A 53,028-nucleotide genomic window follows, 5' to 3' on the forward strand; every position below is an offset into this window, starting at 1 on the left:
ACTACGTTTTTTGGTATAATGGTCATGAGACTTGAACGCTCCTTTCTGGGAGGTAATGGTTGTTTGGCAATTTCCATTATACCAGAGGCGTTTCAGGTCTCATTTTTTTATTAAGTTAACAGAACAATATAATTAAAAAGGAGGATTCTTATGGAGCTAAGCCTTACAACCCCAGCTTTACTATTTCCTGCTATTTCCTTACTGCTATTAGCTTATACAAATCGCTTTCTTGTATTAGCACAATTGGTAAGAGAACTGCATGAAAAATTTAACGAGAACCCCGATGAGATACTATCGGGACAAATCGATAATCTTCAAAAAAGAATCAACCTAATTCGTAATATGCAAATCCTAGGGGTATCAAGCTTTTTTTTATGCGTATTGTGTATGTTTTTGATATTTGCCAAATACTATGTTTTAGCTGATTTAACTTTTGGGATAAGTTTGATTTTTCTAATGACATCCCTAGGTTTTTCCATTAGAGAATTACTTATTTCCGTTAAAGCGCTTACACTACAGCTTAGTAATGTTGAAAGCAAAAAAAACAAATAGCAGTCCAATATAAAATCTATATATTATAAAAGACATTTAATTTTTTTGCAAATTATGCTATAATCTTTCTATTAGAAAACTCGGGAGGAATGTATACAATGTACTCATTTGATGAAATACAAAAGATTGATTTTGAAGTAGCACAAGCGGTGGAGCAGGAAATAGGAAGACAAAATAGTAAAATAGAGCTTATTGCTTCTGAAAACTTTGTTTCAAAGGCAGTAATGGCAGCAATGGGTTCCCCACTTACGAACAAATACGCAGAAGGCTATCCGGGAAAGAGGTATTATGGAGGCTGTGAATATGTTGATATTGTAGAAGAATTAGCAATTGAAAGGGCAAAAGAAATTTTTGGTGCCGAACATGCTAATGTACAGCCACACTCAGGGGCACAGGCAAATATGGCGGTATTTTTTGCAGTCTTAAACCCCGGTGATACAGTAATGGGGATGAATCTTTCTCATGGGGGACATTTAACCCATGGAAGTCCTGTCAATATGTCAGGAAAACATTATAACATAGTAGCCTATGGTGTGGATGAAAAAACAGGATACATAGATTATGAAGCCGTAATGGAACTTGCTAAAGAACATAAACCAAAACTTATTATTGCAGGAGCCAGTGCTTATTCTAGAGTCATTGATTTTGTGAAATTTAGAGAAATAGCTGATGCAGTAGGCGCTTACTTGATGGTGGATATGGCACATATCGCGGGATTAGTTGCGGCAGGACTCCACCCAAATCCAGTACCCTTTGCTGAATTTGTTACAACAACAACCCATAAAACCCTAAGAGGACCTAGGGGCGGTATGATTCTTTGTAGAGAAGAATTTGCAAAAGCTATCGATAAATCCATATTTCCCGGTATACAGGGAGGACCTTTAATGCATGTGATAGCAGCAAAAGCAGTAAGCTTTAAAGAGGCACTATCCGATGAATTTAGGGCTTACCAAAAACAAATAATAAATAACGCAAAAGCCTTAGCAGAAGCCCTTATAGAAAAAGGATTAAACCTAGTATCTAGGGGGACAGATAATCACCTTATGATGATTGACCTTAGAAATTTAGATATAACTGGTAAGGAAGCAGAAAAAAGATTGGATGAGGTTGGTGTGACCTGTAACAAAAACACTATTCCTTTTGACCCTCAAAGTCCATTTGTGACCAGTGGAATTCGTCTAGGAACCCCTGCAGTAACAACAAGGGGAATGAAAGAAGAGGATATGAAGGTTATAGCAGACATTATATATATGACCTTAAAGGATTTTGAAGCTAATAAAGAACAAGCGGTTAAGAAAGTGGCAGAGTTAGTAGCCAAATATCCATTGTATTAGTAACCATTTAAAAAAATAAGATTCTTCGCTGCGTTCAGAATGACAAGGGGGGTAATTCCTCGTTATGCTAGAATGATAGGGACACTACGACCCTATGTCATCCTGAACGGTAGAGAAGGATCTTTTTTATAGGGAAGGAGTTTAATTATGTATATACATAAAACACATCTTATGGTCCGCTATGTCGAGACCGACCAAATGGGCATTGTCCATCATTCTAATTATTATCCTTGGTTTGAGGTAGCTAGGACAGAGTTTTTTGAAGGGATTGGTCTGCCCTACGATAAAATTGAGGAAGATGGTATTTTATTTCCCCTTATAGAAAGTGGCTGTATTTATAAAGAAGGTGCAAAATATCCTGATGATATCCTAATCAAATCATGGATTGAAGAAATAAAAGGAGCCAAAATCACATTCCTTTACGAGGTAATAAGGGAAAAGGACAATAGGCTCCTTGCACAGGGTAAAACGGTACATGTACCGGTTGATAAGGATTTTAGACTTGTAAACATGAGAAAGCAAAGCCCCAAAATTTGGAGTACAATTCAAAAACTAATATCCTAACTCTTCACCAACTAGTATCACTTTAATTCTATTTGGATTCCTTGACATTCGGGTAACTAATATCTGACAACAAATACTATCGGGGGAAAGGCAGTTATGGCAATTTCCCTTGCTTGAGCAAGGAGTCCCTTTATTAAGTCGAATGGAATTAATAGGGGAGGCGAAACTACGGACTCTAGTTAGAGCCGCATCCAAGTCAGGGGCAATTTTATTCATTCCTGCAATTACGATTACGTTTTTAGGTCCGTAGATTAAGGCAGCAATACGATTTCCATTGCCATCGATATTTACTAGCTTACCATCCAAAGTAATAGCATTAGAGCTCATCAAATAATAATCGCAGCTTAAGGCTTTATGATAAATATCTTCAACTTCTTTGGGAGATTTAGCAAGGTCCCTATCTAATAGGGTATAATTATGTATAGAATTTTCCCCGTCTTTTAGGGCTTCTAATAAACCAATTTCCTTAAGGGTTTCAGATCCACCCCAAGAGATACTTGAATCCTTATCCATAAGAGATAAGGCTTTTTTTACTGCATCACTGTAATTTTCGCAATAATACCCTTCTATTTGTCTTTTTTCGAACCCTAATAATACTTTTTTAGCAGTTAATTTATAAAATTCTTGTTTTGGTGTCATATAGATTTCTCCTTTCTTTTCATCTATTATAACGCATATAAGCTTGTTTTTCCAAGGAAGATCCAAACATATAAAATCTGTTTGCTAGCAATTTTTTTCTGATATAATAAGTTTGCTATATATATTATAAGTTTTTTGACGTAGATTTATTAAAGTTTTTCATTAAAGATGAAAACCATAATATAATGAGGCAAAATAACAAATACTGTGTAATACTAATGGATGGGAGGAAAAAAATGAAAGCTTTTTATCAGAAAACTATAAATGAAGTCCTTAGAGAACTACATACGGATATCGATAATGGAATAACCAAAGAAGAAGCATCTATAAGGCTTTCTAAATACGGAGAAAATCACCTACAAGGAGAAAAAAGTAGGGGATTGCTACAGATGTTCATAGATCAATTTAAAGATTTTCTGGTACTTATCCTAATTGGAGCAAGTATTGTATCCATGGTTGTTGGGGAGCCAAAAGATGCTATTATTATTCTAGCTATTGTTCTTTTGAATTCGATATTAGGTGTATTTCAAGAAAGTCGTGCAAGTAATGCCCTTAAGGCATTAAAGGACATGGCAGCTCCTCAAGCAAAGGTCATTAGGGATGGAAATTTAGAAAAGCTATCTTCATCAGAATTAGTTCCGGGGGATGTAGTAGTATTAGAAGCTGGCGACTACATACCGGCAGATCTTAGATTAGTCCAAAGTGTTAACCTTAAGATTGAGGAAGCGGCTCTTACCGGAGAATCTGTTCCAGTAGAAAAATTTGCTGGGGAAATGGTTGAGGATAATGCCGGTATAGGGGATAGGATAAACTCTGCTTTTATGAGTACTATTGTTACATATGGCAGAGGAAAAGGTGTTGTTGTAGGGACAGGGATGAATACCGAAATAGGAAGGGTAGCCTCCATGTTAGAAGCAGTGAAAGAAGAACAGACCCCTTTACAAAAAAAGCTTACACAACTTGGGAAGCTACTTGGTACAGTGTGCCTAGGTATTTGTGCTATCATATTTGTTTTGGGGCTTTTAAGAGGTCAAGAACTAATCGATATTTTTATGACTTCAATTAGTTTAGCGGTTGCGGCAATTCCTGAAGGCCTTCCCACAGTGGTAACAGTGGTTTTGGCCCTAGGAATGCAAAAGATGATAAAGCGTCATGCAATTATGAAAAGACTTGGTGCCGTAGAAACCCTAGGAAGTACCACCGTTATATGTACAGATAAAACAGGAACTTTGACCCAAAACAAGATGACAGTTGTGAAGATATTTGATGGAGAAAATGTGTGGGATGTATCAGGAAGGGGATATACAACAGAAGGAGAAATAAAAAGAACTGACGATTCTAAAGCGGAAACATCCCCTGCCTTAGAACGACTTCTTAGAGCCGGGGTTCTTTGTAACGATGCCCAAATAAAAAGCGGAGCTAATGATATAATAGGAGATCCCACAGAGGGAGCTCTAGTGGTCTTAGGAGCTAAGGGAGGGTATCTTAAGGATACTTTATCTGTTGAAATGCCTCGTGTAGGAGAGATTCCTTTTGATTCCAAAAGGAAGTTAATGAGTACTTTTCATCAGCATAAAGAAGGTATTGTCATGTATACTAAAGGAGCTCCCGATATTATCCTTAGCCGCTGTAAGTATATTCTTATTGATGGTAAGGTAATGGAGGTTACAGACAGTCATAAAAAAGCATAATGGAACAAAATACATCTTTTGCAAATGAGGCCCTTAGGGTTTTGGCTTTATCCTATAAGATGCCCAAAGAATTAAAAGAAGATTCAGAAGAAGAAAGTAACCTGATATTTTTGGGCCTTATAGGGATGATGGATCCCCCAAGGGATGAGGCCAAGGAGGCAGTGGCTATCTGCAAAAAAGCAGGTATCCGTGTGGTTATGATTACGGGGGATCATAAGACAACCGGAAGTGCCATAGGACGAGCCATAGGTATTATAGATACCGATGAAGGGGCAATGGATGGAAAAGAAATAGATGCCCTTGGTGATGAAGAACTAAAGGAAAAAGTAAAAACAATCAATGTATTTGCAAGGGTTTCTCCTGAGCACAAGGTTAGGATAATAAGGGCCGTAAGGGCTAATGGGGAAATTGCTGCTATGACAGGAGATGGAGTAAACGACGCTCCTGCCTTAAAGCAAGCAGATATTGGCATTGCCATGGGCATCACTGGGACTGATGTTGCTAAGGAAGCGGCTGATATGATACTTACCGATGATAATTTTGCCAGTATTGTTGATGCAGTTGAAGAAGGTAGAATTATATTTAGCAATATAAGAAAATTTGTAGGGTTTTTACTATCTTGCAATATTGGAGAATTACTTTTGATATTTGTTGCAATGTTATTTGGAAGTCCAGTGCCCCTTTTGCCAATACATCTACTATGGATTAATCTTATTACAGATGCTTTTCCAGCGTTTGCCCTAGGGGTGGAACTTAAAGAAGAAGGGATAATGGATATGGCCCCTAGAAGTCCTGAGGAGCCAATCGTTAATAAAAAGATGGGTATTGCTATCGGGATTCAAAGCACAGCCCTAGCATTGGCAGCATTATTATCCTTTTGGTATGGACTGAATAATTTCAAAGGAGAAGGTGCCCTTATAGCAGCAAGAACTTATTGCTTTATAACACTAGTAGTGGGCGAACTTCTAAGGGCATATTCGGCTCGTTCCGAGGAAAAAACAATATTCAAAATGAAAGTGTTTTCTAATAGGTTTTTAAACATAAGTGTTTTATGTTCACTACTATTGCTTATTGCAGTGGTATATATTCCATTCTTACAACCTATTTTTAATACTATGCCGTTATCATTTATGGATTTGGATATAGCACTACTCTTTGCACTTATTCCTACGATAGCCGGAGAAATTGCAAAAAAGCTAAAATAAGATGCACATAAATCTGCTTAGACAAATAAAATATAGTATGATATAATATTGTAATAATACAATATAGGGGTGTGGGATATGTTAGATATCGCCATTATTGGTGCTGGGCCAGCGGGTCTTTCTGCAGCTATAAATGGAATTATAAGAAATAAAAAAGTAATCGTATTTGGGAGAAACCCCAAAAGCAGTTATTTGTATAAAGCAGAAAAAGTAGATAATTATTTGGGTATGCCTAATATTACGGGGCCCGGTATGGTCGAAGAGTTTGTTAGTCATGCCATTAAATTAGGAGTAGAATTCAGGGAAGGAAGGATATTGGAGGTTTTCCCCATGGGTGATTACTATACCTTAAATGTGGAAAATGAATTCTTTGAGGCAAAAACTATAATTATTGCTACTGGTATTCCAAAGGCAAAATATATCCCTGGTGAAAAGGAACTCTTAGGAAAAGGGGTTAGCTACTGTGGAACTTGTGACGGCCCACTATACAGGGGCAAAACTACTATAGTAGTAGGGGAAATTGAAGAAGCAGAAGAAGATGTAAACTTTCTTGGGGAAATTTGTGATAAAGTATACTTTTTGCCTACCTATAAAGAAATAAAAAATATCAATCCTAAGGTAGAAATATTAAAGGGAAAACCTAAAGAAATTTTCGGAGAACCTTTTGTTTCGGGAATCCGTATAGATAATAAGGAGCTAAAGGTAGATGGGGTATTTTTGATTAAGGAAACTATCCCCGTTACCGAGCTTATAAAGGGTCTAGAAATGGAAGATAGAACGATTAAAGTAAACCGCAAGCTAGAGACTAACTTTCCTGGGGTGTATGCCGCAGGGGATTGTACAGGAAGACCATTCCAGGTAACTAAAGCTGTAGGAGAAGGGGCAGTAGCTGCTCTAGAGGCAGTGAGCTATCTGCATAATATTGAAAGCAAGAAAAAACAAAAATAGGGGTTTGCGGGGCATTGGGGCATTGGGGACGGTTCTTTTTGATTACTTTGTGTATTAGAACCTTCTATCAATAATTTGATAGAAGGTAGTTTTATGCCGAGAGTAGCAGAAAAAGAAACAGTAGTTATTTTAAATTCATATATCTTAAATAGTACTCAAGCTATTTCCATTCGTAGCCCTAAATAAAAAACATTCAGGGAGTATTAGTGTTACTAGCACTAATACTTTATTTATTTTTAAATCAAAAATATGTAGAAACCATAAACTAAATAAAATAGGTAAACAAGTTACCTGCTTTATTTGATAGGAGAAAAGTAGATGAACAATATATGTAACTGTGATAATTGTCAGCACAAGCTTTGTGCTAGGAATGTACCAATATTCTCATCTCTTGATGCTGAAGAAATTCAAAATGTAGTAAGCCTGATTGTACACAAGCAATACTCAAAGGGTGAATTAATAATATTTGAAGGCTCTAATTTAGAAAGCCTTATTATAATTAATGAAGGAAGAGTCAAGGCTTTTAGACATACTTATGAAGGCAAAGAACAGATACTATATATTTTTTCTGCAGGGGATTTTTTTGGTGAAAAGAACTTAATTATAAACCAAGAGGCTACCTATAGTGTCGAAGCCTTAGAAGAGACAAATATATGTATGATTAGGAAAGATGATTTTAGGAGATTACTAAAAGAATACCCCATGCTTAGCTTTAAAATTATGGAAGAACTTGTTATACGCCTAGCGCATATGGAAGATTTAGTAGAAAATATGGGGGCAAAAAATGTTGAATCAAGAATTAATGGGGTACTATTGGAGTTTGCAAAAAAATACGGTAGATCTAATTCCAAAGGGATTATAGTAGAACTTCCCTTAAGTCGTGAAGGCATAGCCAATTATATTGGATTAACTAGGGAAACCGTAAGTCGTAAAATGAGCCTCCTTCAAGATGAGGGAATTATAGAAATGGTAGGAAATAAAAAGATTATCATAATAGATATAAAATCTTTAGAGAAATCTGTTGAATAATTCAAAAATCATGACTCTGGTCACAGTTTTATTTCCATAAATACCTTAATATTTAACCATCAGTTGTTGATGGTTAATTTTATTGCCCATAAATCTATGATTTTATAATATGAATGGAGGATATAAATATGAAAACATTTAATGTATCTCAAAGTATAGGAGATATTGTATCAATTATGCCAAAAGCCAGTGAAGTTTTTAAAACCTATCATATTGATTTTTGTTGCGGAGGGAATAGGCCCTTAGAGGAAGCAATCAAAGAACAGGGATTAAACAAGGAAGAAGTGTTGGAAAAACTAGAGGAAGCATACAACGAAACTAAAAAAATCACAAATCAAGTCGATTTTAGAAGCTTAAGTTCCGGTGAGTTAGTTGATTATGTTGTTAATACCCATCATAGTTATGCGAAAAAACTACTTCCTAGCATTAGCGAGCTTGCAACAACTATTTTGAGGGTTCATGGTCCAAGTCATAACTATCTCTTTAAGATTCATAAGCTTTTTCATGAGTTAAAGGCAGAATTAGAGCAACATTTTATTAAAGAAGAACAAATTCTATTTCCTTTAATTAAAAAATATGATGATGAGGCTTCTAGTGATTTATTTGATAAGGTAAAAGAAGTTATAAAAGAAACAGAAGACGAACATGATGCAGCAGGAGATATTCTTAAGGAACTTAGAAAAACAACAGAAGATTATAAAGTTCCGGATGATGGATGTGCAACTTTTGATTTAACCTATAGACAGCTTCAAGACCTTGAAGGAGATTTATTCGAACATATACATTTGGAAAACAATATACTATTTAAGAGATTCGAGTAAACATATCTTAAGCCCCCTGTCATCCTGAGCGATAGCAAAGGGATCTTATCTAAAACAAGAAGGATTAAGATTCTTCGCTCCGCTCAGAATGATAAAATAAATTCAGATGTATATTTTAAATATTATAGCAAAAAATAGAGAGCATAAAGAGGTGATACCGGTGGGAAAATCAATAGACTTCTCTAAGACAGTATACGAACTATGGAGAGAATCCCCCGAGATTATAGACATTATGAAAGATCTAGGATTTGAGAGCATTACAAGCCAAATTATGTTAAATACAGCTGGCAGGGTGATGACGATTCCCAAGGGTGCCATAATGAAAGGTATAGAATTAAAAAAGATAAAAGACGAATTTACAAAAAAAGGCTACAATATTAAAGAGTAAGGAGGTAAGCTATGAGTGAAATGATTAATAATCGTGAACACAGACAAAAAGTATTAAAAGAAATCATCAAAGAGCTCCATGATGGTAAAACTGTAGAAGAGGTAAAGACTCGATTTGAAAAGCTTATTGAGGGTATTGAGGTCACAGAAATAACACAGATGGAGCAGGCACTCATTATGGAAGGTATGCCTGTTAAGGAGATACAAAGACTTTGCGATGTTCATGCTGCTGTATTTAAAGGTTCTATAGAAGAAATACATAGGCCCGAGAAGGAAGAAGAAGTTCCAGGACACCCTGTTCATACCTTCAGGCAAGAAAACAAGGCCATAGAAAAACTTATCAAGGATAAAATAGAGCCCCATCTAAAAGAATTTGAAATTTCCGATAGAAGTGAAAGCCTTAATAATCTTATAGAAGACTTTGATTTGCTATGGGAAATAGATAAACATTACTTAAGGAAAGAAAATATTATGTTCCCCTTCATGGAAAAGTATGGGATAACAGCACCTCCTCAAGTTATGTGGGGGGTAGACGATGAGATAAGGGGAGAAATAAAAGAAGTGAAAAATCTCCTATCAAGCTATAATAGTAATAAAGAAGAAGTATTAGAAAAGGCAAATAATGCAGTATACAGGGTGAATGAAATGATCTTCAAAGAGGAAAATATTCTATTTCCTATGGCATTAGAAACCTTGGTACAGGATGAATGGTTAAAGATAGCAGAAGATAGCGATGAAATAGGATATTCCCTTATTGATGTTAAGGAAAAATGGACACCACGCAAGTCTAATGTAGAGGAAAAAGCAAAAAAAGACGGAGAACATCCTTCCAATAACGGTTATATTAAGTTTGATGCAGGTATTTTGTTACCGGAAGAAATAAATTCTATGCTTAATACCTTGCCTTTTGATATAACTTTTGTAGACAAGGATGGTTATGTTAAATACTTTTCCCAAGGAAAAGAAAGAATTTTTCCCAGGACTAGGGCCGCTATAGGCAGGGAAGTGAAAAACTGTCATCCCCCAGGGAGCGTTCATATAGTAGAACAAATTATTGAAGATTTGATGAATGGGAAAAAGGACCATGAAGACTTTTGGATTAAAATGAAAGATATGTATGTGTTTATTAGATATTTTGCAGTTAGAGATGAAAGTGGAGAGTTTTTGGGTGTAATGGAAGTATCCCAAAATATTAAACCTATACAAGAAATAACAGGAGAGAAAAGATTATTATCTGAGTAAGAATACGAAACGGCTACCATCCTAACGGAGGGTAGCCGTTTTTTAGGCTATAATATTATTATTTACAACAAATAAACAAGGAGAGGATATAATTTGGCCTAAAGGATGCTATTCTTATAGCAATAAAAATTGATGACAAAAACCATGTTGTTTTAGTTATTGATGATATTACCGAAAGGGAACAAACCAGAAAAGAGCTAGAAAGAGCTCGGGAAAAGGCAGAGGCTGCTAATCATGCCAAGAGCGAGTTTTTAGCCAATATGAGCCATGAAATACGTACCCCCTTAAATGGAATGCTAGGTATGATAGATTTAACCTTGCTTTCTAGTTTAACAAAAGAACAAAAAGATAATCTCTATATAGCAAAGGACTGCGCATATACTTTACTTAACCTAATTAATGATATCTTAGATTTTTCTAAAATAGAAGCTAGAAAACTAACTTTGGAAAACATAAATTTTAACTTTAGGAGTTTTATATCTCAATCCATGAAATCCCATGCCTTAAGAATACAGGAAAAAGGATTAGATTTTCAATATGAGATTGATTCTAAAATATCCTATGGGGAATGTGATATTACAGTAGATGGGCTAGAGGCCTTAGAAGCATTTATGATTGCCCATGACGAAGGGGAACCTTATGATTTAATTTGTTTGGACATAATGATGCCTAATCTTGATGGAGAAAAGACACTTAAAGTAATACGGGATATCGAAAGACAAAAGGGAATCGAAGATTTCAACCGTGTAAAAGTTATCATGACCACTGCTTTAAATGATACAGATAGGGTTTTTAATGCTTTTGATACTGGATGCGAAGCCTATGCCTCAAAACCAATTAATACTGAAAAGTTAGTTGAAGTTATTAAAAAGTTGGGGCTAATTCAATAATAATCCCCTTAATACCATTTTTCAATCTTTCCTGCATGGACTTGTTCTTATTCACATAAAATATATAAAAAGAACAGGAGGGGGATTATGGGACTAGGGATATTTTTCATTATGATATTTTGTACTTTATTAATAATATGCCTTAATATAGTACAAATAAAAAGTCATCCAAATATCTGTATAAGGGTCATCTGTTGTATACTTTTTATATTTACGGGCCTTAGATATATTTCTTTAATTGTTTTTACTTTGGGGGCAAAAATTAGTGTTTTAAAGTTATTATCTTATTTTTACTTTGCTTCATCCATAGGTATTACCATTCCTTCGGCTTTGGCATTGTGGTATATTATACCACGATTTAGAGAAAGAATAAGATTATGGGTATTGTTTTTGTTATTATCTCCTTTTTTCTTTTTTTATTTGATTTTGATATATTTGCAGCCATTAAAGATAATAATAAAACCAGGATTCGGGTATAGGCTCATGATTTTGCAGCCTTGGTCTAACTATTTTAGTATCTTACAGGCTATTTTTATTATTTTAGTTTTCCTAGGATGTTTTTTAGGATTTAAGTGGTATCAATACAAATCTCCGAGAAGTCAGTATTTACTATTTGCACTAGGATATGGTTTAATGTTTATAGATGGGGTAAGTGTACTAATTAACAAAAATACACCCATAGAACCTTTTATCTTATCTGAGGCATTTGTAATGGTTGCAATACTATATGCTTTTTCCACAAAACCTATAAAAGAGAGGGTTAATACCGCCTAGTTACACAAATGCTATTTTAGATTACTTATCAAAGTATTAGAGGCTAAGGAGGAAAAGATGAAAGTAGTTACTTCACTAGATATTGGACAAGAAAATCTAAATTTCTTACGAAAAGAATATCCACATATCGAATTTTGTATTTACAATAAGATAGAAAAGGCAAGCAAGGATTTGAAAGATGCCGAGGTTTTTTTAACTTATGGTTTTGACACTACAGAGGAAATACTTAATACCATGCCTAATCTAAAATGGATTCAGTGTATGTCAACAGGAGTAGATGCCCTCCCCTTTAAAAAAATTAGTAAAAAAAATATACTTCTGACAAATGTGACAGGAATCCATGGTATACCCATAGCTGAATATGTAATGGCAATCATCTTAAGTCATCGTATAGAGATATTTCAATTTTATGAACAACAAAAAACCAAGGCTTGGAAAAGGAAAAATGATTTTAAGGAAATATATAATAAAACAATAACTATTGTCGGCACAGGTACCATTGGAAAAGAAATTGCAAGGAAGGCAAAAGCATTTGATATGAAAACCATAGGTGTGAATACTAGTGGAAAAGCTGTGGATTATTTTGATAAAACCTATTCAGCCTGTGAATTAAATAAGGCATTATCTAAAGGAAACTTCATAGTACAAACCGTCCCTCTAATAAAGGAAACTTATAAAATGATAGGTATGGAACAATTTAAAGCTATGGGAGAGGATGCTTATTTTATCAATATAGGTAGAGGTAAAACTGTAGATGAAAAAGCCCTAATCGAGGCACTGAAAAGCCATGTAATAAAAGGTGCTGCCATAGATGTATTTGAGATTGAGCCTTTACCAAAGGAAAGTCCCCTTTGGGCAATGGAAAATGCACTAATAACTCCTCATATTTCAGGGTTATCTAATATGTATATGAATAGAGCACTTCCCATATTTGAACACAATTTAAAGGTGTACCTAGGGGGTATTGGAGAATATATCAATAAGATTGATTTAAATAAAAAGTATTAATAATGACCACCAATATATGAGTGGTCATTATTAATACTTATCTAAAATCGGACGGTTTTATCCCAAGATATGATTTGATTTTTATTCTTTGCCTTAATGTATAGAATCAAACTTCTAAAATAAAGAAACACAAATAATTGGGAATAGGTAAAATAGGTGATAAAACTAATCAAGATATTTTTAGGGGATATAGTCCTTTCGGCAATCTGAGCCCCAAACAATTGTATTGCGTAAAATATATACGAAGTATACCAAATAAGAAGCAAGGGCAGGGATGCAGTAGAATTGCTATAACCTAAAAGCCCGGCAATAAACCAGCCATGGGAGAGAAGTAAAAACATTAAAAAGATAATATATACTAAAATCTGTTGTAGGGTATGAACCAGCATTTTACCTTTATAATAATCAAAGGAAGTAAACATTTTTTCTAATATATAAAGATTTCCTTGAAGCCAGCGAGTCCTTTGTTTTATAAAAATTCCCAGTTGTTCAGGCTCTTGTTCCCAAGTTACTGCTTCAGGAACAATGGGCAAAAGTTTTCCGATGCTTGTTATTCTTAAGGTTAATTCCGCATCCTCCGCTATGGCATACACATCGTATTTTCCAACTATATCCAAAACGGAACGCTTAACTAACATATTTGTTCCTGTTAAGGAACCAGTTTTAAATAGGAACCATCTTCCGCACTGCATCAATAATTGGAATACCTGAAATTCTAGGGAAATCATTCTAGTAAGGATGTTTTTATTTTCATTTATTGTTCTTACATAGCCAACAGCCCCAGCAGCTTCGGGGGTGCTTACAGCAGCATCCACTAGCAATTTTAAGGAGCCGGGTTCCGGTTGATTATCCCCGTCATACACTACAAAATATTCACCTTTAGAGATGCTTAATCCATAGTTTAGAACCCTGGATTTACCCTTTGGTTCCCCAGGAGGGACTTTAATATGATGAGCATTTTTATAGGCCTTATCGAATTCCTCTGCGATATCCCCGGTTTCATCCTGAGAATTATCATTTAAAACATAAATATTTAATTCTCCTGGGTAATCTAATTTTGTCATTGATTCTATGGTTTTTTTAATTACCTTGCCTTCATTATGGGCTGGTATTAAGACATCTACATTAGGATAACTATTTAATGTCTTAAAAGGCTTCTTTTTAAGTCGATAATACAAACCGAATATTGCAAGTAGGGAATAATAAACTACTATGATAGAGAAGATAAGGGAATTAATGAGCAAGATATATTTCATTATTTCACCTCCGTCTTTTCATTTGGGTTCAATTCTTCCTTAATTATATCAATTTTAATTTCGTCTAAATTAATGATTTCTCCAATCTTTGTAAGATACCTATTTAAGGCGGTATGGACCCCTGTTTCATCGGTATTTTGCAATAATACGACGAAGGAATTATCCTTCCACTCACCCACCAGGTCATATTCATTTCTAAAAATAGTTACGGCTAAATGTGTTAAGGTTTCAAAGATTGAATTCCTAATGGATTTATTGATTTTATTTAATGAAAAATAGACTAAATATCCTTTTTCATCCCGTCGAATCATAGCGTTTTTAATCATTTTGCTTCTTGTTTCAAATTCGTTTTTTGTTAATAATTTTGTAGAACCTACATATTGTTCAAGTTGGGAAATCTTTTCTTTTAGTAGAATACTTTCGTGTTCTAGTTTATGGGAGAGATAAACTAGAGCATAAAGAATAGCTCCATTAGAAACTAATATTATCTGATAAAAGATAATATGAAGCTGCTGGGAAAAATCCCATTTCTTAATAAACCCTAAAAATAGCAAGGCTATTCCAAGAGCTGAAATATATCCCACAAATAATATAAATCCCTTGTTCCTTGGCAAAAGGACAAATAATACTGCTAAAGCAATATATTGAAAAATAAAGTAAATCATATAATTTTTAGGTATAGAATATGTGATTGTAACTAATAAAAGTACAATCTGAATAATTTGAAGAAATATATAAGAAAATTTTCTAGTCATAAATTTCACCTCGCTGCCAATTGAAAGTAAAAGTTCAAGTAATATACATTACTATATAATAATAACTATGGAATTGCTACAGGAAAAAGCAGCCAACCCTTTATCGGGGAAGATTTTCACGGTCATCATCTTGCTGTAGATTTAATAATTAAGATTAAAAAAGTCAATAAATAAAGAAGAGTCATATCAAAAGACAGACTCTTCTCTATTTATATTTTGTCGTATTTTTTAATGAAACAAATTCCTAGGGCATCAGGGCCTGTATTTGTCCCTATGGTTGTACCTATTTCAAAGTAGGGAAGTTCTAATATGATACCAAATTCTTCTTCTAGCATTTCCTTCAAATTATGGGCCTCATCTATACAATCTCCATGAGCAATACAAAAGTCATAATTTGAAAAATCATCTTTTATGATTTCTTCTGCCATCTCAATAATCTTTTTTAAGGCTTTTTTTCTTCCACGTATTTTGCCATAGGGGTTTAACTCCCCATCTTTTACCACGATGAGGGGCTTGAAATTTAAGACACCTCCTATTAATGCTCCTACCTTTCCTATGCGTCCTCCCTTTTCAAGATATTCTAAGGTATCAACAAAAAAAGTGATTCTAGCAGTTTCTTTGAGGATTTCTATTTTCTCTATGGTATCTTCCATAGTATAACCATCCTTTTGCATTTTTGCTGCCTGCAGTACAACAAGACCTTGGCCAGCTGTAGCCTGGATGGAATTAATTACCTCAATTTTGGCATCGGGGAACTCCTCAAGAAGAATATTTTTTGCGTTGATTGCCGCTTGATATGACCCACTAAATTTTGAGGTTAGGCAAAAACATATGACTCCTTTATTTTCCTTTATATATGATGTAAAGGTTTTCATATAATCATCCACAGAAGGAAGGGAAGTTTTTGGAAAAACATTTTGATTTCGCAATGTATGATAAAAGTCCTTAAAAGTTAATTCAACCCTTTCTTTGTAGTATGCATTTTGATCGAAGGATGTATAAAAAGGAATTAATTCAATATTGTATTCATTAATCAAAGAATCTGGCAAATCACAGGAACTGTCAGATATAATTGCAAAACTAGACATTAAAAGTCCTCCTATCATCTTCTAATATGTATCTTATATTATTGTAGTATGTTGGATTATTTATGTCAATTACAGTTATGATTCCTTGTCCATTTCTTTAAAGTATAAATTGGAAAGATTCTTCACTATATGCAATAAAAACAAGGAATATATGGCTGTGGTTATGAATATACTTCTTGTGAATAAACATGATTGGAGAATAAATATATGTTATCCCCCAGCTTGCAGGATTACTTAGAAGAAATGTATAGATTATCAACAAATCAAGATGAAATTCGTGTATCTGATGTCGCTCAGGTATTAGAGGTATCCCTTCCATCTGTCGTAAAAGCCTTACATAAATTAAAAAGTAGGGGATACGTTATTTATCAACCGTATGAAACAATTAAATTAACCGATAAGGGTATTGCCGAAGGAACATTTCTAGTCCAAAGAAATCAACTTTTAAAGGAATTCTTATTGGTCTTAAGGACTGCTTCCGATATTGATAGAGAGGCTGAGGCCATGGAGCATTATTTATCTCTTTCAACCATACAGTCTATAGAAAAATTTGTTCATTTTATGAAGGAGAATCCGAATATACAAAGAGAATACGATGAGTTTTATAAAAAAGATAATGTGCATTATTTATTTAACACAGACTAGGATAATAAAAGAGGTCGGCCTTTCTGCCGACCCATATTATATTAGATTAAAAATATAAGCTATTTTGGTGGTGATAAAACATATTAAAATAGCAATTATAGTGGGAATCACAAAGGAAGCCAAGGTCCATTTTATACTTTGGGTTTCTTTTTTTATAGTCCAAAGAGTTGTGCCACAAGGAAAATGAAGAAGGGAAAATAGCATTACATTTAAACATGTAAGGATGGTCCAGCCATTAGAAATAAAAAGATTTCTCATTTCTACAATAGAATCTATCTCAATCATAGCATCAGTTGATAGGTAACCCATAAAAATAATAGGCAGCACAATTTCATTAGCAGGTAAACCTAAGATAAAGGCTAAGAGAATAATCCCATCAAGCCCTATAGCTAATCCAAAAGGATTAAGAAAGTCAGCTACATAGGTTAATATACTTGTATCTCCTATCATAATATTAGCAACCAACCAAGTGATAACACCGGCAGGAAGGGCAATAGCTACGGCACGACCCAAAACAAATATAGTTCTATCAAATATAGACCTTATAATAACCTTACCAATTTTAGGTTTTCTATAAGGGGGAAGTTCAAGATTGAAGGTAGAAGGTGTTCCTTTTAATACCGTCTTAGATAATAAAAAGGATACAATAAATGTAATACCTATTCCAACAAGCACAAGCCCTATAACCATGCCGGAGGCAAGGAAAGAACTTAAAGAGGAATTAGCTGCAGCCCCCATAAATATCATTGATAGGGCTATTAAAGTAGGAAATCTTCCATTACAAGGAACAAAATTATTGGTTAGAATCGCAATAAGCCTTTCTCTGGGGGAATCAATGATGCGACAGGCGACAACCCCTGCTGCATTGCATCCGAATCCCATAGACATGGTTAAAGCTTGTTTTCCATGGGTCCCAGCTTTTTTGAATAATCTATCCAAATTAAACGCCACCCTTGGCAGATAGCCTAGGTCTTCTAGAAGGGTAAAGCAAGGGAAGAATATAGCCATAGGAGGAAGCATAACAGATATAACCCATGCCCCAGTACGATACATTCCAAGAATTAAGATTCCATGAAGCCAATCGGGAGCCTTAAAGTATAGGAATACTTCCGTTAATCTATCTTCTACCCAAAATAGAGCATTAGCTAGCATTGTGGAGGGGACATTAGCCCCTACAATAGTAATCCAAAAGATAATAGTAAGGATGAGAAGCATAATAGGAAAACCAGCCCATCTAGAGGTAAGGAGTGAATCTAATTTTTCATCCCAGTTTTTAGTCTTTTCTTTAGGTTTGATTACAACTTTTTCTGATATTTCCTTTGCACGGTTATAAAGGGTGGTAACCATATAATCTCTAAAAATATCCGAAGTAGTCGCGGAGTTCTTACTGGGCATGGTAGCATCCTCCTTTGCGGCTGCCATAATTGTATATTTTATCCAAGATGCCTTTATCTCCATCCAGCATTCTAAGTGCTACCCACCTGGGATTAAAATCATTTTGAACCAAGGGCTCTATAGTAGGCAAAATTTTTTCCAGTTCTTCCTCTATTTCTATGGAATAAGTGATATGTTTTGGGTTTGGAATAATTTTATTGGCACATACCCCGTAAACTGCATTCATTAATTCTTCTAAGCCCTTTTTATCTCTAGCAATAGTCCCTACTACAGGAATTCCCAATTCTTTAGAAAGGGCATTTAAATCGATTTTAATTTGCTTCTTTTTTGCCTCATCCAAAAGATTTACACATAATACTACATTATTTGTAATTTCTATCACTTGGAGAACGAGATTGAGATTTCTTTCTAAGCAAGTAGCATCTACAACTACAATCGTAGCATCGGGTTTTCCAAAACATATAAAATCCCTTGCTATTTCTTCTTCAACCGAATTTGCAAGTAGAGAATAAGTTCCCGGCAAATCAACCAATATAAATTCTTTATCCTTCCTTTTGAAGGTACCTTTGGCATTGGTAACGGTTTTGCCAGGCCAATTTCCAGTATGCTGTTTTAAACCTGTTAGCTCATTGAATATGGTACTTTTTCCTGTATTGGGGTTGCCGGCTAGGGCAACTACCATTTGCTTATTGGATGCCTTTTCTATATTGTATAGGTCAATCAGGGCTTTTCTTTTACAAGATTTGCAGGTTAATCCCATAGCAATCCTCCTTAATTAAACAACTTTTACTAAGATTTTTGATGCCTCTTCTTTTCTTAGGGCAATTATGGTGTCACGAACCATATAAGCTGTAGGATCCCCTAGGGGGCTGCGACGCATGACTTTTACTTCTGTATCTTTGATAAAACCTAAATCAAGCATTCTTCTTCTTTGAGTTCCTGTTGCCTTTAAGTCTTGGATAATACATACTTGATTGATTTTTACTTTATTTAGGGGAATATAAATGGCTTTCATAGTATAACTCTCCTTTACGCAATGTTAGACGCGGCAAAGATATTTATTTAGTACAATAGTATACTATGCATAATGTAAAAACATGGAAACTTGTCATTCCATGTTTTTGGTTTTTTGCTATATATTATATTTTTTACTTTTAAGGAGCACCTTAAATCTTTTGCAGGAACAGGGGGCTAAATAAAACCCTTGAGCTTTTGTACATAGATTACTATTGAATATTGAAGTGTTATTTTGAAGCCTAGCCCCTTCCTTACTAACCTCCAAATGTGAGGTACTAGCCAAACCTAGAAGTTCTTTGAAAAAATAAAGTTGTTCCTTCGTTTCTATGCCTTCAGGTATTACGCTAAGATTAAGGGTGTTGGCCATTTTCTAATGCAAATTCCGTGAAGGATGTGATATTGGCTGGAGAAGTGTAAAATTGATAGTTATTAGAACCAAAACTTTTAGCGTTATACATAGCTATATCCGCAGCCCTTAGAAGAGATTCAGAATCATTTCCATCATAGGGGCTAATGCTTATTCCGATACTAATTGTCATAAATACCTTTCTTCCCTGAATGAAAAAGGGCCTCTCAAATTGCTCTTTGACTTTTTCAGCTGTTCTAATAATATTTTCAATATGATAGACTTCAGGTAAGAGTATAGTGAATTCATCTCCGCCAAATCTAGCTAGTGTATAGTTATTATTAGGGACTTTTTTAAGCCTATTACTTACGGACTGAAGAAGCAAATCTCCTGCAGAATGCCCGAATATATCATTTACATGTTTAAATTTATCTAAATCTAGAAACATAATAGCAAGCATATGGATAGAATCATCGGAGTTTTCAATGGCGGCTTTTAAAGCCTCTGTGAAGTACTTTCTATTAGGCAGCTCGGTGAGAAGATCATGGTAAGCTAGATATCGAAAATCTTCCTCTGTTTTTTTCCTTTCTGTAATATCAATGACATAGGAGGCCTTTTTTGGGGAATTGTCCTTATCTATGAAATATATCGAAGTTACCATAACTGAAAACTGAATCCCATTTTTGTTTACAACTTTGAATTCTTTTGTAGTCGTAGAAGGATTCCTCATAAATTCTTGATGTTGGATAATAAGGTCATTTTTAATCTCGGGGGGAATAATAATTGAAAAATGATTCTTTAGGAGTTCTTTTTCCGTATATCCATATAACTTACAATAAAATTCATTAACATATTCAAATACTCCCTGCTCATCTACGATACATAGTCCTATGGGTGCTAAATCACAGATGATTTCAAGTTTATCATATTTTCTTTTTAACAATTGAAAAGGGGTTTTGATCTTTTTATGGTTTTTAATTAAATTTTGTTTGATCCTATTGGGTTTTCTCATTATAGCACCTCCCTATGTAAGTGAAAATAAAATAGATGTCCTATGTAATTTAATATATGCAAAGAAGTTGAAAAATGATAATGATTTGTAGAAAAATGAAGAAAAAGCATGGTTGTTTTTATTAGAAAAATATTCTATGAAAAATCAAATTTCTTATTGACTTTCAAAAATATCCATGCTATAGTAATTAACAATTCAAATTATTAAAAACTATGAAGAGGAATAGTAGATTTTTAGAGGATTATAGAGAACTGTTGGATGGTGTGAAACAGTATCTGAAAAAAATTGAACTCGCCTTGGAGTTGCTCACTGAAAATTAGTAGGATGGGACGGCAATCAACCGTTAACATGATGGGATATCAGCAGTACCTAAATATATCTAGCTCGTATCTTCTAAAGCTTTTTGTAAAGAGTGGATAACGAATTCTTTCGTCTCTTTTAGGGATGGAAGATTTTTTATTTGGGATATATTTATACTTACTGTTAGTATCTTTTAAGTTGTATTCTACCTTGTAGAATGAAAAAGAGTGGTACCGCGGAAGAAGGTCTTTCGTCTCTAGTATTAGGGATGATAGGCCTTTAATTTTGTCTAAAATAATTTATAGGAGGAATAAGTATGAATTATCAAAAGTATAAACCATACCCAACAATTAAACTAGAAAACAGGAAATGGCCTAGTAAAACAATTACCAAGGCACCAATTTGGTGTAGTGTAGACCTTCGAGACGGAAATCAGGCATTGGAGATTCCTATGAATTTAGACCAAAAGGTTAAATTCTTTCAGTTCCTTGTTAATATGGGCTTTAAGGAAATTGAAGTAGGATTTCCTGCCGCCTCGGAAACAGAATTTATTTTTTTAAGAAAGTTAATCGAAGAGGATTTAATTCCCGAAGATGTAACCGTACAAGTATTAACTCAGGCTAGGGAACATATCATAAGAAGGACCTTTGAGGCATTAGAAGGGGTCAAAAAAGCTGTTGTACATTTATATAACTCCACATCGATTCTTCAAAGAAAAGTTGTGTTTAAAAAGAATAAGGAAGAAATAAAAGCCTTAGCAGTAGAAGGTGCTAAAATAGTAAAGCAATTTGCTGATGAAAGACCAAAAGGCAGTATCATATATGAATATTCTCCGGAAAGCTTCACGGGGACAGAACTTGACTATGCTATAGAAATTTGCGAGGCAGTCTTAGATGTATGGCAGCCAACTCCCGATAATAGAGCAATTATTAATTTGCCTTCTACAGTAGAAATGTCAACCCCTAATGTGTACGCTGATCAAATCGAATATTTTGGAGATAAGATTAAAAATAGGGATTCCATTATTATAAGTGTTCATGCTCACAATGACAGAGGGTGTGCTGTTGCTGCCAGTGAACTTGCAATCTTAGCTGGAGCTGATAGGGTAGAAGGCACATTATTTGGCAATGGAGAAAGAACAGGAAATGCCGATATCATTACCATAGGAATGAATCTATTCTCCCAGGGTATTGACCCTGAATTGGATTTTAGCAACGCCGATGCTATCGTAGATATTTTTAGGGAATCGACCAGGATGGAAGTCTCCCTAAGACACCCCTATGTAGGAGACTTGGTATACACCGCCTTTTCAGGATCCCATCAAGATGCTATCAAAAAAGGAATGGATAGATACAAAAAGGAAAATCCAAGATATTGGGAGGTGCCTTATCTTCCCATTGATCCTATGGACATCGGGAAAAATTATGATCCCATTATCCGTATCAACAGCCAATCAGGAAAAGGGGGCGTAAGCTATATCCTAGAAAATGACTTTGGATTCCGTTTGCCAAAAAAGATGCAGCAGGATTTTAGCATAATAATAACCAACGAATCCGATAAAAAACAAGAGGAATTATCTTCACAGAGGATTTATGAATTATTTGTGCAGGAATATATGAATATTAACAAGCCATTTTCTTTAAAAAATTATCATGTTCATACAGAAGATGATAAGGTTGTAGTTTCCGCAATAATTAAGAATAATGAAATGGAAGAACAAATCAGCGGAAGGGGTAATGGGCCTATCGATGCCCTATGTAATGCCATTAGAAAATATGCTCCAGTAAGCTTCAAAGTAGTATCCTACGATGAACACTCCCTAGACCAAGGTTCTGATTCACGAGCCGTTGCCTATATACAAATAAAAGATGAAAATGGAAAAAGCTATTATGGGGCAGGGATTGATAGTAACATCAGTACGTCCTCCATGAAAGCCTATATCAGTGCATTTAATAAAATGATATAATAGGGTGCGTATTTGTCCATATATCCACATTTGAATCAAATTTATAAGTTTAACAATTTCTGGGGATTAATCTGAAAAGGAAATTAAATCAATAAAATAACTTGTTTTCTTTTCGGTATCCGATAAAATAATTGATGATATATCATAAGACAAGGAATGATAAAATGTATAAACTCAAAACTTCTATACTATTTATAGTAATTTTTGTTCTTGCTACTGGTTGTTTGGCTAAAAAGCAAGAAGATTATAACAAGGATTCTAAATTAGATTCACCTAAACAAAAAATTCCTATAAAAGAACAAATACAAGGGGATAATGATACACCAGACCAGAAAGAGATAAATCTGATAGAGAAACAGATTTCTAGGATGACTCTTGATGAGAAAATCGGTCAGCTGGTGATAGTTGGCTTCGAAGGATATATGCCAGATGAAAATATAAGGGATATAATAGAAAACTATCATGTAGGAGGAGTAATTTTGTTTGGCAGAAATGTAGAAAATTCAACCCAGCTTCTTGGATTAACGAATGCTCTTAAGGGGTTAAATTCTGACAATAAGATTCCTCTGTTTATTTCTGTTGATGAAGAGGGTGGGATGGTTAGCAGGATGCCAAATGAGTTGCTAGATATTCCAGACAGTAGAACCATAGGGAAGAAAAATGATAAAAATCTTTCTCATAATATAGGTAGAATAATTGCCAAAGAAATAAAATCTTTTGGTTTTAATATGAATTTTGCTCCTGTATTAGATGTTGACAGTAATAAAGACAATCCTGTTATCGGGGAACGCTCTTTTAGTTCTGATGTGAAAATAGTAAGCGAGCTTGGAATAGAGGCAATGAAAGGTATGAAGGATGGGGGAGCTATTCCTATTGTAAAGCATTTCCCAGGGCATGGCGATACCTCTATAGATTCTCATGTAGGTTTACCTGTTGTGAATAAGGATCTAGACAGCTTAAAAGAATTGGAACTAGCACCATTTATGGTGGCTATAGATAATGGCGCAGAGGGTATAATGATTGCTCATATTCTTTTTAACCAGATAGATGCCGAAAATCCTGCCTCATTATCCAATACAATTATTACTGATATTCTTAGGAAAGAATTAAATTATAAAGGAATTGTTATTACAGATGATTTAACTATGGGGGCAATTATTGAAAGTTATGGCATTGGAGATGCCGCAGTAAAATCTATAAATGCAGGAAGTGATATTATTTTAGTTTGCCATGGGTATGAAAATGAGATAGAAGTATTAAATAGACTAAAAAGTGCAGTGGAAAACGGAATATTATCAAAAGAAAGAATAGATGAAAGTGTATACAGGATATTGTCTTTAAAAGAAGAGTATGTCATAAAAGATGAGATGATAGAATCTATTGACATTAATAAGATAAATAGCGAAATTGACAAAATCATTAATTAAGGGCGCCTATGGCGCCCTTAATTAATATTTACATTGTTCTTCCAGGTGTAAGTGCATTTATAACTCCTATAATCAGTGCCCCAATAACCGCACCCCAGAAGGATACATTAAAACCAGCTACTATAAATTGAGTAAAGTAAATAATAGCTACAGCTACAATAAAACCAACAATACCTCTTCCAAAGGGAGAAGCATCAATACCAGTTAACTTTTCAATCAAATAATCCGCCAAAACAATAACGATAGTGGCAACGATAAGTGCCCAAATACCATTGATGTTAAAACCAGGGGTTAAAAAAGCAGTTACAGCTAAAACAATTGCTGTTCCGATTAATCTCATTATTACATGTCCAAATCCTGAGTTGCCTTCATTGTCATTTCTATTGCCCATAGTTTGATCAGCCATCTTAATACCTCCAATTTATTAATAAAATCTAAAACAAACTTATTAAATAATAAATGTATAGCATAACTATTAAGTTTATTATTTAGGTTTTCCATTTTAGCTATTATAATTCAAGAATTTATATGGAATATTATTACAACGCTAGAAGTCTTTAGGCAAAGCAATGTTTTTATTTATTAAATCGATATTATTTTTAAAAATTTGATAGCTTTATTTTCCATGGATTAATACTTACAGAACGATAATACTATAATCGTCGGGAGGTAAACTATATGAATAATATAAAATTAGCGCCCTATGAAGCTATCGAAGTTCGTGAATTCATATATAGTACATCAAAAAACAGAGTATGTATCATGAAAGATGATATACTCTGTTTTTTCTTGGGTTCATTTCATTACAATTGTTTTTTAAAAGAAAGGAAATTCGAAATCAAAATAAATATGATGAATTTTAACAAAATATGAATACGGTCACAGTTTTACTTTGGTGTATACAGTATTATTTAGATATAAAAGAAAATTACATCATAAATAAATGGAGGTATATACATGGGAAAAGTAAAATTAGCTGAAAATATATTTTGGGTAGGGAAAGTAGATGATAGAAAGGTACCTTTTCACAGGCTTATTTTAGAAAGAGGCACCACATACAATAGTTATCTTTTAGAAACCAAAAAACCAACCATTATCGATACAGTAGACATTGCTTTTGCAAAAGAATATGTGGATAATTTAAGTGAAATGATAAATCTAGAAAAAATAGAATACATTATTATTAACCATGTGGAACCAGATCATGCAGGGGCACTGCCCGCGCTGGCTGCAAGAGCAAAAAATGCTAAGATTGTAACAACAAAATTGGGTTGTGAATTCTTAAAGAATATGTTTAAGCTTCATAACCGCGAATTCATCATCATAAAAGATAAAGGTACATTAGACATAGGAGGAAAGACCCTACAATTCTTTGAAACTCCTTATCTTCATACAGAGGAAACAATGATAACTTATGAAATCGAAGATAAGATTTTATTCCCCTGTGATATTTTTAGCACCCATATAGCAAATGATGAGCTATTTAATGATTTGGCAAAGGGTGAATATATCGAAGATTTCAAGGTCTATTATAAGCTTATTATGGCACCCCATAGACCCTATGTGCGTCAGATGCTTGATAAAATAAGGAATTTAGATATTAATATCATTGCCCCATCCCATGGCTATATCTTAAGAAAAGATACCAAGGATTTTATAAAAATATATGATGAAATGAGTACCCTAGAAGATTCTACAAAAGGTAAAAAAGTAACCATCCTATTCTCCACTATGACAGGAAACACAAGTAAAGTGGCAGGGGAACTGGTAGAAGGCCTTAAAACTTCAGGTGTGGAAACCTTCGTATTTAATTTAAAAAATGCAAATTTAGATGAAATCATAAGTAGAATTAAGGATTCAGATGGAATTTTAATAGGAAGTTCAACAAAATATGCCGATATGGTGGGCAATGTTGAAGAACTCCTTAAAGAGTTAAAAAATATTGATAACAATGGGAAATGTGCTGCAGCCTTTGGTTCCTATGGATGGAGTGGAGAAGGGATTACCCATGTGGAGGACTATTTAAATGATGCTGGATTTACTGTAATCAATCAAAGATACCTTATAATAAATAGGGGGGTAGATACCCCAGTATTTCCCTTAAGAGTAAAGTTCTCTAGTAGAGAAGGTTTAGAAACTGCAAGGGAAGCAGGTAAGATATTTGGAGAGCAAATTTTGACACATTAAAGTAGAAGCACTTCTGATTATCATTTAAAGATAATCGGAAGTGCTTTTTAATAGGATTACTTAATTATATAATAAATTTATATACTAACAGCTTACTATCAATCCTTGATTTATGTTAAAATAAGCTAAAGACATTTTCAAAGGATGAATCAAATGGGAAAAATATTAGTGATTGCGGAAAAACCTTCTGTAGGGAGAGATATAGCCAAGGTCCTCGGCTGCAAGGGGAAGGGAGATGGCTGTATTATAGGAAATAGCTATATTGTTACTTGGGCTATAGGGCATCTAATCACTTTATTAGAGCCTGAGGAGTACGATATTAAATATAAAAGATGGGCTTATGAGACTTTGCCGATTATTCCTAAGGAAATGAAGATTAAGCCCATAAGGCAAACAAAAAAACAGTTTGATATTGTTAAAAAGCTTATGAATGCTAAAGAGATAGATTCTCTTATTTGTGCTACAGATAGTGGACGGGAAGGAGAACTTATTTTTAGGTATATATATGAAGCAGCAAAATGTAAAAAGTCTTTTAAAAGACTTTGGATTTCCAGTATGACGGATGCAGCTATCAAAAAAGGCTTTGAAACCCTAAAGTCTGGGCAGGAATACGATGCCCTATATTATTCAGCTAGATGCCGTTCTGAGGCTGATTGGTTAGTGGGAATGAATGCTTCTAGGGCATTTACCATTAGATATCATGTTCTTTTGCCTATTGGAAGGGTGCAGACCCCGACGCTTAGTATTTTGGTGCAAAGGCAAAAAGAAATTAATGAATTTATTCCTAGGGACTATTGGGAAGTTAAAGCGGACTTTCATGGGTTTAGTGGAACTTGGACAGATATTAAGTCAAATGAAACAAAGATTTACAAAGAAGAAAAGGCTAATAGTATTGTAGAAAAGGTGCTTGGCAAAGAGGGTATCGTGGAAGAAATAACGGAAGATGAAAAAAGACAAGCCCCTCCACTTCTGTATGATTTAACAGAACTACAAAGGGATGGAAATAAAAATTTTGGATTTTCCGCTAGCAAAACCCTATCCATTGCCCAAGATTTATATGAAAAGAAAAAGATGATTACCTACCCAAGGACTGACAGCCGCTATGTAAGTACCGATATGGTTCCGGTACTTACCAGTACCCTTGAAAAGCTTAACATACCGACTTATAGTAGATTTATTAAACCTATTTTAGAAAAAGGCAATTTTCCTATAACAAAAAGGATAGTAGATGATAGTAAGGTAACAGACCACCATGCAATTATCCCCACAGATTCCTACCCAAAGTTGGAGAGCTTATCGGAGGATGAGAAAAAGATTTATAAGCTTATTGTAAAGAGATTCTTTGCAGTATTTTATCCGGCTTATGAATATACCATAACAAAGATTCTTACCGAGGTAGAAAATGAGTTTTTTATTACTAAAGGAAAAACCATCAAGAGTTTAGGTTGGATGTTATTTTACCGAGGCGATACCAAAAAGGACGAAAAAGAACAAGAGCTTCCAATCCTAAAAAAAGGGGATATTGTTACCGTAAAGGATGCGGTGGCGGAAAAGAAAAAAACTACTCCACCCAAGCCCTACACAGAAGCTACACTCTTATCGGCCATGGAGAATGCAGGAAGATTTGTTGAGGATGAGGATTTGAAAGAGCAACTTAAGGATAGTGGCCTGGGGACTCCTGCCACTAGAGCGTCTATTATAGAAAGATTAATACAGGTAGGATATATAGAAAGAAAGGGGAAAGCCTTGTATCCCACGGAAAAAGGAATGAAGTTAATAGAGGTTGTCCCAAAGGAATTAAAATCTCCGGAAACCACGGGAAAGTGGGAAAAAGGCCTTTTGTCCATATCAAAAAACAAGATGGAACCAAAAAGGTTTATGGAAAGCATTGTAAGGTATGTTTATTATATCGTTAATAAAGCAGAGAAATCAGAAACTGATATTACATTCCCCAAAGAAAATACAAATAAATTAACTAAAAGAATAAAAGGACTTGGAAAATGTCCGTTATGTAAAAAGGGGACAATTGGGGAAAATAGCAAAGCTTTTTTTTGTAGTCAATGGAAATCAGGATGTAAGTTTACCCTTTGGAAAGATAGCATAAAGCAGTATGGGCAGACCATAACTCCAGAAATTGTTAGTGAATTACTAAAAAATAATATAATAAAGGCCATGGATATGGTACTACCCCAAACCCATGAAAGATGTAGGGCGGATTTGCAATTCAAACAGAATGGGAATGGAACTGTAGAATTTATTAATCTCCAGAGAATAAATAACGAAAAAATCCAATAAACAAATTGTGTTTTTATCAGATTTTAAATAATGTTATAATAAAAAAGTATTAAATTTAAATGACGATTTATGGAGGTAAACTTATGGGAAGAGGATTATTTGATTTAGACGGGCCTTTTAATCGATTTGGAACCTTTGTTTTTGATATTATATTTTTAAATATGCTTTGGATTATTTTTAGTATTCCTTTTGTTACTATAGGAGCATCTACAACAGCTATGTTTTATGTAACCGGCAAAAAAATTAGAAAGGAAGAGGGATACATATTCAGGGATTTTTGGAAGAGCTTTAAAATGAATTTTAAACAATCTTCAGTTGTTTGGCTTCTGATGGTCGTTGTTATTGTTATAGCCCAGTTTAATTTAACGAACATAGGGATATTCGGAAAATTAGGAAGTGCCATTGCCGTTTTCCAATTTGCTGTCTTACTACAAATGATTATTGTAGGAATATACATCTTTCCTTTATTATCTAGGTTATATCTTAGCCTGTTTAATGCCTTTAAGATTGCATTTATAATGGGCAATAAACATCTTCTTACGACTATTATATCTGTTATACTATTGGCAACCTTATTTCTTGTCATATTCATACTACCTCCAATATTATTTGTAGGGGTGAGTTTTTATGCCCTTATGGTTTCTTTTTTTATGGAAAAGGTTCTTGTAAAATATTTACCCGAACAAAAGGGAGAGACAAGGCAACAGGAATAATTTCTATATAGGGAAATATATTATAGTGTAATCTATTTTATAAAGGATAGAGAAAATGAAAAATATAACCTATAAGAAGTATTTCATGTTTCTTTTAATTGTTTTACTTATTTTCATATTTTATAGAGAATATAGAGGATATAGGGAATATGAAAGTATTAATGTTATTAGTAATGAGGGAAGTTGGAACCGTGAAATCCCCTTTATCGTGTACCAAAATAATAAATATTTAAAGGCTTTTAGTTCTTTTTCTGAGGCATCAAACTACGCAGGAAAAAATGAAAGTGCTTATATATATTATTATGATGGCAAAACTAAAAAGCAAATATGGAGCAATGCAGCTAAAATAAAGGAATCTACGGTTTTAAATGTGCCTATGGTTTCCCAGATGCCAGAATTAGCAAGGGGCTGTGAGGTTACAAGTCTTGCTATGATGCTTCAATTTGCCGGAATTAAAATAGATAAGATGACTTTAGCTAAGGAGATTAAGAAGGATAATACCCCCTACGAAAAAAAGAATGGTAAAATATACTATGGCCATCCTAATGTAGGATTTGTGGGAGATATATATACTTTCGAAAACAAGGGATATGGTGTATACCATAAGCCCATTAAGGTATTGGCAGAGGAATATTTGCCTGGACAGATTATAGATTTAACAGGTTGTAACTGGAAGGATTTATTGTATTTTGTTAGCCAGGAAACCCCGGTTTGGGTGATTTCCAATGGCAGCTTTAAAGAGTTAGGTGCGGATTATTTTCAAGAATGGAATACCCCCCAAGGGATTATACATATTACTATGAAAGAGCATTCTGTACTTATTACAGGGTACGATAAGGATTATGTATATATCAATAATCCATTAAAAGATAAACCTAATCAGAAGGTTCCTATGAAAGATTTTTATGCTTCTTGGAAGCAGATGGGGAAACAAGCAGTAACATATATTAAATGAAAATGTATAGAGTAAATAAGAAGAGCCGATTTTATCGGCTTTTTTGTATGTAAGAAAGGTTTAATCTATAAAGTTTTAGCTTTTAGAAAAAACAATGGAAATAAATACAAGCATTTGGTATAATATACATATAATGGAAAACACAAAGGAGGATTTATATGAAACTGGATGGGAAGGTACTTGTAGCACAAGGAGGGGGACCAACGGCAGTCATCAATCAATCCCTCGTAGGAGTTGTCTTAGAGTCTAGAAAGTTTACTCAAGTTACAAAGGTGTATGGAGCAGTAAATGGGGTTAGCGGGATAATAAATGAAGACTTCGTTGATTTAACCCAAGAAACTACCAATAATTTAGAACAAGTAGCTAGGACTCCTTCATCAGCATTACTTTCCACAAGAGATAAACCAGATGCAAAATACTGTAAGGAGATATTTAATGTGCTAAAGGCCCATGATGTAAGGTATTTTTTCTATATAGGGGGCAATGACTCTGCAGATACAGTGCGTATAGTTAATGAAAATGCAAAGAAATCTGACTATGAGTTTAGGGCTATCCATATCCCCAAGACTATTGACAATGATCTAGTTCTAAATGATCATACCCCGGGATACGGTTCTGCTGCTAGATTTGTTGCCCAATCGTTTATAGGAGCTAATTTAGATAATAGGGCTCTGCCCGGGATATACATAGGAGTGGTGATGGGAAGACATGCAGGATTTTTAGCAGCTGCCTCATGTTTAGCCCAAAAGTATCCAGATGACGGGCCACATCTTATATATCTGCCGGAAAGGGCATTCAATATTGATAGCTTCCTTAAGGATGTAAAGAAGGTATATGATAAATATGGCAGGTGCGTAATTGCTGTTTCAGAGGGAATTCAAGATGAAAGTGGAATCCCGATTATTACAAAATTAATGGAAAATGTTGAAAAAGATGCCCATGGTAATGTTCAGCTTTCAGGCACAGGGGCCCTGGGAGATTTACTGGCAAGACATATTAAGGAAAAACTAAATATATCAAGGGTACGCTCAGATACTTTAGGATATTTACAGCGCTCATTTATGGGCTGCGTTTCCGATGTAGACCAATATGAAGCTAGGGAGGTGGGAGAAAAGGCAGCTCAGTTTGCTATATGGTATAATATTGATGGTTCCATAACAATACAAAGAACAGGTTTTTATTCTGTTAATTACGAACTAAAAAAATTAGAAGATATAGCGGGCAAAACAAAGGTTATGGCCGATAACTTTATTAATAAGGCAGGAAACAACATAACTGATGATTTTAAATATTATGTTCGCCCCCTTGTCGGCTCCGGACTTCCCGTAGCCCATAGAATAAGAGCACCAAAGACACCTAAAATTCTAAATAATAGAGAAAGCATATGTGGTTAAGATTTTTATATATTTTAAATCCGTGATAAATATCACGGATTTATTTTTTGCTTTGTGTTATTATATTCTTAGAAATCATACTAACTTTATATGAATAGTTTATAATTAAATTAAAATAGAGGAGGAATTTTAATGTTTTGTTATCAATGTCAAGAGGCATCAAAGGGAATTGGTTGTACTGTAAGGGGTGTGTGTGGAAAGACGGGAGACGTTGCAAATCTGCAAGACTTATTAATCTACGCCCTAAAAGGAATCTCCATGTATACAACAGAGGGTAGAAAAGTAGGAGTAGAATGCAAAGAAGCAGATAAATTTATTATGGAAAATTTATTTGCAACCATCACAAATGCTAATTTCGATAGAAATGACTTTATTAAGAGAATTACAAGAGCATTAGAAATTCGTGATGAAGTTAAAAATAAAGTAGTAAATGCAGGGGGTAATGTGACTCTTGACCATGATGCGGCTAACTTTACATTAAGCGAAGCAGAATATGATAAAAAAGCAGAAGTTGTGGGGATTTTAGCTACAGAAAATGAAGATATCCGTTCTCTAAGGGAATTAATAACCTATGGGTTAAAGGGAATGGCAGCTTATGGCAAACATGCCCTAAATCTAAACTATGAAAATAATGAAATTCATGCTTTCTTACAAAGGGCTTTGGCAGCCACTCTAGATGATACCTTGTCAGCTGATGATTTGGTTGCTCTCACATTAGAAACAGGAAAAGTAGGGGTGGATGTAATGGCACTTCTTGATGAGGCAAATACATCAACATATGGACATCCTGAAATTACAAAGGTAAATATAGGAGTTAGAAATAATCCTGCTATCTTAATCAGTGGTCATGACTTAAAAGATATGGAAGAACTTCTAAAACAAACAGAAGGTACAGGGGTTGACGTATATACCCATAGTGAAATGCTTCCGGCTAACTACTACCCAGCATTCAAAAAGTATTTACATTTTGTAGGAAACTATGGAAATGCTTGGTGGAAACAAGATAGAGAATTCGAACAATTTAATGGACCAATCCTTATGACTACAAACTGCCTTGTACCACCAAAAGACTCTTATAGGGACAGGGTATATACAACAGGTTCTGTAGGATTTGAAGGACTTAAACATATCGAAGATGCTAAAGATGGAAAAAAGGATTTCACAGAAATCATTGAACATGCTAAGAAATGTGCATCCCCAATAGAAATTGAAAGAGGAGAGATTGTAGGAGGATTTGCTCATAACACAGTTTTATCCCTCGCAGATAAAGTAGTAGATGCAGTTAAGTCAGGAGCTATCAAACGTTTCTTTGTAATGGCAGGTTGTGACGGAAGGATGAAGAGTAGAGACTACTATACAGAATTTGCAAAAGCTATTCCTGAAGATACTGTTATCCTGACAGCGGGATGTGCAAAATATAAATACAACAAATTAGAATTAGGAGATATCGGAGGAATTCCAAGGATACTTGACGCAGGGCAATGTAATGACTCATATTCTCTTGCAGTTATTGCTCTTAAATTAAAAGAAGTATTTGAACTAAATGATATCAATGAATTACCTATTTCCTATAATATTGCATGGTATGAACAAAAAGCAGTTATTGTACTTCTTGCCCCATTATATCTAGGGGTTAAGAATATCCACTTAGGACCAACCCTACCGGCATTCCTTTCACCAAATGTTGTTAAAGTACTAGTAGAGAACTTTGGAATTGGCGGAATCACCAATGTAGAAGATGATTTAGCAATGTTTATGGCATAAGAATATAGATAAATATTAAAAACGCCCCTTTAGGAAGGGGCGTTTTTAATTGAAACAAAGTTAAATACTTGTATCTGTCTTTAAATCGGTTATATTTGGATTACTATTAATAGAGGATTCGGAGGGGTTGCCAGCTATGCAGCACCCAGAGATACTTGCACCATAATCAATCACTAAAGAACTACATGTAACATTACCCCTAACTTTAGAATCAGCAGTTAAATGTACTAGGTCCTTTGAGATAATATCCCCAATGACGATTCCGGCAACTTCAATATTCTCTACCTGTACTGAGCCTTCGACAATTCCCTTTTCTCCTATAACTAAATCGCTATCCAAAAATATATCTCCTTTATATTTCCCGTCAATTCTAACAGAACCTTCACCCTTTAAAACATCTGATACTAGTACTGTATTTTCTCCAATAATAGTGGAGTAGTTATCGAATTTATGCTGTTTTTTAAAAAGCATTTTTTATACACCTCCTAGTCTATAACAAAATCCCTAGGATTTTGAGGTTCGTTATGTAATAAAACTTCATAATGGACATGGGGACCTGTACTATTTCCTGTATTTCCTGACTTGGCTATAATGTCTCCACGATTGACCCATTCTCCTTCAGTTACTAGTAAAGAAGAATTATGGGCATAACGGGTTTCAATGCCGAAGCCATGATCTATAGTAACTAAATAGCCATAACCCTTATTATAGCCCGAAAAGGTAACGATTCCTTTTCCCGTAGCTATAACATCAGTGCCTATATCAGCAGCAAAATCTATACCGGAGTGAAATTCATCTGCCCGTCTATTAAAGGGATTTTTTCTCCAACCCATTTCGGAAGTTACTCTTCCCTGAACTGGGAAAATAGAGGGATAAGCTTCTAGATAGGGTATAAGGGCATCGATTTTTTTATTTAAATCCTTCAATGATTTGAATTCATTTTTAATTTGGGTATTACTAGAATCCACAATACTATTTAATTCATGGGCCATTTCATTAAAGTTGAGGTTATCCCCCCACCTTTGGGCATTTCTAAGTCAATACTAGATACATTAAAGGAAATAGGAGAATTTTTTGGGCTTGGATTGGGGAAAGTAGAATTATTAATCTTTTCATAAATTAGACTCTTAAAATTTTCAATAGAATTAAGTTCGTTTTTAATTTCCCTCGTTTTACTTTGAAGTTGGGAAATCTCAGAAAGATATTCTCCATTATTTTCTAACAAGGTGGATATTTCTTCTTGTTGAGCTTGAATTTGGTTGGCATACATGCCAATTTTCTTTTGTTGGGATAAGGAAAGTAATATTGATCCTCCCAAGGATATTAGTAAGCATATAAAGAAGAAGCCCACTGCATAGGAGGTCCATTGTGAAAAAGAAAGCTTGATTATTTTTTTGTGAATTACTAGGTACAAACATGAGGGTAATACGTTGTGAAATTTTAGTTTTCCGTTTTTTAGATACTTTTATCATTTTGACTCACCCTAAATAATTTATATTTCACTAAGGTTGGACTTTACCAAAAATATAAACTATTATAACATAAAAGTAAAGAAAAAGTAATAATTTTATAATAATATGTTAATAAAAATGGGTATTTCCGGGTCTTTTAAGTTTATACGAATAGGAGTAGGCTTATAGCCATAACAATCATTCCCGCTACAACTCCATATATGGATAAATGATGTTCACCGTATTTTTCAGCAGCAGGTAGCAGTTCATCTAGGGATATATAAACCATAATTCCGGCCACGGCAGCAAATAAGACCCCAAAGGTAACATCATTAAATATAAAAGATAAAAGAACATATCCAACCAAGGCTCCTACGGGTTCTGAAAGCCCAGATAAAAACGAATAAATAAAGGCTTTTTTTCTACTGCCTGTGGCATAGTAAATAGGCACGGAAACAGCTATTCCCTCTGGTATATTATGAATTGCAATAGCCACAGCTATAGGGATACCAAGGGATGGATCTTTAAGAGCTGCCGTGAAGGTTGCAAGACCTTCAGGGAAATTGTGGATTGCAATAGCCAAAGCAGTGAATACCCCCATACGGAGTAAGTTTTGATTATTAGAAGAATGAGATTTATCCATATCTTCTACTTCATACATTTCATGGGGATTTTCAGATGAAGGTATGAATGCATCTATTAATGCAATTAAAAACATTCCAACAAAAAAACCTATCACTGTAAGCCAGGAACCTTTAACGGTGCCGAGGGCCAAAGTAAGAGAATCCTTTGCTTTTACGAATATTTCTATCATTGATACATAAATCATTACTCCTGCTGAGAATCCTAAGCTTATGGAAAGGAATTTTGTATTGGTTCTCTTTGCAAAAAAGGCTATTATGCTCCCAATTCCGGTAGATAATCCAGCAAACAGTGTTAATCCAAAAGCAATAAGTAAATTTTCAAGTTCCATGGGATTCCTCCTGTACTTTAATTATAATATTATTCTAACGAAACAGCTTATTATATGCAAGTATATACTAAATAAAAGAAATTATTAAGTTGTTATAAGGATAATATGTGACTTTAATCACAGTTATTAAAATAATAGCTGATATAATAAAAATCATATATTTAAAACCAAAATTCCATGAACTGGAATAATATAATATCCTTCACTTCATTCAGGATGCTAGGTAGAGCTTTAGTTCTATATGAAGGAATAAAACATTTAAGAGGTGATTATATGTTTTCATGTATTTTTAAAGAGGGAAATATTTATAAAAACCTATCCGGTGGACGCTGGATGGAATCTGAAGATGGGCAAAGGATAAAAATATTTTCCCCTGTAGATGATTCTTTGATAGGCGAGATACAAGCCCAAAGCAGAAATGATGTAGACTTTGCAATAAAGAGCGCTAGGAAAGCCCAAAAGGAATGGGGAAAGGTGCCGATAAGTGAGCGGGCTGAAATTATCCATAAGGCTGCAAGAATCATGGAAAAATATGAAGAAGAGATTGCCAATATTTTAGCAAAGGAAATTGCAAAAGCAAAAAGTTCCGCTATATCCGAAGTGAAACGTACAGTTGATTTTATGCATTTTACCGCAGAAACAGGCAAGAGAATGACAGGAGAAACAATCTATGGGGATGCTTTTCCGGGATTTGATAAAACAAAAATATCCCTCGTGGAGAGGGTACCACTGGGAGTTATTTTATGTATTTCCCCCTTTAATTATCCTGTTAATCTATCTATATCAAAAATTGCTCCAGCTTTGGTTGGAGGGAATAGTGTTGTGTTTAAGCCCCCAACCCAGGGCTCTATTAGTGCTATGTATTTGGGTCAAATTTTCTGTGAGGCAGGTTTACCGGCAGGAGTGCTAAATATTGTAACAGGAAGAGGCTCCGAAATAGGTGACTACCTTATTACTCATTCGGATATTGATATGATTAACTTTACCGGTAGTACTGAGGTAGGTCATCATATTGCCAAGGAAGCATCGATGATGCCACTTTTACTTGAATTAGGGGGAAAGGATGCGGCTATCGTCTTAGAAGACTGTGACCTAGGCGAAACAGCCCAAAACATAGTAAAAGGAGCATTTAATTATTCAGGGCAGAGATGTACTGCTGTTAAAAGAGTATTAGTAATGGATAGTATAGCAGATGAATTATCAGCAAAAATAGTAAAAGAAGTAGAAAAGCTAACCGTAGGAAAACCGGAAGATGATGCGCAAATTACTCCTTTGATTAACGATAGGGCAGCCGATTTTGTACAAGAACTTATGGATGATGCAATTAATAAGGGGGCAAAGCTTCTAATAGGCAATAAAAGAGAAAAAAGATACATCTGGCCTACTGTGTTTGATAATGTCACTGAGGATATGAGGCTAGCTTGGGAGGAACCCTTTGGACCTGTGCTTCCTATAATAAGGGTGAAAACTATAGATGATGCCATAAGAATTTCTAATGAATCAGAATATGGGCTTCAAGGCTGTGTATTTACCAAAAACATTGATAAGGCATTTGCAGTTGCCAGGAAACTAGAAGTTGGAACAGTACAAATAAATAATAAAAGCGAAAGAGGACCGGATCATTTTCCATTCCTTGGGATAAAGGCATCGGGACTTGGTACACAGGGGATTAGATATAGTATTGAAGCAATGACAAGATCAAAGGCTATAGTTATTAATCTTGATAAGGACTTTGTATAAAAAGCTGCACCTATTTAAGGTGCAGCTTTTTTTAGTGATTTATGCCTAGAAGGCGGATACCCATAGTATTTTTTAAATAATTTACTAAAATAGTAAGCATCACTATACCCAACTTTTTTCGCTATTTCCTTTATGGATAAATCACTGGTTTCCATGATTTCCAAAGCTTTCTTAAGCCTTGTTTTAATCAAATAATTAATAGGTGATTCCCCAGTTTCCTCCTTAAATATCTTTGAGATGTATACGGAGCTTAGATACATATTGTTTGCAATTTTTCCGAGGGATATTTCACCCATGTAATTTTCATTTATAAAAGAAATAATACGGTTTACGATATAAGTTTTATTGGAGGATTCAAAATCACAGCCTTGAAATTCTATTGGCTGTTCTTTCCAAAGGGTTTCGCGGAGCAGTAAAATAATACATTTCATAACCAGAGCCTTTAACATAAGGTTATTTCCTGGATCGCCTTTTTGCTGCTCAAGTAAAATGGAATTACAGGTTTCAAAAAACTCCTTGTGATATTTTAAAAGATGAATGATAGGGACATCACTTTCATTTATTAAATGATTTTTGGGAAGATTTTTGATATATATATTTGTAAATCCTATTAAAAACTCCAAAGTTTCTTGTTCCTCCGATAAAATGTTTTTATGATGAATATTTGGATTAAGAACAATGATATCGCCTTTTTTTACAGTATATAAATTATCATTTATTTTATACACACAGGAACCAGATAAAATATAGTGAAGTTCTATATGGTCATGACAGTGATAGTCTATTTCCCTATCCATCATTTTTTTAACCACATAAAAAACTTTTGGATTAAAACATTGGGGAGTAATTCCTAAATCACACATTACAACACCTCAATTTATTGGAATTAGATTTTATTCTTGTCTTTATAATAATATACATTATTAGTTTAAGAAAGTACATTTCACTTTAAGTTAAATTAATTAATAATAGAATGAGTTGATTATAAATTAGATATCCTAAAGGTTTAAACCATGTATTGTATAGGCCTTATAATATTACAATTAAGCAAAAGGAGGTATTATAAAAATGTTCAAGTGGTATTGGGATTTTTTAAAAAAGTATAAATTTAAAATGGCATTAGGACTTATGCTAACCCTTTTAGTATCCTTGATGCAATTGATTAATCCTTATATTGAAGGAACTATAATCGATCGCGTGTTGATTAAAGGGGAAGTAGGGGTACTTATACCACTATTATCTATTATTATTGGAGTTACAGTATTTAGATGTATCGTGAAATTTGGATATCAGATGATGTATGAGCATATATCTCAAGATTTGATTTTTAAAATGAGGGAGGAAATATATTGTCATCTACAAAATCAAGATTTTAATTTTTTCGATACCACAAGAACAGGGGATATAATGGCTAGATTAACGGGAGATATTGATGCTGTAAGGCATTTTACTGCCTGGGTAATATACAATGTTTTTGATAACTTTCTCACATTTACTTTTGCGGTTGTCATGATATTTTTTGTTAATGCAAAAATGGCGCGTATTCTTCTTGCTATCACCCCTATTATTGCAGTAGTTGCATATAAAATGACAAATACGGTGAGACCTAGTTTTTTTGCTATTAGGGAACAGTTTTCAAAATTAAATTCTGTTGTTCAGGAAAACATTAGTGGGAATAGGGTAGTAAAGGCCTTTGCAAAGGAAGAATATGAAATAGAGAAGTTTTCAAGACAAAATGAACTGTTCAAAGAAAAAAACCTAGATTCCTCACGGATCTGGGAAAAATATCTTCCAGTACTAGAGTTTTTTGCTAGCATGTTAAGTATTGTATTGATTATAGTTGGTGGAATAATGGTTATCAGAAAGAATTTGACACTTGGGGAACTGGTAATTATAAATGGATACATATGGGCATTGAATAATCCCCTTCGTATGGCAGGATGGCTAATTAACGATATCCAAAGGTTTTTTGCATCTATAGATAGACTTATTAACCTTGTAAATGAGGAACCTAAGATAAAAAACCCAAAGCATCCTATTCAAAAGGAAAAAGTCAGGGGATTTGTGGAATTTGAAAATGTAAGCTTTTGTTACAGGGATATACCTGTTTTAAAAAATATATCTTTTGAAGTTCACCCTGGGCAAACCGTAGCTATCGTTGGTCCCACAGGTTCAGGAAAATCTACTTTAATAAATCTTATTTGTAGATTTTATGATTGTAATAGCGGGAAAATTCGGATTGATAATGTAGATATCAAAGATATGGATAAGAAAGAACTAAGGGACAATATTGCTGCATCTATGCAGGATATTTTCCTTTTCTCGGATACCATAGAGGGTAATATATCCTATGGAAACCCCAATGCATCTATGAAGCAAGTACAATGGGCAGCGCAGGTAGCTGATGCCCATGAATTTATAGAAAGCTTTCCTGAAGGCTATGATACTATTATTGGGGAGAGGGGAGTAGGCCTTTCGGGGGGACAAAAACAAAGGATAGCTCTTGCAAGGGCTCTTCTTAAAAACCCCTCAATATTGATATTAGATGATACAACATCTAGCGTGGATATAGAAACGGAATATAAGATACATAAAACTCTAAAGCCTTTTTGCGAAAATAAAACTACATTTATTATTGCCCATAGAATCTCATCTGTTAAAAATGCCGATTTAATTTTAGTGCTGAACCATGGGAAAATAGTTGAAAGGGGAACCCATGGTGAATTACTACAAAAAAGGGGTTATTACTACGATGTATTTAAAAATCAAATGGGTGATTTTGATGTGTCAGCAGTGGGGGAGGTTTGTTAAATGGCAAGAAATAAATTTGATGTAGATGAAAAGCTAGAAGTTGAATTTAATATAAAACATTTCAAAAGATTATTTGGGTATTTAAAACCTTATAGGCTTCAAGTTTATTTAGTTATGTTTCTAATGATAGCTGCTAGTGTTGCTAGTATGTTAGGACCTTACCTTACTAAAGTAGCAATTGATGAAAAGATACCAAACGGTGATATAAGAGGGCTTTTAGTATTAGCAGGTATTTTCCTAGGAACCCTTATAATTAATTCTTTGTGTCTAAAATATAAAATAAGGACAATGTCCGATGTGGGTCAAAAGGTAATTTATAAAATCAGAGAAGATTTATTTGTGCATCTGCAAAAACTTCCCTTTAGCTATTATGATAGCCGGCCCCATGGAAAAATATTAGTAAGGGTAGTAAACTACGTCAATTCCTTAGATAACCTTTTATCCAACGGGCTTATTAATGTCGTTACGGATTTGTTTAGTTTAATTGTTATTGTGGGATTTATGCTAGCTATCAATATTAAACTTACATTTATTTGCCTTATAGGCCTTCCAATCCTAATCTTTGCAATATTCCTCATTAAGAACTTGCAAAGGAAGGCGTGGCAGGTCCTAAGCAGTAAGCGCTCTAATATGAATGCTTATATCCATGAAAGTATTGCCGGTATGAAAGTAACCCAGTCCTTTGTTCGTGAGGATGAAAACTTAAAAATATTCAGGGAAGTAAATGATGCTTATAGAAGTGCATGGTTTAAGGCTGTTAGAAACAACTTCCTATTATGGCCTACGGTGCAGGTCATTTCAGTATTAGTGGTTTCAGCGGTATATATAGTAGGCATAACCTGGATTGGAAACGGAATTACGGTGGGGGTATTGGTTGCATTTATGGGATATATAGGCAGATTTTGGGCCCCTATTTCTAACTTAGGTAATTTTTATAATACCATCATAGAGACAATGGCATACTTAGAGAGAATTTTTGAAACAATGGATGAGGAAGTTCTAGTTCGGGATACCAAAGAAGCTGCCACTATGCCTAACATAAAAGGAAATGTGGAATTTAGGAATGTATGTTTCGAATATGAAAAGGATAATCCGATTTTAAAGGATGTAAACCTTATTGCCAAGGAAGGAGAAACCATTGCCATAGTGGGTCCTACGGGAGCAGGTAAAACTACAATAATTAATCTTATTAGTCGTTTTTATAATTTGACCAGTGGGAAAGTACTAATCGATGGGATTGACATTTCAACAGTGACACTTAACTCCCTTCGGAGTCAAATGGGAATAATGCTTCAAGATACATTTATTTTTTCTGGAACAATCATTGACAATATAAGATACAGTAAGCTAGATGCCACGGATGAAGAAGTTATGGCAGCGGCAAAGGCAGTAAAAGCCCATGATTTTATAATAGAAATGGAAAAAGGCTACAACACAGAAGTAAATGAGAGGGGAACAAGACTTTCAGTTGGGCAAAGGCAGCTTATTTCTTTTGCTAGAGCACTTTTAGCAGACCCTAGGATTTTGATACTTGACGAAGCAACTTCTAGCATAGATACAGAAACAGAAAAAGCACTACAAGAAGGGCTTAACCGACTTCTAAGGGGTAGGACCTCTTTTGTAATAGCCCATAGGTTATCCACAATAAAAAATGCATCAAAAATTATTTATATAGATAGCGGAAGGATTATAGAAGAGGGCAGCCATGATGAGTTAATTAAAGAAAGAGGAGCATATTGGAAGCTTTATACATCTCAAAATAGCTTCTTGCAAGCAATGTAGCATAAAAAAGGACACTTATTTAGTGTCCTTTTTTATGCATTTAGTTTTTTTAGTAATTCATCAGCTTCTATTCCATGGACAGCTGCAGCCTGTTCCAAGGTTTCAGCTTGTGAAGAAGGGCAGCCAATACATCCCATTCCATTTGCCATTAGTATAGTGGCTGCATCGGGATTAAGGTTTAAGATTTCTGAAATAAGCATATCTTTTGTGATGTTCATATTATTTTCCTCCTAATATAATTTTGTGTGATAGTGAATCCTGAGTTTTAATAAACTCATATTTATATTCTGGATTTGCATTTTCCACAAATGCAGCAATCCAGTGTTTTCTAAGTTCATAAAATATTTTATCATCTGCTCCGACAGATTGCCAGTAGCCTATATGAAGGCAAGATACAGTATTCCATTCTAGATAACCCTCTTCGGAAGTTATAATTTTATTTACATGATCACAGGGCATCCCGTCTAAAATATAATTATTCATTGCCTTAAGTAACTCCTGGGGCGAAGATGGATTTTCATTATCATGGATTTTTTTACCAATATCTTTACCTTGGGAGCTATATACATCTAAGGCTATCCCTATTGCTTCATCTCCATAAGTAATAAATATTTCATTTAAAAAAGCCGCCTGTCGGATTTCGGCAATGCTGATTTTTTTCTGAAGCCATCCGTGAATATTGTCTAAGTCAATTATTTTTTCTAAGGGTTCATCTGTAATAATTGGGTAATCATATTTATCGCAATGTTTTATAAACATCTTTTCTATAATATTACCATACTTTTTTGTATATGTATCTAACAAGTAACTTTCTAATTCTTCAAATAAAATAATTTTGTTATACAGCCAATAGTGTATAGGACCTAAAAAAGCGCTCACTTTAATCCCCCTTGCGTTTAATTGTGGTTTCATTATAAAATATAAAGAGAAATTCGGATATGATATATATCACATTAATATAAGATGAAAAGTGTAATATCAAAAGCATTTGACTGTATGATAATAGTAGGGAGGATAAAATGGAAAAACATGTATCAGCACTAAAAAAGATTCCTATATTTTCACGATTATCAGATAACCGACTTATGGAAATCGCTAATCTCGAAGTTAAAAAAAATATATAAAAGGCGATATTATTTTTTCAGAAGGTGAAAAAGGAGAAGCATTTTACTATATAGAATCTGGTAAAATTAAGATGTATAAGACCTCCTTTGACGGACGAGAAGTTATCTTAAATATTTTCAAAGAAGGGGCCATTTTGGCAGAAGTAACTATGTTTAACAATATGGAATATCCTGCTACAGCAGAGGTGATTGAGGATGCAGTCGTTGGCATGATATATAATAGGGATATTGAAAAAATGGTATTAGAAAATCGAGAACTGTCCTTGCAGATAATTAAGGAGCTAAGCAGCAGACTATTCTATTCCCAGATGAATGTAAAGGAAATGGCATTAAATGATGTATACATTCGAACAATTAAGGTATTAATTAACCTAGCAGAACAACATGGGGAAAAAACCAGTAGGGGGATAGAGTTTGATATCGGAATAACAAGACAAGATATTGCTAGTATTATAGGTACGACAAGGGAAACTGCAAGCCGTGCTATGAGTCAGCTAAAAAAGAAAAGATATATCGATGTTGATGGAAAGAACATTATTATAAGAGATATTGAAAATTTAAAAGAGGAAATACAAGACTAAAGTATAATCTATGGTTTTTATGAGAAGTTTACTTAAGGCACGGACTTAATTTTATATCAAGGGAAGATAGTACGATTTACATTGGGAACAAAATAGTATATAATAATTATTATGGTTTCAGAAGATTTCTATTAAGCCATATGGAGTTGATAAAATGAAACTTCGGGGTAATCCAAAAAACAAAACCAACTCAAAAAAGAATAGAACGGGATTTTCTGAAAAAGAATTGTATTCCAACAATAAAATTTATTTTGGAATAGTTACCACAGGGGCAGTCTTGCTTCTGTCAACCTTAATATACATAATAAGTAAAATCCTTACATGGGAAAAAAACATACCAAGCCAAAATAAAGAATTGCTCAAAGGTATGAATAGTCTAAAAAACATATCTGCAAGATTAGTCATATTTGCAATTATACTTTTTATTATTATAACGCTTCTAATAATATCCCAAGAAAAAGATAAAAAGAAAATATTTCAACTTGCATATTATGACAATTTAACCAAGCTTCCTAATAGAAGATTTTTTGAAGACATATTACAAAAGTTTATTGAGGAATCTGAGAAGTTTAAGCAAAAAGTAGGGTTGGTGTATATAGATTTAGATAATTTCAAAGTAGTAAATGATACCTTAAGCCATACCGTAGGGGATGGTATTTTAAGACAAGTGGGAGATTTAATTAAAGGAACCCTAAGGCAAAGCGACATGGTATGTCGCTTTGAGGGAGATGAATTTGTGGTACTGCTTCCAGGAATCAGTGGAAGAAATGATGCCATGAATATAGTAAAAAGAATGATTAATATTCTTCAGGCACCTTTTATATCCAATGAAAAGAAGTTCTATATCACTGCTAGCATGGGTATAGCTATATATCCTGATGATGCAGAAGATATAGATACTATTCTTCAATATTCCAATATGGCCATGAATAGGGCAAAAGAAAATGGAAAAAATACATACTCACTATTTGAGTCCCATATGAATATAAAGCTGTTAGAAAAATATGAGTTAGAAGAAGACTTAAGACAGGCAATCAAAAAACAAGAATTGATTCTTTATTATCAGCCTCAAATAGATATAAAAACTGGTAAGATGGTAGGAGTGGAAGCATTAATACGATGGAATCATCCTACTAAAGGGTTGATTCCACCCATGAAGTTTATACCTTTAGCTGAGGAAACGGGACTCATTATCCCAATAGGGGAATGGGTGCTTCGTACAGCTTGTAGCCAAAGTTCAAAATGGACTAAAAAGGGTTTTGAAAATCTTCGAATTTCCGTGAATTTATCTGCTAAACAGTTTCAACAACCAGACTTGGTCGAAATGATAGTAGGTATATTAAAAGAAACCAATATGAGACCTGAACTTTTAGATTTAGAAATAACAGAAAGTGTGGCAATGATGGATCTTGATTTAACAAAACGAGTCCTTCAGCATTTAAGGAGCAAGAAAATAAATATTTCCTTGGATGACTTTGGTACAGGGTATTCCTCCTTAAATTATCTGAAACAACTTCCTATAAATACAGTGAAAATAGATAAAACCTTTGTTGATAATATCACCGATGATGTGAGCCAACAAACAATCGCTAAGGCTGTAATCGATTTATCACATAATATGGATCTTTATGTTACGGCAGAGGGAGTAGAAACATGGGAGCAATTCACCTTTTTAAAGTTCCAAAAATGTGATAAGGTCCAAGGATATTTATTTAGTACACCTCTTCCTTTAGATGAAATTGAAAAAATCATCTCCCAGGATAAAGGATTTATAGAAAAAAGCAATTAATTATTAAAAAAGTTATTGACTTTATTATTGAATCTTGCTACAATACATACAAATTAATTTTCTGACAAATGCAATGAAGGAGCCTGGTATTTTGCAAAACATAGGTTACAGAGAATCGGTGGTTGGTGCGAACCGATCCTATAGCAGGATATAAATCTCTCCAGAGCAGTTTCTTCGAACCTTGATTGGTGTAGAAGACAAACGGAAAGCCCCGTTATAGGCAAAGGTTTGTTAGAACCTAGTAAGTGAACTTTATTATTTAATAAGGTTAATAAGGGTGGTAACGCGTGGAGTATATCCTCGTCCCTGCTAAGCAGGGATGGGGTTTTTTTATACTTTTTTACTAAGTTTATAAAATAAAAGGAGGGATTAGATGAAAGCTGCAGCAGCCATTATTGAATGTCTAAAACGAGAAGGTGTAAAAACAGTCTTTGGTTATCCTGGGGCCGCCATTATGCCGGTTTATGAAGCACTAAGAAAATCTGACATAAAGCATATCCTAGTTCGTCAGGAACAATCTGCTGCCCATAGTGCCAGTGGGTACGCCCGTGCATCTTTGGATGTTGGGGTTTGTATTGTTACCTCAGGACCGGGAGCTACTAATTTAATTACCGGTATTGCAACCGCATATATGGATTCCATCCCTCTTGTTGCGATTACGGGCCAAGTAAAGACCTCTTTAATTGGTAGGGATGTTTTTCAAGAGGTCGATATAACAGGGGCTACGGAACCCTTTATAAAACATAGTTATCTCATAAAAAACGCAGAAGATATTCCGAGGGTTATGAAAGAGGCATTCCATATTGCCAAAACAGGAAGGCCTGGGCCGGTGCTAGTTGATATTCCATCGGATATACAGATAGAAGATATTCAATTTTCCTATGATAACGAAGTAAATATTAGGGGGTATAAACCCACATATATGGGGCATATCGGTCAGATTAAAAGGGCTCTAAGGAGGCTTAAGGCAAGTAAAAAACCGATTATATGTGTTGGCGGTGGGGTTGTTGCTGCAAAAGCAGAAAAAGAACTGCTTTCCTTTGCAGAGAAGGCAAGGATTCCCGTAGTATCTACGATGATGGGAATAGGGGGCATCAGCCATAAATCCCCCTACTACATTGGGATGATTGGTTCTCATGGAAAAAACTATGCGAACAGAGCTATGGCTCAGGCAGATGTAGCCATGTTCATAGGGGCAAGGATTGCTGATAGGGCTACCGGAGGCAGTAAGTTATTTGCAAAAAATGCTGATATCATCCATATTGATATTGATCCGGCAGAAATAGGAAAAAATCTAGGAACCCTAATCCCGGTTGTGGGAGATGCTAAAAATGCCTTAGAAAAATTCTTGGAAATGGCTGAACCTCTAGATACAGGTGAATGGGTAAAACAATTAACCGAGGCAAAGCTCAATTATAAAAAGAAAAAAAAACCCACGGAATATATAAATCCCAAATATGCAATCGAACTTCTTTCGAAGACTTTAGAAAATGATGCTATTTTAGTTTCAGATGTTGGACAGAACCAATTATGGTCCATGCTAAACTTTGAAATATTCGGGAATAGAAAACATTTTACATCAGGGGGATTTGGAACCATGGGATATAGTCTTCCTGCTGCAATCGGGGCGGCTATAGCATCACCCAAGTGTCAGGTTATTGCAACCATGGGTGATGGGGGCTTTCAGATGAGTTTATTTGAACTAGCAACTATAAGACAAAATGATGTAAAAGTGATTATTGTATTATTTAACAATCAGGGACTAGGCATGGTAAGAGAAATGCAGTATAAATCCTATAATGCAGAATATGCAGTAGATTTAAACAAAAACCCCGATTTTATTAAGTTAGCAGAAGCTTATGGCATCAGGGGTAAAAGAGTTTTGAGAGATTCAGAGTTAGAAGAGGCATTTGAAGAAGCCATCAATTCTAAAGATTCTTTCTTGATTGAATGTGTTGTTGATTCTAAAGAAAGTACTCTTTAAAATATACGAGTAAGGAGGATTTTATGAAAAGACATATATTATCTGTTTTGGTGGAGAACCATTCAGGGGTATTAAGCCGAGTATCAGGTTTGTTTAGTCGGCGGGGTTATAATATAGATAGTCTTTCAGTAGGAGTAACTGAAGATCCCAATATATCCCGCATGACTATTGTTGCAAGGGGAGATGAATACATATTAGAGCAGATTAAAAAACAACTTAATAAGCTCATAGATGTCATAAAGGTCATCGAGCTTAAGTCTGATATATCTGTATACAGAGAGTTGATTCTCCTAAAAGTAGCTGCAACTACAAAGCAGCGAGCAGAAATTATCGAAATTGTGAATGTCTTTAGAGGGCGAGTAGTAGATGTCGCTAGTGAATCCCTAATGATTGAGATGACTGGGGATGAAGAAAAACTATCAGCATTAGTCAGCATGATGGAACCTTATGGAATTAAGGAAATGATCCGCACCGGGCTCACCGCCTTGGAGCGAGGAAATAAAGAAATAAAACAACATAATAAATATGAGGAGGAGTAACAAATGGCAAAACTATATTATCAAGAGGATTGTAATTTAGGGTTATTAAAAGGAAAAAAGGTGGCAGTTATTGGATATGGGAGTCAAGGTCATGCTCATTCCCTAAATCTCCATGAATCAGGAGTAGATGTGGTAGTTGGTCTTTATGAGGGAAGTAAGTCCTGGCCAAAAGCAGAAGCAGCAGGACTTAAAGTAGCTACTGCTTTTGATGCAGCAGCTGAGGCTGATATTATCATGATACTTATTAATGATGAAAAACAATCTAAGTTATACGAAGAAAGTATAAAACCAAATCTAAAGGCTGGTAAATCTCTCGTATTTGCCCATGGGTTTAATATTCATTATGGACAAATAGTACCCCCATCAGATGTTAATGTATTTATGGTAGCTCCAAAAGGACCCGGCCATACAGTAAGAAGCCAATACCTAGAAGGAAAAGGGGTACCATGCTTAATAGCTGTGCATCAAGATGCAACCGGTAATGCAAAGGATTTAGGTTTAGCTTATGCAGCTGGTATCGGTGGAGCTAGGGCAGGAATTCTTGAAACAACATTCAAAGAAGAAACAGAAACAGACCTCTTCGGGGAGCAAGCAGTACTCTGTGGTGGTGTTTCCGAGCTTATGAAAGCAGGGTTTGAAACATTAGTTGAAGCAGGATATCAACCAGAAAGTGCCTACTTTGAATGTATGCATGAAATGAAATTGATTGTAGACTTAGTAAACCAGGGGGGGCTAAGCTATATGAGATATTCTATCAGCGATACGGCAGAATTTGGGGATTATTCTGTAGGTAAGCGTATTATCACGGAAGATACCAAAAAAGAAATGAAGAAAGTATTGTCAGAGATTCAAGATGGAACCTTTGCTAAAAATTGGATTTTAGAAAACCAATCAAATCGACCTGCATTTAACGCAAGAAGAAGAATGGAACAAGAACATCAAATAGAAGTAGTAGGAAAAGAACTTCGCAAAATGATGAGTTGGATTCAAGATAAATAGTCTTGTATCCTCCAAAGTCACATAAGGGGTGGGATATGCAGGTAATGAATAAAATAGAGATTTTTGACTCTACTCTAAGGGATGGGGCACAGGCAGAGGGGATTTCCTTTTCTGTAGAAGATAAGCTAAAGATTGTAAAATCTCTTGACAAACTAGGGGTTGCCTATATAGAAGCTGGCAACCCCGGCTCAAATCCCAAGGATTTAGAATTCTTTGAAAAGGTAAAAAGTCTAGATTTAAAAAACTCTAAATTAACGGCTTTCGGCAGTACAAGGCGAAGGGATATTGATGTTAGCGAAGATGATAATGTAAAGTCCCTTTTAGGTGCTAATACTCCAGTGGTCGCAATCTTCGGTAAGTGCTGGGATTTTCATGTGACGGATATTATTAAGACTTCCTTAGAAGAAAACCTTGAGATGATAAAGGACACTTTACGATTTTTTAAGGAAAAAGGGAAAGAAGTAATATTCGATGCGGAACATTTTTTTGATGGATATAAATCCAATCCTGAGTATGCCATGGCGGCTCTTTTGGCAGCAGTCGAGGGAGGAGCAGACCGTTTAGTTCTCTGTGAAACTAATGGTGGAGCATTTCCTAATGAGGTATATGAAATCACTAAAAAGGTAGTATCCTCTTTTGATGTTCCTGTTGGAATTCACCCCCATAATGATGGGGGTATGGCAGTAGCTAATGCTGTTATGGCTGTAGAGGCAGGTGCTTTTCATGTTCAAGGTACTCTCATAGGTTTTGGTGAACGTTGTGGTAATGTGAACTTATCGACAGTTATAGGAAATCTTCAGTTAAAGAAAAACCTTAACTGCATCGCAGAAGAAAATTTACGAAATCTTACTAAAACTGCAAGAAAGATAGCAGAAATTGCTAACATCACTTTAAGTGATGGAATGCCATATGTAGGCAAAAGTGCCTTTGCCCATAAGGGTGGCATGCATATTGATGGGGTTGCCAAAGCTACTCACTCTTTTGAACATATGAATCCTGAATTAGTAGGAAACGAAAGAAGATTCCTTATGTCAGAAGTGGCGGGAAGAAGTACTATCTTATCAAAAATACAAAAAGTAAACTCAGATATTACAAAGGATTCCCCAGAAACGAAGGACATTATCGATAGATTAAAGGCCCTAGAACATATAGGATATCAATTTGAAGGAGCTGAAAGTTCCTTTGAACTTATTATCCGTAAGCAGTTAGGAAAGTATAGACCATTTTTTGAGCTAGAAAATTTTAAAATAATAGGTGAGCATCCTTCAGGGGAAGGGCGGGTTAGTTCCTCTGCTATGATAAAAGTAAAGGTAGATAATGAAGTTGAAATTACAGCAGCAGAAGGGGACGGTCCGGTAAACGCTCTAGATAAGGCCCTAAGAAAAGCCCTAGAAATATTCTATCCAGAACTTAAAAATGTGCATCTTACGGATTATAAGGTTAGAGTATTGGATACTAAGACTGCTACAGCGGCAAAAGTTAGGGTACTCATCGAATCCACTGATGGGGAAGATATTTGGACCACAGTTGGGGTTTCTACTGATATTATTGAGGCCAGTTGGGTTGCTTTAGTAGATTCCATCGAATATAAATTAATCAAAGATATAGAAAAAAAGTTTAAAGCATATTTGTGACAAGGAGATGAAACTATGGGAATGACGATGACACAAAAAATATTGGCAGCCCATGCAGGACTTGAAAGCGTTGTGGCGGGGCAATTAATTGAAGCTAATCTGGATTTGGTACTGGGAAACGATGTAACAACTCCAGTTGCGGTAAAAGAATTTGCTAAAATAGGAACAGATAAGGTATTTGATAAGAAGAAAGTGGCAATTGTACCAGACCACTTTACACCAAATAAGGATATAAAGGCAGCAGAACAGTGCAAATTTATCCGTGAATTTGCTCACGATAAAGAGGTTGAGAACTATTTTGAAGTAGGAGAAATGGGAATAGAACATGCATTAATTCCTGAAAAAGGCTTAGTTGTACCTGGGGATGTGGTGATAGGAGCGGACTCTCATACATGCACTTATGGAGCCCTTGGAGCATTTTCAACAGGTATAGGAAGTACCGATATGGCAGCAGGAATGGCAACAGGTAAAGCATGGTTTAAGGTACCTTCTGCTATCCAATTTGTTCTAAAAGGGAAATTACAAAAATGGGCAAGTGGTAAAGATGTTATATTACACATCATAGGCATGATAGGCGTAGATGGAGCATTATATAAATCTATGGAATTTATAGGGGAAGGGGTAAACAGTCTTTCTATGGATGCTCGATTCACCATGGCAAATATGGCTATAGAAGCAGGGGCTAAAAATGGCATCTTCCCTGTAGATGAAAAGACCCTAGCATATGTAAAAGAACATTCTACAAAAGAATATAAAGTTTTCGAAGCTGATGCCGATGCTAAGTACGATAAAGTGTATGAAATAGATTTAAACACAATTCGCCCAACCGTAGCATTTCCACACCTTCCAGAAAACACCCGTACTATTGATGAGGTAGGGGATATTAAGGTAGACCAAGTAGTTATCGGCTCTTGTACCAATGGAAGGATGGAAGACCTTAGGGTTGCAGCTGGAATCTTAAGAGGAAAAAAGGTTGCAAAGGGAGTTCGGGTAATTGTTTTCCCGGGAACGCAGAAAATCTATCTACAGGCACTAAAAGAGGGATTAATTACTGATATAGTAGAAGCAGGAGCAGTATTTAGCACCCCTACTTGCGGACCTTGTCTGGGAGGACATATGGGAATACTTGCTAAAGGGGAAAGAGCTATAGCAACAACTAATCGAAATTTCGTAGGTCGCATGGGACATCCTGAATCGGAAGTATATCTTGCAAGTCCTGCGGTAGCAGCGGCATCAGCTCTGACAGGAAAAATTACAAATCCGGAAGATATTGCGTAAAGGAGGACATGAGCATGAAAACACAAGGAAGAGTATTCAAATATGGAGACAATGTAGATACAGATGTAATAATTCCAGCTCGGTATTTAAACACATCTGATCCACAGGAACTAGCTAAACATTGTATGGAAGATATAGATATTGACTTCCCTAAGAATGTTAATAAAGGGGATATCATAGTAGCAAACAAAAACTTTGGTTGTGGTTCTTCAAGGGAACATGCACCCATTGCTATAAAAGCATCAGGAATTTCCTGCGTTATAGCAAGTACTTTTGCAAGGATATTTTATCGTAATGCAATAAATATCGGCCTTCCGATATTGGAATGCGAAGAAGCTGTAAAGGGAATCGATGCAGGGGATGAGGTAGAAATAGATTTTGGAACAGGAACAATCACAAACAAGACAAAAAATGAAACCTATAAGGCTCAACCATTCCCAGAATTTATGCAAAAGATTATCGCAGCAGATGGTCTTATAAAATATATCCAAGTATAGGTGAATATCTTCAAACTTATTTGTCATTTTGGAAGTAGCGAAGGATTTCCAACCAGTATTCTACGCTGCCCCAAAATGATAGATTTTCAGATTACGAACAATGTGTTTTATTTTGAAACTAAGGCTCTGTTAACTTAGTATGAAAGAAATGAGATCTGAAAGGCCTCTGGTAGGTTTAAAAAAGGAAAAAAACCTACAAATGGAAACGACTATGTGTAAGATAACACGAAAAAAAGATACGTGCAAG

General features: G+C 34.8%; 46 protein-coding genes, 3 pseudogenes and 2 other annotated features. Of the genes and pseudogenes, 33 read left to right on the forward strand and 16 right to left on the reverse strand.

The window, feature by feature from the left end; all coding sequences use genetic code 11:
• Nucleotides 1–150: 150 nt before the first annotated feature.
• From GX308_00225 to GX308_00235, 3 genes are all read left to right on the forward strand, one after another.
• Complete coding sequence (locus tag GX308_00225) at nucleotides 151–552, forward strand: DUF2721 domain-containing protein (protein NLK20523.1); 402 nt, start codon at nucleotides 151–153, stop codon at nucleotides 550–552.
• A 98-nt stretch (nucleotides 553–650) separates the two neighbouring features.
• Nucleotides 651–1,886: a serine hydroxymethyltransferase gene (locus GX308_00230; protein ID NLK20524.1), complete on the forward strand. Its 1,236-nt coding sequence runs from the start codon at nucleotides 651–653 to the stop codon at nucleotides 1,884–1,886.
• A gap of 147 nt (nucleotides 1,887–2,033) precedes the next feature.
• Entirely contained in the window at nucleotides 2,034–2,450 is a 417-nt protein-coding gene (locus GX308_00235; GenBank protein ID NLK20525.1) for an acyl-CoA thioesterase, read from the forward strand.
• Here GX308_00235 and GX308_00240 read toward each other — a convergent pair.
• A complete protein-coding gene (locus tag GX308_00240; protein ID NLK20526.1) occupies nucleotides 2,439–3,089 on the reverse strand; it encodes a lactate utilization protein in 651 nt (216 codons plus the stop codon). The genes GX308_00235 and GX308_00240 overlap by 12 nt on opposite strands.
• Before the next feature lie 236 nt (nucleotides 3,090–3,325).
• Here GX308_00240 and GX308_00245 point away from each other — a divergent pair.
• The 9 genes and pseudogenes from GX308_00245 to GX308_00285 all read left to right on the forward strand — a co-directional run bounded on the left by GX308_00245 (nucleotide 3,326) and on the right by GX308_00285 (nucleotide 13,084).
• A pseudogene (locus tag GX308_00245) lies at nucleotides 3,326–5,985 on the forward strand (calcium-translocating P-type ATPase, PMCA-type).
• A 78-nt stretch (nucleotides 5,986–6,063) separates the two neighbouring features.
• Complete coding sequence (locus tag GX308_00250) at nucleotides 6,064–6,933, forward strand: FAD-dependent oxidoreductase (protein ID NLK20527.1); 870 nt, start codon at nucleotides 6,064–6,066, stop codon at nucleotides 6,931–6,933.
• Nucleotides 6,934–7,251: 318 nt separating this feature from the next.
• On the forward strand, nucleotides 7,252–7,962 hold the full coding sequence (locus GX308_00255; GenBank protein ID NLK20528.1) for a Crp/Fnr family transcriptional regulator: 711 nt from the start codon (nucleotides 7,252–7,254) through the stop codon (nucleotides 7,960–7,962).
• Between the two features lie 128 nt (nucleotides 7,963–8,090).
• Nucleotides 8,091–8,783: an iron-sulfur cluster repair di-iron protein gene (gene ric, locus GX308_00260; GenBank protein ID NLK20529.1), complete on the forward strand. Its 693-nt coding sequence runs from the start codon at nucleotides 8,091–8,093 to the stop codon at nucleotides 8,781–8,783.
• Between the two features lie 106 nt (nucleotides 8,784–8,889).
• Nucleotides 8,890–9,171 carry a DUF1858 domain-containing protein gene (locus tag GX308_00265; GenBank protein ID NLK20530.1) on the forward strand — a complete coding sequence of 94 codons (282 nt, stop codon included), beginning with the start codon at nucleotides 8,890–8,892 and terminating at the stop codon, nucleotides 9,169–9,171.
• An 11-nt stretch (nucleotides 9,172–9,182) separates the two neighbouring features.
• Complete coding sequence (locus tag GX308_00270; GenBank protein NLK20531.1) at nucleotides 9,183–10,412, forward strand: DUF438 domain-containing protein; 1,230 nt, start codon at nucleotides 9,183–9,185, stop codon at nucleotides 10,410–10,412.
• A 49-nt stretch (nucleotides 10,413–10,461) separates the two neighbouring features.
• Nucleotides 10,462–10,915 (forward strand): annotated as a pseudogene (locus tag GX308_00275) (hybrid sensor histidine kinase/response regulator).
• Between the two features lie 474 nt (nucleotides 10,916–11,389).
• Nucleotides 11,390–12,076 (forward strand): hypothetical protein, encoded by a 687-nt coding sequence (locus tag GX308_00280; GenBank protein NLK20532.1) that lies wholly within the window; start codon nucleotides 11,390–11,392, stop codon nucleotides 12,074–12,076.
• A 57-nt stretch (nucleotides 12,077–12,133) separates the two neighbouring features.
• On the forward strand, nucleotides 12,134–13,084 hold the full coding sequence (locus GX308_00285) for a D-2-hydroxyacid dehydrogenase (GenBank protein ID NLK20533.1): 951 nt from the start codon (nucleotides 12,134–12,136) through the stop codon (nucleotides 13,082–13,084).
• A gap of 41 nt (nucleotides 13,085–13,125) precedes the next feature.
• Here the strand turns inward: GX308_00285 and GX308_00290 are convergent, their stop codons facing one another.
• The 3 genes from GX308_00290 to GX308_00300 all read right to left on the reverse strand — a co-directional run bounded on the left by GX308_00290 (nucleotide 13,126) and on the right by GX308_00300 (nucleotide 16,183).
• On the reverse strand, nucleotides 13,126–14,340 hold the full coding sequence (locus GX308_00290) for a glycosyltransferase family 2 protein (protein ID NLK20534.1): 1,215 nt from the start codon (nucleotides 14,338–14,340) through the stop codon (nucleotides 13,126–13,128).
• Nucleotides 14,340–15,095 carry a hypothetical protein gene (locus tag GX308_00295; protein ID NLK20535.1) on the reverse strand — a complete coding sequence of 252 codons (756 nt, stop codon included), beginning with the start codon at nucleotides 15,093–15,095 and terminating at the stop codon, nucleotides 14,340–14,342. Before GX308_00295 ends, GX308_00290 begins: the two co-directional genes overlap by 1 nt.
• Before the next feature lie 209 nt (nucleotides 15,096–15,304).
• Nucleotides 15,305–16,183 carry a DegV family protein gene (locus tag GX308_00300; protein NLK20536.1) on the reverse strand — a complete coding sequence of 293 codons (879 nt, stop codon included), beginning with the start codon at nucleotides 16,181–16,183 and terminating at the stop codon, nucleotides 15,305–15,307.
• Between the two features lie 207 nt (nucleotides 16,184–16,390).
• Here GX308_00300 and GX308_00305 point away from each other — a divergent pair, with 207 nt between their 5' ends.
• Nucleotides 16,391–16,828 (forward strand): metal-dependent transcriptional regulator, encoded by a 438-nt coding sequence (locus GX308_00305; protein ID NLK20537.1) that lies wholly within the window; start codon nucleotides 16,391–16,393, stop codon nucleotides 16,826–16,828.
• A 36-nt stretch (nucleotides 16,829–16,864) separates the two neighbouring features.
• On the opposite strand, the gene GX308_00310 is transcribed toward GX308_00305, so the two are convergent.
• The 4 genes from GX308_00310 to GX308_00325 all read right to left on the reverse strand — a co-directional run bounded on the left by GX308_00310 (nucleotide 16,865) and on the right by GX308_00325 (nucleotide 20,598).
• Nucleotides 16,865–18,250 (reverse strand): ferrous iron transporter B, encoded by a 1,386-nt coding sequence (locus GX308_00310; GenBank protein NLK20538.1) that lies wholly within the window; start codon nucleotides 18,248–18,250, stop codon nucleotides 16,865–16,867.
• The gene (locus GX308_00315) at nucleotides 18,213–18,983 is read right to left on the reverse strand and encodes an iron transporter FeoB (protein ID NLK20539.1); all 771 of its coding nucleotides are present in this window, start codon (nucleotides 18,981–18,983) and stop codon (nucleotides 18,213–18,215) included. Before GX308_00315 ends, GX308_00310 begins: the two co-directional genes overlap by 38 nt.
• 15 nt (nucleotides 18,984–18,998) lie before the next feature.
• The gene (locus tag GX308_00320) at nucleotides 18,999–19,238 is read right to left on the reverse strand and encodes a ferrous iron transport protein A (protein NLK20540.1); all 240 of its coding nucleotides are present in this window, start codon (nucleotides 19,236–19,238) and stop codon (nucleotides 18,999–19,001) included.
• A 352-nt stretch (nucleotides 19,239–19,590) separates the two neighbouring features.
• Nucleotides 19,591–20,598: a diguanylate cyclase gene (locus GX308_00325; GenBank protein ID NLK20541.1), complete on the reverse strand. Its 1,008-nt coding sequence runs from the start codon at nucleotides 20,596–20,598 to the stop codon at nucleotides 19,591–19,593.
• 203 nt (nucleotides 20,599–20,801) lie between these two features.
• Nucleotides 20,802–21,159, forward strand: a binding site (T-box leader).
• A 55-nt stretch (nucleotides 21,160–21,214) separates the two neighbouring features.
• Between GX308_00325 and leuA the strand changes: the two genes are divergently transcribed.
• Complete coding sequence (leuA, locus tag GX308_00330) at nucleotides 21,215–22,864, forward strand: 2-isopropylmalate synthase (protein ID NLK20542.1); 1,650 nt, start codon at nucleotides 21,215–21,217, stop codon at nucleotides 22,862–22,864.
• A 164-nt stretch (nucleotides 22,865–23,028) separates the two neighbouring features.
• Nucleotides 23,029–24,291, forward strand: a complete 1,263-nt coding sequence (nagZ, locus tag GX308_00335) for a beta-N-acetylhexosaminidase (protein ID NLK20543.1) — start codon at nucleotides 23,029–23,031, stop codon at nucleotides 24,289–24,291.
• Between the two features lie 28 nt (nucleotides 24,292–24,319).
• Here nagZ and GX308_00340 read toward each other — a convergent pair whose 3' ends face one another.
• Nucleotides 24,320–24,682, reverse strand: coding sequence for a phage holin family protein (locus tag GX308_00340; GenBank protein ID NLK20544.1), 363 nt, complete (start codon nucleotides 24,680–24,682; stop codon nucleotides 24,320–24,322).
• Between the two features lie 287 nt (nucleotides 24,683–24,969).
• On the opposite strand from GX308_00340, the gene GX308_00345 reads away from it, so the two are divergent.
• The 7 genes from GX308_00345 (at nucleotide 24,970) to hcp (ending at nucleotide 33,599) form a co-directional block, all read left to right on the forward strand.
• Complete coding sequence (locus GX308_00345) at nucleotides 24,970–25,164, forward strand: hypothetical protein (GenBank protein NLK20545.1); 195 nt, start codon at nucleotides 24,970–24,972, stop codon at nucleotides 25,162–25,164.
• Nucleotides 25,165–25,248: 84 nt separating this feature from the next.
• Complete coding sequence (locus GX308_00350; protein ID NLK20546.1) at nucleotides 25,249–26,478, forward strand: FprA family A-type flavoprotein; 1,230 nt, start codon at nucleotides 25,249–25,251, stop codon at nucleotides 26,476–26,478.
• Between the two features lie 153 nt (nucleotides 26,479–26,631).
• Complete coding sequence (locus GX308_00355) at nucleotides 26,632–28,773, forward strand: DNA topoisomerase 3 (protein ID NLK20547.1); 2,142 nt, start codon at nucleotides 26,632–26,634, stop codon at nucleotides 28,771–28,773.
• A gap of 83 nt (nucleotides 28,774–28,856) precedes the next feature.
• Complete coding sequence (locus GX308_00360; protein ID NLK20548.1) at nucleotides 28,857–29,486, forward strand: DUF624 domain-containing protein; 630 nt, start codon at nucleotides 28,857–28,859, stop codon at nucleotides 29,484–29,486.
• Between the two features lie 85 nt (nucleotides 29,487–29,571).
• Nucleotides 29,572–30,441 (forward strand): hypothetical protein, encoded by an 870-nt coding sequence (locus GX308_00365; protein NLK20549.1) that lies wholly within the window; start codon nucleotides 29,572–29,574, stop codon nucleotides 30,439–30,441.
• Between the two features lie 158 nt (nucleotides 30,442–30,599).
• Nucleotides 30,600–31,835 carry a 6-phosphofructokinase gene (locus GX308_00370; protein ID NLK20550.1) on the forward strand — a complete coding sequence of 412 codons (1,236 nt, stop codon included), beginning with the start codon at nucleotides 30,600–30,602 and terminating at the stop codon, nucleotides 31,833–31,835.
• A 126-nt stretch (nucleotides 31,836–31,961) separates the two neighbouring features.
• On the forward strand, nucleotides 31,962–33,599 hold the full coding sequence (hcp, locus tag GX308_00375; protein ID NLK20551.1) for a hydroxylamine reductase: 1,638 nt from the start codon (nucleotides 31,962–31,964) through the stop codon (nucleotides 33,597–33,599).
• A gap of 60 nt (nucleotides 33,600–33,659) precedes the next feature.
• On the opposite strand, the gene GX308_00380 is transcribed toward hcp, so the two are convergent.
• The 4 genes from GX308_00380 to zupT form a co-directional block, all read right to left on the reverse strand.
• Nucleotides 33,660–34,070: a polymer-forming cytoskeletal protein gene (locus GX308_00380; protein ID NLK20552.1), complete on the reverse strand. Its 411-nt coding sequence runs from the start codon at nucleotides 34,068–34,070 to the stop codon at nucleotides 33,660–33,662.
• 14 nt (nucleotides 34,071–34,084) lie between these two features.
• A complete protein-coding gene (locus tag GX308_00385; protein NLK20553.1) occupies nucleotides 34,085–34,567 on the reverse strand; it encodes a M23 family metallopeptidase in 483 nt (160 codons plus the stop codon).
• 8 nt (nucleotides 34,568–34,575) lie between these two features.
• A complete protein-coding gene (locus GX308_00390) occupies nucleotides 34,576–34,869 on the reverse strand; it encodes a hypothetical protein (GenBank protein ID NLK20554.1) in 294 nt (97 codons plus the stop codon).
• 344 nt (nucleotides 34,870–35,213) lie between these two features.
• Complete coding sequence (zupT, locus tag GX308_00395; GenBank protein ID NLK20555.1) at nucleotides 35,214–36,023, reverse strand: zinc transporter ZupT; 810 nt, start codon at nucleotides 36,021–36,023, stop codon at nucleotides 35,214–35,216.
• A 273-nt stretch (nucleotides 36,024–36,296) separates the two neighbouring features.
• Between zupT and GX308_00400 the strand changes: the two genes are divergently transcribed.
• On the forward strand, nucleotides 36,297–37,763 hold the full coding sequence (locus tag GX308_00400; GenBank protein NLK20556.1) for an NADP-dependent glyceraldehyde-3-phosphate dehydrogenase: 1,467 nt from the start codon (nucleotides 36,297–36,299) through the stop codon (nucleotides 37,761–37,763).
• 14 nt (nucleotides 37,764–37,777) lie between these two features.
• Here GX308_00400 and GX308_00405 read toward each other — a convergent pair whose 3' ends face one another.
• Complete coding sequence (locus GX308_00405; GenBank protein NLK20557.1) at nucleotides 37,778–38,626, reverse strand: AraC family transcriptional regulator; 849 nt, start codon at nucleotides 38,624–38,626, stop codon at nucleotides 37,778–37,780.
• Nucleotides 38,627–38,825: 199 nt separating this feature from the next.
• Here GX308_00405 and GX308_00410 point away from each other — a divergent pair, with 199 nt between their 5' ends.
• Together GX308_00410 and GX308_00415 are read left to right on the forward strand one after the other, a co-directional pair.
• Entirely contained in the window at nucleotides 38,826–40,574 is a 1,749-nt protein-coding gene (locus GX308_00410; GenBank protein ID NLK20558.1) for an ABC transporter ATP-binding protein, read from the forward strand.
• Nucleotides 40,575–42,356, forward strand: a complete 1,782-nt coding sequence (locus GX308_00415) for an ABC transporter ATP-binding protein (protein NLK20559.1) — start codon at nucleotides 40,575–40,577, stop codon at nucleotides 42,354–42,356.
• A gap of 32 nt (nucleotides 42,357–42,388) precedes the next feature.
• Here the strand turns inward: GX308_00415 and GX308_00420 are convergent, their stop codons facing one another.
• Together GX308_00420 and GX308_00425 are read right to left on the reverse strand one after the other, a co-directional pair.
• Complete coding sequence (locus tag GX308_00420) at nucleotides 42,389–42,574, reverse strand: DUF1858 domain-containing protein (protein NLK20560.1); 186 nt, start codon at nucleotides 42,572–42,574, stop codon at nucleotides 42,389–42,391.
• 1 nt (nucleotide 42,575) lies between these two features.
• Nucleotides 42,576–43,235, reverse strand: coding sequence for a hypothetical protein (locus GX308_00425; GenBank protein NLK20561.1), 660 nt, complete (start codon nucleotides 43,233–43,235; stop codon nucleotides 42,576–42,578).
• A 140-nt stretch (nucleotides 43,236–43,375) separates the two neighbouring features.
• Between GX308_00425 and GX308_00430 the strand changes: the two are divergent.
• From GX308_00430 to leuD, 8 genes and pseudogenes are all read left to right on the forward strand, one after another.
• Nucleotides 43,376–44,061: pseudogene (locus GX308_00430) on the forward strand (Crp/Fnr family transcriptional regulator).
• A 154-nt stretch (nucleotides 44,062–44,215) separates the two neighbouring features.
• Nucleotides 44,216–45,850, forward strand: coding sequence for an EAL domain-containing protein (locus GX308_00435; GenBank protein ID NLK20562.1), 1,635 nt, complete (start codon nucleotides 44,216–44,218; stop codon nucleotides 45,848–45,850).
• Nucleotides 45,851–45,914: 64 nt separating this feature from the next.
• Nucleotides 45,915–46,161: a binding site (T-box leader), on the forward strand.
• 62 nt (nucleotides 46,162–46,223) lie between these two features.
• The gene (ilvB, locus tag GX308_00440; GenBank protein NLK20563.1) at nucleotides 46,224–47,834 is read left to right on the forward strand and encodes a biosynthetic-type acetolactate synthase large subunit; all 1,611 of its coding nucleotides are present in this window, start codon (nucleotides 46,224–46,226) and stop codon (nucleotides 47,832–47,834) included.
• Between the two features lie 23 nt (nucleotides 47,835–47,857).
• Nucleotides 47,858–48,373 carry an acetolactate synthase small subunit gene (ilvN, locus tag GX308_00445; protein NLK20564.1) on the forward strand — a complete coding sequence of 172 codons (516 nt, stop codon included), beginning with the start codon at nucleotides 47,858–47,860 and terminating at the stop codon, nucleotides 48,371–48,373.
• A gap of 3 nt (nucleotides 48,374–48,376) precedes the next feature.
• Complete coding sequence (gene ilvC / locus GX308_00450) at nucleotides 48,377–49,372, forward strand: ketol-acid reductoisomerase (protein NLK20565.1); 996 nt, start codon at nucleotides 48,377–48,379, stop codon at nucleotides 49,370–49,372.
• 44 nt (nucleotides 49,373–49,416) lie between these two features.
• A complete protein-coding gene (locus GX308_00455; GenBank protein ID NLK20566.1) occupies nucleotides 49,417–51,006 on the forward strand; it encodes a citramalate synthase in 1,590 nt (529 codons plus the stop codon).
• Nucleotides 51,007–51,021: 15 nt separating this feature from the next.
• Complete coding sequence (leuC, locus tag GX308_00460) at nucleotides 51,022–52,284, forward strand: 3-isopropylmalate dehydratase large subunit (GenBank protein NLK20567.1); 1,263 nt, start codon at nucleotides 51,022–51,024, stop codon at nucleotides 52,282–52,284.
• Nucleotides 52,285–52,298: 14 nt separating this feature from the next.
• Nucleotides 52,299–52,781 carry a 3-isopropylmalate dehydratase small subunit gene (gene leuD / locus GX308_00465; protein NLK20568.1) on the forward strand — a complete coding sequence of 161 codons (483 nt, stop codon included), beginning with the start codon at nucleotides 52,299–52,301 and terminating at the stop codon, nucleotides 52,779–52,781.
• Nucleotides 52,782–53,028: the final 247 nt, after the last annotated feature.

Source organism: Candidatus Epulonipiscium sp. (assembly GCA_012519205.1).
GTDB lineage: Bacteria > Bacillota > Clostridia > Lachnospirales > Defluviitaleaceae > JAAYQR01.

What these genes read in the sequence shown, in the direction of transcription:
- GX308_00455 (NLK20566.1), top strand. Translation starts at nt 49,417, where the DNA reads ATGAATAAAATAGAGATTTTTGACTCTACTCTAAGGGATGGGGCACAG.
- GX308_00320 (NLK20540.1), bottom strand. Translation starts at nt 19,238, where the DNA reads ATGAAAGCCATTTATATTCCCCTAAATAAAGTAAAAATCAATCAAGTA.
- GX308_00235 (NLK20525.1), top strand. Translation starts at nt 2,034, where the DNA reads ATGTATATACATAAAACACATCTTATGGTCCGCTATGTCGAGACCGAC.
- GX308_00370 (NLK20550.1), top strand. Translation starts at nt 30,600, where the DNA reads ATGAAACTGGATGGGAAGGTACTTGTAGCACAAGGAGGGGGACCAACG.
- GX308_00390 (NLK20554.1), bottom strand. Translation starts at nt 34,869, where the DNA reads ATGTATGCCAACCAAATTCAAGCTCAACAAGAAGAAATATCCACCTTG.
- GX308_00265 (NLK20530.1), top strand. Translation starts at nt 8,890, where the DNA reads ATGTATATTTTAAATATTATAGCAAAAAATAGAGAGCATAAAGAGGTG.
- GX308_00435 (NLK20562.1), top strand. Translation starts at nt 44,216, where the DNA reads ATGAAACTTCGGGGTAATCCAAAAAACAAAACCAACTCAAAAAAGAAT.
- GX308_00340 (NLK20544.1), bottom strand. Translation starts at nt 24,682, where the DNA reads ATGGGCAATAGAAATGACAATGAAGGCAACTCAGGATTTGGACATGTA.
- GX308_00310 (NLK20538.1), bottom strand. Translation starts at nt 18,250, where the DNA reads ATGGCAGCCGCAAAGGAGGATGCTACCATGCCCAGTAAGAACTCCGCG.
- leuC (NLK20567.1), top strand. Translation starts at nt 51,022, where the DNA reads ATGGGAATGACGATGACACAAAAAATATTGGCAGCCCATGCAGGACTT.
- GX308_00350 (NLK20546.1), top strand. Translation starts at nt 25,249, where the DNA reads ATGGGAAAAGTAAAATTAGCTGAAAATATATTTTGGGTAGGGAAAGTA.
- GX308_00300 (NLK20536.1), bottom strand. Translation starts at nt 16,183, where the DNA reads ATGTCTAGTTTTGCAATTATATCTGACAGTTCCTGTGATTTGCCAGAT.
- GX308_00415 (NLK20559.1), top strand. Translation starts at nt 40,575, where the DNA reads ATGGCAAGAAATAAATTTGATGTAGATGAAAAGCTAGAAGTTGAATTT.
- leuD (NLK20568.1), top strand. Translation starts at nt 52,299, where the DNA reads ATGAAAACACAAGGAAGAGTATTCAAATATGGAGACAATGTAGATACA.
- GX308_00405 (NLK20557.1), bottom strand. Translation starts at nt 38,626, where the DNA reads ATGTGTGATTTAGGAATTACTCCCCAATGTTTTAATCCAAAAGTTTTT.
- GX308_00355 (NLK20547.1), top strand. Translation starts at nt 26,632, where the DNA reads ATGGGAAAAATATTAGTGATTGCGGAAAAACCTTCTGTAGGGAGAGAT.
- GX308_00420 (NLK20560.1), bottom strand. Translation starts at nt 42,574, where the DNA reads ATGAACATCACAAAAGATATGCTTATTTCAGAAATCTTAAACCTTAAT.
- GX308_00345 (NLK20545.1), top strand. Translation starts at nt 24,970, where the DNA reads ATGAATAATATAAAATTAGCGCCCTATGAAGCTATCGAAGTTCGTGAA.
- nagZ (NLK20543.1), top strand. Translation starts at nt 23,029, where the DNA reads ATGTATAAACTCAAAACTTCTATACTATTTATAGTAATTTTTGTTCTT.
- GX308_00280 (NLK20532.1), top strand. Translation starts at nt 11,390, where the DNA reads ATGGGACTAGGGATATTTTTCATTATGATATTTTGTACTTTATTAATA.
- GX308_00250 (NLK20527.1), top strand. Translation starts at nt 6,064, where the DNA reads ATGTTAGATATCGCCATTATTGGTGCTGGGCCAGCGGGTCTTTCTGCA.
- GX308_00255 (NLK20528.1), top strand. Translation starts at nt 7,252, where the DNA reads ATGAACAATATATGTAACTGTGATAATTGTCAGCACAAGCTTTGTGCT.
- GX308_00380 (NLK20552.1), bottom strand. Translation starts at nt 34,070, where the DNA reads ATGCTTTTTAAAAAACAGCATAAATTCGATAACTACTCCACTATTATT.
- GX308_00360 (NLK20548.1), top strand. Translation starts at nt 28,857, where the DNA reads ATGGGAAGAGGATTATTTGATTTAGACGGGCCTTTTAATCGATTTGGA.
- leuA (NLK20542.1), top strand. Translation starts at nt 21,215, where the DNA reads ATGAATTATCAAAAGTATAAACCATACCCAACAATTAAACTAGAAAAC.
- GX308_00285 (NLK20533.1), top strand. Translation starts at nt 12,134, where the DNA reads ATGAAAGTAGTTACTTCACTAGATATTGGACAAGAAAATCTAAATTTC.
- GX308_00365 (NLK20549.1), top strand. Translation starts at nt 29,572, where the DNA reads ATGTTTCTTTTAATTGTTTTACTTATTTTCATATTTTATAGAGAATAT.
- GX308_00305 (NLK20537.1), top strand. Translation starts at nt 16,391, where the DNA reads ATGTTATCCCCCAGCTTGCAGGATTACTTAGAAGAAATGTATAGATTA.
- ilvC (NLK20565.1), top strand. Translation starts at nt 48,377, where the DNA reads ATGGCAAAACTATATTATCAAGAGGATTGTAATTTAGGGTTATTAAAA.
- GX308_00230 (NLK20524.1), top strand. Translation starts at nt 651, where the DNA reads ATGTACTCATTTGATGAAATACAAAAGATTGATTTTGAAGTAGCACAA.
- GX308_00400 (NLK20556.1), top strand. Translation starts at nt 36,297, where the DNA reads ATGTTTTCATGTATTTTTAAAGAGGGAAATATTTATAAAAACCTATCC.
- GX308_00315 (NLK20539.1), bottom strand. Translation starts at nt 18,983, where the DNA reads ATGGGATTAACCTGCAAATCTTGTAAAAGAAAAGCCCTGATTGACCTA.
- GX308_00325 (NLK20541.1), bottom strand. Translation starts at nt 20,598, where the DNA reads ATGAGAAAACCCAATAGGATCAAACAAAATTTAATTAAAAACCATAAA.
- GX308_00270 (NLK20531.1), top strand. Translation starts at nt 9,183, where the DNA reads ATGAGTGAAATGATTAATAATCGTGAACACAGACAAAAAGTATTAAAA.
- GX308_00295 (NLK20535.1), bottom strand. Translation starts at nt 15,095, where the DNA reads ATGACTAGAAAATTTTCTTATATATTTCTTCAAATTATTCAGATTGTA.
- ilvB (NLK20563.1), top strand. Translation starts at nt 46,224, where the DNA reads ATGAAAGCTGCAGCAGCCATTATTGAATGTCTAAAACGAGAAGGTGTA.
- ilvN (NLK20564.1), top strand. Translation starts at nt 47,858, where the DNA reads ATGAAAAGACATATATTATCTGTTTTGGTGGAGAACCATTCAGGGGTA.
- zupT (NLK20555.1), bottom strand. Translation starts at nt 36,023, where the DNA reads ATGGAACTTGAAAATTTACTTATTGCTTTTGGATTAACACTGTTTGCT.
- GX308_00225 (NLK20523.1), top strand. Translation starts at nt 151, where the DNA reads ATGGAGCTAAGCCTTACAACCCCAGCTTTACTATTTCCTGCTATTTCC.
- GX308_00290 (NLK20534.1), bottom strand. Translation starts at nt 14,340, where the DNA reads ATGAAATATATCTTGCTCATTAATTCCCTTATCTTCTCTATCATAGTA.
- ric (NLK20529.1), top strand. Translation starts at nt 8,091, where the DNA reads ATGAAAACATTTAATGTATCTCAAAGTATAGGAGATATTGTATCAATT.
- GX308_00240 (NLK20526.1), bottom strand. Translation starts at nt 3,089, where the DNA reads ATGACACCAAAACAAGAATTTTATAAATTAACTGCTAAAAAAGTATTA.